Source organism: Burkholderia sp. Ac-20353 (assembly GCF_017104785.1).
In the GTDB taxonomy this organism is placed as follows: domain Bacteria; phylum Pseudomonadota; class Gammaproteobacteria; order Burkholderiales; family Burkholderiaceae; genus Burkholderia.
In genome coordinates this window covers 1-54,483 of sequence record NZ_JAAGPL010000043.1, presented here as the reverse complement: position 1 = coordinate 54,483, position 54,483 = coordinate 1, and the positions used below count along the sequence as shown (strand labels likewise).

41 protein-coding genes and 1 pseudogene are annotated in these 54,483 nt (G+C 67.0%); 24 read left to right on the top strand and 18 right to left on the bottom strand.

Annotated features, from left to right (window positions below):
• From mmsB to G3N94_RS15370, 3 genes are all read left to right on the top strand, one after another.
• Positions 1-562: 3-hydroxyisobutyrate dehydrogenase (mmsB, locus tag G3N94_RS15380; protein WP_205793359.1), on the top strand; the 562-nt coding region annotated here is incomplete at its 5' end.
• Positions 562-1,353, top strand: a complete 792-nt coding sequence (locus tag G3N94_RS15375) for an enoyl-CoA hydratase (protein ID WP_205793358.1) — start codon at positions 562-564, stop codon at positions 1,351-1,353. The genes mmsB and G3N94_RS15375, both read left to right, overlap by 1 nt.
• Complete coding sequence (locus G3N94_RS15370; RefSeq protein WP_205793356.1) at positions 1,350-2,489, top strand: enoyl-CoA hydratase/isomerase family protein; 1,140 nt, start codon at positions 1,350-1,352, stop codon at positions 2,487-2,489. Before G3N94_RS15375 ends, G3N94_RS15370 begins: the two co-directional genes overlap by 4 nt.
• Before the next feature lie 87 nt (positions 2,490-2,576).
• Here the strand turns inward: G3N94_RS15370 and G3N94_RS15365 are convergent, their stop codons facing one another.
• The gene (locus G3N94_RS15365) at positions 2,577-3,482 is read right to left on the bottom strand and encodes a LysR family transcriptional regulator (protein ID WP_205793354.1); all 906 of its coding nucleotides are present in this window, start codon (positions 3,480-3,482) and stop codon (positions 2,577-2,579) included.
• A 194-nt stretch (positions 3,483-3,676) separates the two neighbouring features.
• On the opposite strand from G3N94_RS15365, the gene G3N94_RS15360 reads away from it, so the two are divergent.
• Positions 3,677-5,224 (top strand): MFS transporter, encoded by a 1,548-nt coding sequence (locus tag G3N94_RS15360; RefSeq protein ID WP_205793360.1) that lies wholly within the window; start codon positions 3,677-3,679, stop codon positions 5,222-5,224.
• Between the two features lie 62 nt (positions 5,225-5,286).
• Here G3N94_RS15360 and G3N94_RS15355 read toward each other — a convergent pair whose 3' ends face one another.
• The 8 genes from G3N94_RS15355 to G3N94_RS15320 all read right to left on the bottom strand — a co-directional run bounded on the left by G3N94_RS15355 (position 5,287) and on the right by G3N94_RS15320 (position 14,731).
• Entirely contained in the window at positions 5,287-6,660 is a 1,374-nt protein-coding gene (locus G3N94_RS15355; RefSeq protein WP_205793352.1) for an efflux transporter outer membrane subunit, read from the bottom strand.
• 13 nt (positions 6,661-6,673) lie between these two features.
• Positions 6,674-8,689: a MacB family efflux pump subunit gene (locus G3N94_RS15350; RefSeq protein WP_205793350.1), complete on the bottom strand. Its 2,016-nt coding sequence runs from the start codon at positions 8,687-8,689 to the stop codon at positions 6,674-6,676.
• 2 nt (positions 8,690-8,691) lie between these two features.
• Positions 8,692-9,873: a macrolide transporter subunit MacA gene (macA, locus tag G3N94_RS15345; protein WP_205793348.1), complete on the bottom strand. Its 1,182-nt coding sequence runs from the start codon at positions 9,871-9,873 to the stop codon at positions 8,692-8,694.
• A 557-nt stretch (positions 9,874-10,430) separates the two neighbouring features.
• Complete coding sequence (locus G3N94_RS15340) at positions 10,431-10,973, bottom strand: DsbC family protein (RefSeq protein ID WP_205793346.1); 543 nt, start codon at positions 10,971-10,973, stop codon at positions 10,431-10,433.
• A gap of 39 nt (positions 10,974-11,012) precedes the next feature.
• A complete protein-coding gene (locus tag G3N94_RS15335) occupies positions 11,013-11,771 on the bottom strand; it encodes a DUF3658 domain-containing protein (RefSeq protein ID WP_205793344.1) in 759 nt (252 codons plus the stop codon).
• A gap of 1,017 nt (positions 11,772-12,788) precedes the next feature.
• Positions 12,789-13,364: an HD domain-containing protein gene (locus G3N94_RS15330; protein WP_205793342.1), complete on the bottom strand. Its 576-nt coding sequence runs from the start codon at positions 13,362-13,364 to the stop codon at positions 12,789-12,791.
• Positions 13,365-13,445: 81 nt separating this feature from the next.
• Positions 13,446-14,003, bottom strand: coding sequence for a helix-turn-helix transcriptional regulator (locus tag G3N94_RS15325; RefSeq protein ID WP_205793340.1), 558 nt, complete (start codon positions 14,001-14,003; stop codon positions 13,446-13,448).
• A gap of 83 nt (positions 14,004-14,086) precedes the next feature.
• Complete coding sequence (locus tag G3N94_RS15320) at positions 14,087-14,731, bottom strand: hypothetical protein (protein ID WP_205793338.1); 645 nt, start codon at positions 14,729-14,731, stop codon at positions 14,087-14,089.
• A gap of 322 nt (positions 14,732-15,053) precedes the next feature.
• On the opposite strand from G3N94_RS15320, the gene G3N94_RS15315 reads away from it, so the two are divergent.
• The 4 genes from G3N94_RS15315 (at position 15,054) to G3N94_RS15300 (ending at position 19,638) form a co-directional block, all read left to right on the top strand.
• Entirely contained in the window at positions 15,054-16,472 is a 1,419-nt protein-coding gene (locus G3N94_RS15315) for a serine hydrolase (RefSeq protein WP_205793336.1), read from the top strand.
• A gap of 298 nt (positions 16,473-16,770) precedes the next feature.
• Entirely contained in the window at positions 16,771-18,186 is a 1,416-nt protein-coding gene (locus G3N94_RS15310; RefSeq protein ID WP_205793334.1) for a DUF308 domain-containing protein, read from the top strand.
• 358 nt (positions 18,187-18,544) lie between these two features.
• Positions 18,545-19,081, top strand: coding sequence for a dihydrofolate reductase family protein (locus G3N94_RS15305; RefSeq protein ID WP_205793332.1), 537 nt, complete (start codon positions 18,545-18,547; stop codon positions 19,079-19,081).
• Positions 19,078-19,638: a TetR/AcrR family transcriptional regulator gene (locus tag G3N94_RS15300; protein WP_205793331.1), complete on the top strand. Its 561-nt coding sequence runs from the start codon at positions 19,078-19,080 to the stop codon at positions 19,636-19,638. Before G3N94_RS15305 ends, G3N94_RS15300 begins: the two co-directional genes overlap by 4 nt.
• Positions 19,639-19,687: 49 nt before the next feature.
• Here the strand turns inward: G3N94_RS15300 and G3N94_RS15295 are convergent, their stop codons facing one another.
• The gene (locus G3N94_RS15295) at positions 19,688-20,602 is read right to left on the bottom strand and encodes a glutaminase (protein WP_205793330.1); all 915 of its coding nucleotides are present in this window, start codon (positions 20,600-20,602) and stop codon (positions 19,688-19,690) included.
• Positions 20,603-20,833: 231 nt separating this feature from the next.
• Here G3N94_RS15295 and G3N94_RS15290 point away from each other — a divergent pair, with 231 nt between their 5' ends.
• Together G3N94_RS15290 and G3N94_RS15285 are read left to right on the top strand one after the other, a co-directional pair.
• A complete protein-coding gene (locus tag G3N94_RS15290; protein ID WP_205793329.1) occupies positions 20,834-21,544 on the top strand; it encodes a response regulator in 711 nt (236 codons plus the stop codon).
• On the top strand, positions 21,531-22,646 hold the full coding sequence (locus tag G3N94_RS15285; protein WP_205793328.1) for an ATP-binding protein: 1,116 nt from the start codon (positions 21,531-21,533) through the stop codon (positions 22,644-22,646). Before G3N94_RS15290 ends, G3N94_RS15285 begins: the two co-directional genes overlap by 14 nt.
• 54 nt (positions 22,647-22,700) lie before the next feature.
• Here G3N94_RS15285 and G3N94_RS15280 read toward each other — a convergent pair whose 3' ends face one another.
• On the bottom strand, positions 22,701-25,055 hold the full coding sequence (locus G3N94_RS15280) for a patatin-like phospholipase family protein (RefSeq protein WP_205793327.1): 2,355 nt from the start codon (positions 25,053-25,055) through the stop codon (positions 22,701-22,703).
• A gap of 290 nt (positions 25,056-25,345) precedes the next feature.
• Between G3N94_RS15280 and G3N94_RS15275 the strand changes: the two genes are divergently transcribed.
• The 5 genes from G3N94_RS15275 (at position 25,346) to G3N94_RS15255 (ending at position 36,207) form a co-directional block, all read left to right on the top strand.
• Entirely contained in the window at positions 25,346-26,380 is a 1,035-nt protein-coding gene (locus tag G3N94_RS15275) for a rod shape-determining protein (RefSeq protein WP_205793326.1), read from the top strand.
• A gap of 195 nt (positions 26,381-26,575) precedes the next feature.
• Positions 26,576-27,235, top strand: a complete 660-nt coding sequence (locus tag G3N94_RS15270) for a YdcF family protein (RefSeq protein WP_205793325.1) — start codon at positions 26,576-26,578, stop codon at positions 27,233-27,235.
• A 406-nt stretch (positions 27,236-27,641) separates the two neighbouring features.
• Entirely contained in the window at positions 27,642-33,551 is a 5,910-nt protein-coding gene (locus tag G3N94_RS15265) for an autotransporter domain-containing protein (protein ID WP_205793323.1), read from the top strand.
• Positions 33,552-33,621: 70 nt separating this feature from the next.
• Positions 33,622-35,838, top strand: coding sequence for an amylo-alpha-1,6-glucosidase (locus tag G3N94_RS15260; protein ID WP_205793320.1), 2,217 nt, complete (start codon positions 33,622-33,624; stop codon positions 35,836-35,838).
• Positions 35,839-35,955: 117 nt separating this feature from the next.
• A complete protein-coding gene (locus G3N94_RS15255) occupies positions 35,956-36,207 on the top strand; it encodes a hypothetical protein (RefSeq protein WP_205793319.1) in 252 nt (83 codons plus the stop codon).
• A gap of 531 nt (positions 36,208-36,738) precedes the next feature.
• On the opposite strand, the gene penR is transcribed toward G3N94_RS15255, so the two are convergent.
• Positions 36,739-37,629 carry a beta-lactamase transcriptional regulator PenR gene (gene penR / locus G3N94_RS15250; RefSeq protein WP_205793318.1) on the bottom strand — a complete coding sequence of 297 codons (891 nt, stop codon included), beginning with the start codon at positions 37,627-37,629 and terminating at the stop codon, positions 36,739-36,741.
• 115 nt (positions 37,630-37,744) lie between these two features.
• On the opposite strand from penR, the gene blaPEN-bcc reads away from it, so the two are divergent.
• Entirely contained in the window at positions 37,745-38,647 is a 903-nt protein-coding gene (gene blaPEN-bcc, locus G3N94_RS15245) for a PEN family class A beta-lactamase, Bcc-type (protein WP_205793316.1), read from the top strand.
• Between the two features lie 634 nt (positions 38,648-39,281).
• On the opposite strand, the gene G3N94_RS15240 is transcribed toward blaPEN-bcc, so the two are convergent.
• Both G3N94_RS15240 and G3N94_RS15235 read right to left on the bottom strand, forming a co-directional pair.
• The gene (locus G3N94_RS15240) at positions 39,282-40,652 is read right to left on the bottom strand and encodes an ATP-binding protein (RefSeq protein ID WP_205793315.1); all 1,371 of its coding nucleotides are present in this window, start codon (positions 40,650-40,652) and stop codon (positions 39,282-39,284) included.
• On the bottom strand, positions 40,649-41,314 hold the full coding sequence (locus G3N94_RS15235) for a response regulator (protein ID WP_205793314.1): 666 nt from the start codon (positions 41,312-41,314) through the stop codon (positions 40,649-40,651). The genes G3N94_RS15240 and G3N94_RS15235 overlap by 4 nt, the downstream gene beginning before the upstream one ends.
• A 315-nt stretch (positions 41,315-41,629) precedes the next feature.
• Here G3N94_RS15235 and G3N94_RS15230 point away from each other — a divergent pair, with 315 nt between their 5' ends.
• The 3 genes from G3N94_RS15230 (at position 41,630) to G3N94_RS15220 (ending at position 44,062) form a co-directional block, all read left to right on the top strand.
• Positions 41,630-42,490 carry a MurR/RpiR family transcriptional regulator gene (locus G3N94_RS15230; RefSeq protein WP_205793313.1) on the top strand — a complete coding sequence of 287 codons (861 nt, stop codon included), beginning with the start codon at positions 41,630-41,632 and terminating at the stop codon, positions 42,488-42,490.
• Positions 42,491-42,602: 112 nt separating this feature from the next.
• Positions 42,603-43,463, top strand: coding sequence for an isocitrate lyase/phosphoenolpyruvate mutase family protein (locus G3N94_RS15225; protein ID WP_205793312.1), 861 nt, complete (start codon positions 42,603-42,605; stop codon positions 43,461-43,463).
• A 332-nt stretch (positions 43,464-43,795) separates the two neighbouring features.
• Complete coding sequence (locus tag G3N94_RS15220; protein ID WP_124599177.1) at positions 43,796-44,062, top strand: YodC family protein; 267 nt, start codon at positions 43,796-43,798, stop codon at positions 44,060-44,062.
• Between the two features lie 130 nt (positions 44,063-44,192).
• Here G3N94_RS15220 and G3N94_RS15215 read toward each other — a convergent pair whose 3' ends face one another.
• Positions 44,193-44,519 carry a superinfection immunity protein gene (locus G3N94_RS15215; RefSeq protein WP_205793311.1) on the bottom strand — a complete coding sequence of 109 codons (327 nt, stop codon included), beginning with the start codon at positions 44,517-44,519 and terminating at the stop codon, positions 44,193-44,195.
• Positions 44,520-44,609: 90 nt separating this feature from the next.
• The gene (locus tag G3N94_RS15210; RefSeq protein ID WP_205793310.1) at positions 44,610-45,029 is read right to left on the bottom strand and encodes a rhodanese-like domain-containing protein; all 420 of its coding nucleotides are present in this window, start codon (positions 45,027-45,029) and stop codon (positions 44,610-44,612) included.
• Positions 45,030-45,151: 122 nt separating this feature from the next.
• On the opposite strand from G3N94_RS15210, the gene ftrA reads away from it, so the two are divergent.
• Entirely contained in the window at positions 45,152-46,126 is a 975-nt protein-coding gene (gene ftrA, locus G3N94_RS15205; RefSeq protein WP_205793309.1) for a transcriptional regulator FtrA, read from the top strand.
• An 85-nt stretch (positions 46,127-46,211) separates the two neighbouring features.
• Here the strand turns inward: ftrA and G3N94_RS15200 are convergent, their stop codons facing one another.
• A complete protein-coding gene (locus G3N94_RS15200) occupies positions 46,212-48,551 on the bottom strand; it encodes an Orn/Lys/Arg decarboxylase N-terminal domain-containing protein (protein WP_205793307.1) in 2,340 nt (779 codons plus the stop codon).
• A 140-nt stretch (positions 48,552-48,691) separates the two neighbouring features.
• On the opposite strand from G3N94_RS15200, the pseudogene G3N94_RS42370 reads away from it, so the two are divergent.
• Both G3N94_RS42370 and G3N94_RS42365 read left to right on the top strand, forming a co-directional pair.
• A pseudogene (locus tag G3N94_RS42370) lies at positions 48,692-49,213 on the top strand (RNA-guided endonuclease TnpB family protein); the annotation flags it as partial.
• A gap of 74 nt (positions 49,214-49,287) precedes the next feature.
• Positions 49,288-49,824 (top strand): RNA-guided endonuclease TnpB family protein, encoded by a 537-nt coding sequence (locus G3N94_RS42365; protein WP_346778699.1) that lies wholly within the window; start codon positions 49,288-49,290, stop codon positions 49,822-49,824.
• Positions 49,825-49,883: 59 nt separating this feature from the next.
• Here G3N94_RS42365 and adiC read toward each other — a convergent pair whose 3' ends face one another.
• Positions 49,884-51,416, bottom strand: a complete 1,533-nt coding sequence (adiC, locus tag G3N94_RS15190) for an arginine/agmatine antiporter (protein ID WP_205793306.1) — start codon at positions 51,414-51,416, stop codon at positions 49,884-49,886.
• 470 nt (positions 51,417-51,886) lie between these two features.
• On the opposite strand from adiC, the gene G3N94_RS15185 reads away from it, so the two are divergent.
• Positions 51,887-53,341 (top strand): M20 family metallopeptidase, encoded by a 1,455-nt coding sequence (locus G3N94_RS15185; RefSeq protein WP_205793304.1) that lies wholly within the window; start codon positions 51,887-51,889, stop codon positions 53,339-53,341.
• A gap of 185 nt (positions 53,342-53,526) precedes the next feature.
• Positions 53,527-54,423 carry a DMT family transporter gene (locus G3N94_RS15180; RefSeq protein ID WP_205793303.1) on the top strand — a complete coding sequence of 299 codons (897 nt, stop codon included), beginning with the start codon at positions 53,527-53,529 and terminating at the stop codon, positions 54,421-54,423.
• Positions 54,424-54,483: the final 60 nt, after the last annotated feature.

The window sequence follows — 54,483 nt, the reverse complement described above, 5'->3', positions numbered from 1 at the left end:
CGCGTTCGTCGATGCGCCGGTGTCGGGCGGCACGGGCGGCGCGGCGGCCGGCACGCTGACCTTCATGGTCGGCGGCAGCGACGCGGACTTCGAGCGCGTGAAGCCGGTGCTGGCGGGAATGGGCAGGAACATCGTGCATTGCGGCGCGACCGGGATGGGGCAGGTCGCGAAGGTCTGCAACAACCTCGTGCTCGGCATCTCGATGGCGGCCGTGTCGGAAGCGATGTCGCTCGGTGTCGCGCTCGGCATCGACCCGAAGGTGCTCGCGGGCATCGTCAACACGTCGACGGGCCGCTGCTGGAGTTCGGATACCTACAACCCGTATCCGGGCGTGATCGAGACCGCGCCGTCGTCGCGCGGCTACACGGGCGGCTTCGGCACCGACCTGATGCTGAAGGATCTCGGCCTCGCGAACGACGCGGCGAAGCAGGCGCGCCAGCCCGTCTATCTCGGTGCGCTCGCGCAGCAGCTGTATCAGACGATGAGCAGCCGCGGCGACGGGCAGCTCGATTTCTCGGCGGTGATTCGCCTCTACCAACCGGCAACGAAGAAGGACGCGTGATGATCGAACTGGACTACGTCGACGACGGCGCGATTGCGTGCGTGACGCTCAAGCGCCCGCCCGCGAACGCATTCTCGCCCGACGGTCTGCTGCAGTTGCAGCAGACCGTCGCCGAACTGGATGCGGACCCGCGCGTCCGTGCGCTCGTCATCACCGGCGACGGCCCGAAGTTCTTCAGCGCGGGCGCGGACCTGAAAACGTTCGCCGAAGGCGACCGCGCGGTCGCGCGCGACATGGCATCGCGTTTCGGCGCGGCGTTCGAGGCGCTTTCCGATGCGCGCTTCGTGACGATCGCGGCGATCAACGGCTACGCCATGGGCGGCGGGCTCGAATGCGCGCTCGCATGCGACCTGCGGATCGCGGAGACGCACGCACAGATGGCGCTGCCCGAGCCGTCGGTCGGGCTGCTGCCGTGCGGGCTCGGCACGCAGACGCTGCCGTGGCTCGTCGGCGAAGGCTGGGCCAAGAAGATCATCCTCGCCGGCACGCGCGTCGACGCGGCGACCGCACTCAGGATCGGCCTCGTCGAGGACGTCGTCGAAACCGGCGCGGCGCGCGACGCGGCGCTCGCGCTCGCGCGCAACGTCGCACGGCAGAGCCCGCACGCGGTCGCGTACAGCAAGGAGCTGATCGGCCTCGCGCGGCACGGCGTGCCGCGCAGCGCGGCGCTTGCCGTCGAGCGCGAGCGCTTCGTCGACCTGTTCGATACGAATGATCCGCGCGAAGGCGTTGCCGCATTTCTCGGCAAGCGCGCGCCGCAATGGGGTAACGAAGGAGAGCAGGAACGATGAGCACGCCGGTCACGACTCACGACGCATTCGGGCAAGCCGCACCGGACGTGCTGTTCCGTGTGCTGAACCGCGTCGCGCTGATCACGCTGAACCGGCCGGCCGCGCTCAATGCGCTGTCGCACGGGATGGTGTGCGAGCTGGCGGCGCTGCTGGAGCGCTGCCGCACTGACGACCAGATCGTCGCGGTCGTGCTGCGCGGCGCGGGCGAGAAGGGCTTCTGCGCGGGCGGCGACGTGCGCGCGCTGTACCGGATGGCGTCGCAGCGCGATACATGGCTGCCGTTCTTCGTCGACGAATACCGGCTCGACTACGCGATTCACACGTTCCCGAAACCGGTCGTCGCGCTGATGGACGGCGTGACGATGGGCGGCGGCATGGGGCTCGCGCAGGGCGCGACGCTGCGCGTCGCAACCGAGCGCAGCAAGATCGCGATGCCGGAGACGCGCATCGGCCTGTTGCCGGACGTCGGCGCGACGCATTTCCTCGCACGCATGCCCGTCGAGCTGGAGCTGTACGTTGGCCTGACGGGCGCGATGCTGTCCGGCGCCGATGCGCTCACGGCGAAGCTCGCGGACCTGTGCGTGCCGTCGTCATGGCTCGACACGTTCGAGACGCGCATCGAGAGCGTGAAGTGGGGCGATGACGTGCCGGGCACGCTGCGCAAGGTGTTCGAGCCGCCGTGCAACGTCGTGCCGCACGCGGTGCTCGATACGCAGATGCCGTGGATCGTCCGCCATTTCGACAAGCGTTCGACGGTCGAGCGGATCGTCGCGACGCTCGCGCAGGATCTCGCGCGCGACGAGCTGTCGCGCGAGCACCGGCAGTGGCTGCAGGCGACGCTCGACGCGCTGCGCGGCCATTCGCCGACGATGCTCGCGGTGACGCGCGAGGCGCTGCTGCGCGGACGCCAGATGACGCTCGCCGAATCGTTCCGGATGGAACTCGGGATCGTCGCGCGCGCGATCGAGGACGGCGATTTCTGTGAAGGCGTGCGTGCGCACCTCGTCGACAAGGACCGCAAGCCGCGCTGGGCCCCTGCGTCGCTTGTCGAGCTGCGCGCGGAGCGCGTGCGGCATTTCCTCACGTCGCCGTGGAAGCTGTTCGCACATCCGCTCGTCGGGCTGGGCGAGGCTTGAAACGGATGCACGCCGCGTGGATGCGCGGCGAGAAACGGACACACGCCGTGCGGGTGCGCGGCGTGGTGACGAACACCTGATCGGCCGTCACTCGCCGATCATTGGCGGAATCGCCTGCACGAGCGCGTCGATCGTGCAGCGCGTCTTGCGCGGCAGGTAGCGCGTCTGCGGCCAGACCGCGTGGATGTCGCCTGTCTCGACGAAACACCGGTCCATCACGACCGCCAGCTCGCCGCGGCGCACATGGTGCGCGAGCAGCCAGCTCGGCAGCCACGCAATCCCGAATCCCGACACCGCCGCCGCGGCGATCGCCTGCACGTCGTCGAAGCTGAGCTGATGCTGCAAGTCGATACGCGTCGGCGTGCCGTCCGGCGCGCGCAGGTCCCACGGGTGCGGCACGCCCGCGCGCGAGTACGCGATCGTCCGGTGATCCTTCAGCGCATCCAGCGTCGCCGGCGTGCCGAAGCGGGCCAGGTACGACGGCGCCGCGCCGAGGCTGCCGTGCTGCGTGCCGAGCCGGCGCGCAGCGAGGCTCGTGCTGTCGGGCAGCTTGCCGATCCGCACCGCGAGGTCGAAGCCTTCGTCGACGAGATCGACGAAGCGGTCCGAGATCGCCACGTCGATCCGCAGGTGCGGATACGCGTGCGCGAGATCGAGCAGCACCGGCGTCACGCAGTGGTGGCCGAACGCGAGCGGCACGCTCACGCGCAGCCGCCCGCGCGGCTCGTGGCGGCCGCAGTCGAGGTCGGCTTCCGCGGCCTCCAGCTCCGCGAGCGCGCGCACGCAGCGGTCGTAGTACGCGTGCCCGTCGTCGGTCAGGCTCTGGCTGCGCGTCGTCCGCTGCAGCAGCCGCGCACCGAGCCGCTTCTCCAGCCGCGCGATCGCCTTGCCGACCGCCGAGCGCGTCATGTCGAGCCGTTCCGCCGCAAGCGCGAAGCTGCCAGATTCGACCACCTGCACGAAGGTCGTCACGCCGTCGAGTTTGTCGGTCATGGTGCGATGTCGCCGATTGGTTCCTGGGAGTCCCGAGTCATGAGAAATGGATGACTCAATGGGGAGAAAGATTCTCACTATAGTACCGACTCCCGTTCATCGCGTGCGGCGCCGCAGGCCACGCGTAGCGAACGCCTGCCACGAACCTGGAGGCGTCGCCGTCCGGCTGCCGGGCGACGACGCGACATCGCATGATGCAATCCGATAAGCAATCCGACACCCGCCGCAATGCGGTCGCGCTCGCGGCCGTCTGCCTCACGTCACTGATGTTCGGGCTCGAGATATCGAGCGTGCCGGTGATCCTGCCGACGCTCGAGGTCGTGCTGCATGGCGACTTCAACGGGATGCAGTGGATCATGAACGCGTACACGATCGCCTGTACGACCGTGCTGATGGCGGCCGGCACGCTCGCGGACCGCTTCGGCCGCAAGCGCGTGTACGTCGCGGGCACCGCGCTGTTCGGCGCGACGTCGCTGTTGTGCGGGTTTGCGCCGGACGTGCCGGTGCTCGTCGCGGGCCGGCTGCTGCAGGGCGCGAGCGGCGGCGCGATGCTGATCTGCCAGATCGCGGTGCTGTCGCACCAGTTTCGCGAAGGGCGCGAGCGCGGCCGCGCGTTCGGCATCTGGGGGATCGTGTTCGGGATCGGGCTCGGTTTCGGGCCGATCGTCGGCGGCGCGATCGTCGCAGTCGCGAGCTGGCCGTGGGTGTTCCTCGTTCATGTGCCGCTCGCGGCCGTCGCGCTCGCGCTGATCGGTGGCGCGGTGCGGGAGTCGCGCGATCCGCACGCGGGCTCGCTCGACGTCGCGGGCATCGTCACGCTGTCGCTCGCGGTGCTCGGTCTCGCGTTCTACATCACGCAGGGCGCCGAGCTCGGCCTGACGAGCGCCGCCGGGCTCGGCGTGCTCGGCGCAACGGTGCTCGCGCTTGCCGCATTCGTCGTTGCCGAGCGCCGCAGCGCGCACCCGATGTTCGATTTTTCGGTGTTCCGGATCCGTGCGTTCACGGGCGCGATCTTCGGCTCGATGGGAATGAACTTCAGTTTCTGGCCGTTCATGATCTACCTGCCGATCTTCTTCCAGGTCGCGCTCGGCTACGACAGCGTGACGGCCGGCCTCGCGTTGCTCGCGTATACGCTGCCGACGCTGATCGCGCCGCCGTTCGGCGAGCGTCTCGCGATGCGCCACGGGCCGGGCGTCGTGATTCCGGGCGGGCTGTTCACGATCGCGGCGGGCTTCGCGCTGATGCGGGTCGGCAGCGCTGCCGAGCATGCCGACTGGCTGACGATGCTGCCCGGCTGTGTGGTCGCGGGCATCGGGCTCGGGCTCACGAACACGCCGGTCACCAACACGACGACGGGCGCGGTGCCGAGCACGCGCGCCGGGATGGCGTCGGGCATCGACATGAGCGCGCGGATGATTTCGCTTGCGCTGAACATCGCGATGATGGGCTTCGTGCTGGTCGCGGGAATCGTCGCGAGCCTGAAGGCGGGTGTCGCGGGCGTGGTTGGCGATGCAGGATTGCGCGCGCTCGCGCAGCAAATCGCGGCGGGGCGCGTCGACGGGCTGCGTGCGCTGGCGCCGGCGCTCGCGCGCGCGGACCCGACCGGCGCGGCATTGCATGCGGCGCTCATGCACGGGTTCGGTTGGGTGATGGTGTACGGCGCGGCGGGCGTGGCGGTGCTGGCGACGGCGAGTGTGCTGGCGTTTGCGCCGGCGCGGCAGCGGACCGCGGTCGCGGAGTGACGGACGATGGCGAGCGGAGGTGGCGTGGCCTTGCGTCGGCGCAGTCGTCGCACCGCAACCGATTACTCCGTGCCGCCGCCGAGCGCCTGATACAGCGTCATCTGGTTGTTGAGCCGGTTCAGCCGGTTCTGCGACTCGGCACTTTGCGCATCGCGCAGCCGCTGTTGCAGGTCGAGCCACGGCTGCACGTCCGTCGCGCCGGCGGCGAACCGCGCGGCGGCCAGCGACTCCGCGCGCTGCGCTTGGGCGAGCGACAGCGTGCGCTGTTCGGCCTCGCGTTCGAGTTGCACGCGCGCGGCAAGCGCGTTCTCGACCTCTGCCAGTGCCACATGGAGTCGCTGGCGGAAACCGACGATCGCTTCCTCATACTGCGTCTTCGATACCTTGATCTGTAGTTGCATCGTGTTCCACTGGATGAACGGCAGCGCGAGCCCGAGCCCGAGCGTGCCGACCGGATTCGCGAGCACGCGCTCGAGACTCGCGCTCGACGTGCCGGCGTTGCCGGTCAGCGTGAAGGTCGGATAGAAGCTAGTGCGCGTCGCGTCGACCTGCGCCAGCGACTCGCGCAGCCGGAATTCCGCCGCGCGCAGGTCGGGGCGCCGACCAAGAAGGCTTGCGGGCAGGCCGGCTGCGACTTCCGGCGGCGGCCCGTCGGGCAGCGCCGGCGGCTCGGCCACAAGCTGCTGCGGCGGCCGATCGAACAGGATCGCGAGCGCATGGCGGTTCTCGGTGCGCTGCTGGATCAGTTGCGTCTGCGCTGCGCGTTGCGCGGACAGGCTCTGCTCGGCTTGCGTGACGTCGAGCCCCGACACGGCGCCAGCCGCGTGGCGCGAGCGGACGACCGTGAGCGTGCGCGCCGTATAGGCTATGTTCGCTTCGCCGAGTGCGATCTGTCGATTCAGGTAGCCAATCTGCCAGTACAGCGCCGCCGTCGTGCCGATCAGCGACAGCCGCGCCGCCTCGAGATCGGCGGTGGTCGCGTCGGCTTCCCAGCGTGCCGCGTTGCGCAGCGCGGCGAGCCGGCCCCACAGGTCGATTTCGTAGCTCAGCGAACCGGTGACGCCGCTCGAACGGCTCATCTGATGCGTGTCGAGCATGCGCGACACACTGCCGGTGGCGCCGAGCGAAACGGTCGGCGTCAGGTTCGCGTTGGCGAGCCCGGCCTGCAGTTGCGAACGATACACGCGGATCGCCGCGATCGCGAGGTCATTGTTGGTGCGCAGTGCGTCGTCGATCAGCCGGTCAAGCTGCGGATCGCCGAAGCTGCGCCACCAGGCGCGCGTCGCGACTGGCGCGTTGGCCGACACTGGGGCTTCCCAGTTTGTGGGCATCGCGACGGCGGGCAGCGGCGCATGGCGCGTGGCCGTGCAACTGGCCAGCATCGCGACGGCGCATGCGATTGCGCCCAGGCGACGAAGGGGAGAGGCGTGCGTCATGATCGTCCCCCGGTCAGTCGCGCGCGAGCGCATCGATCGGATCGAGCCGCGAAGCATTACGCGCCGGCATGAAACCGAAGACGACGCCGGTTAGCGTCGAGCAGACGAACGCGGTCACGATCGCGCTGGCGGAGAACACCATCTTCCATTGCCCGACGAACATCGAGAAAACCGCGCCGAGCCCGAACGACAACGCGATGCCGATCGTGCCGCCTAGCAGGCAGACGAGCACGGCCTCGACGAGGAACTGCTGCAGGATGTCGGACTGGCGCGCGCCGACCGCCATCCGGATGCCGATTTCACGGGTGCGCTCGGTGACCGACACAAGCATGATGTTCATCACGCCGATCCCGCCGACGACGAGCGAGATCACGGCTATCAGTGACAGCAGCAGCGTGAGCGACTGGCCAGTTTTCTCGACGGTCTTGACTACGCTGTCCATGTTGTATGTGAAAAAATCCTTGCGGCCGTGCCGCTGGATCATCAGTTTTTGCATGCTCTTCTCGGCGGCGGCGCTCGGCTGGCCGTCACGCACGCGCACGGTGATGCTGTCGAGATGGTGCTGGCCGAACAGCCGGCCGCTCGCCGTCGTGTACGGCACCCACACGTTCAGGTTCTTCACGTCGCCGAACGCGTTCTTCTTGTCGGTCGTCACGCCGATGACGACGGACGGCACGTTGTCGACGAGGATCACGTCGCCGAGTGGGTTTGTCTTCGCGCCGAACAGCTTGCGGCGCGTGTTTTGGTCGATTACGACCACCTGCGCCTGGCGGCGCACTGCGTCCTCGTCGAACGCGACGCCGAGCGTGAAGCTCATCCCGCGCGCCTGGAAGTAGCGGTCGCCGACACCGCTCACGAGCCCGTTGACATCGACGTTGCGATGGCGCAGCAGCAGCGTGCGCGACGTCTCGGGCGTCGCGCTGTCGACGTAAGGCTGCTCGGCGAGAGCGGCGACGTCGGCGGGCACGAGTGTCTGGATCGTGTTGGCCCGGCTGTCGCCCCAGTCGGTGCCGGGGTAAAGGTTGATCGTGTTCGTGCCGATGCTGCCGATCTCGTCGAGCATATAGCGCTTCGCGCCTTCGCCGATCGCGACGATCGACACGACGGACGTGATCCCGATGATGATGCCGAGCATCGTCAGCAGCGTGCGCAGCCGATGCGACATGAGTGCAATCCACGCCATCCGGCAGGCCTCGGCGAAACGGCCGGTGCCAGCTGCGACGTGCCGGGCACGCGTTTCGTTCGTGACGGGCGACACATCGTCGATGCTGTGCGCTGGTGACGTGCCGGACGCTTCGTCGTCGGTGCCGATGCCCGCTTCCGCGAGTGCATCCGAATATTGGTGGTTCGGCCGGTCGGCGACGATCTCGCCGTCGCTGATTTCGATGATGCGCCGCGCATGGCGCGCGACGTCCTTGTCGTGCGTGACGATGACAATCGTGTGGCCGAGCGAGTTCAGCTCGTGCAGGATGCGGATCACGTCCTGGCCGCTTCTCGTGTCGAGCGCGCCGGTCGGCTCGTCGGCGAGGATCACCTGGCCGCCGTTCATCAGCGCGCGCGCGATGCTCACGCGCTGCTGCTGGCCGCCCGACAGTTGCCCCGGCCTGTGATTCTCGCGTTCCGCGAGCCCGAGGCGCGCGAGCAGTTCGCGTGCCCGCGCGTGCCGCTCCGCTCGTGCGGTGCCCGCGTAGATCGCGGGCATTTCTAGGTTCGCGACCGCGTCGACGTGCGGCAGCAGGTGATAGCGCTGGAACACGAAGCCGAAATGCTCGCGGCGCAGTTGCGCGAGCTCGTCTCTGCCGAGCGTGTGCGTCTCGCGCCCGCCGACGGTGTAGCTGCCCGAGCTCGGATGGTCGAGACAGCCGAGGATGTTCATCAGCGTCGACTTGCCGGAACCGGACGCGCCGACGATCGCGACGATCTCGCCCGCGTCGATCAACAGGTTGACGTTCTTCAGGACGACGACGTCCTTGTCACCGGCGGGAAAGTACCGGGTGACGTCGGCGAGTTGCAGCAGGGGCTTGCTCATCGTCATACCGCTTCTGCCAGGGGCGGGTGCGCGTCTGCTGTGGCGTCGCCGATCACGACGCGCTCGCCGTCCTCCAGGCCCGCCAGCACTTCGACGCGTACGTTGTTGTTGATGCCGATGCGAACGGCCCGTGTTTCCGTGCTGCCGTCGGCGCACAGCACGCGGACAGCGTAGGTGCCGTCCTTGCGTTTCTCGCCGAGCGCGGCGGCGGGGATGCTGAGCGCGTTGCTCGCATTGCTGAGGACAATGCCGACCTGCGCGGTCATCGAGATTCGCAGCCGATGGTCGGGATTCGGCACTTCGAAGAGTGCGTTGTAGAAGACGGCTGTGTTCGGCTTCGCTCCGCCGCCGAGGCCCGTCTGCGAATCCGCAAAGTTCTGCGGCGCCGGCTCGATCGCGCGCAGCGCGCCGTAGTGGCGCGTGTCGGGTTCACCGAGGATTGTGAAATATGCGGTCTGGCCGGAACGCAGGCGAATCACGTCGGCCTCGGATATCTGTGCTTTCACTGTCATCGTGTCGAGATCGGCGAGCTTCCGGATCACTGGTGCCTGCTGTTGGGCGATCACGGTCTGGCCTTCCTGTGTGACGATCGCGACGACCTCGCCGTTCATCGGCGCGACGATGCGCGTATAGCTGAGGTTCGCCTGCGCGGTGTCGATCTGGATGCGGGCCGAACGGATCTGCGCTGCGAGCGACGCAAGGTTCGAGCGCTGCACCTCGAGTGTCGCGCGCGCGGTCTCGACAGCTTCGCGCGGCGTGGCGTCGTCGGGCAGCATCGCCTGCTGGCGGCGGAACGCGAGATTCGCCTGCGTCATCAGTGCGGCAGTCGCTTGCTGCTGCGCGCGCAGGCTTTCCTCGCTGGCGCGCGCCTGGCGCAGCGTGTTTTCGGAGATGACGGGGTCGATCTCGGCGAGCCACTGGCCCTTCGCGACCTTGTCTCCAAGTTTTACCTTCAGCGTCTTCAATTGCCCGGATACCTGCGCGCCGACGTCGACCTGCTTGAACGCCTGCAGCGTCCCGGTTGCGAGCACTGCGTCCTCGAGATCACCACGCGTGACCGGCGCGGTCAGGTACTGCGGACGCTTGTCTGGCGCGAATATCGTTAACGTGACACCAGTGGCGATCGCAACGACAGTGAAGATGGCCAGCACGATGCGCTGGCGGCGGTGGGTATTCTGATTCATGAGAATACGGCGAGGATGTCTCGGGCGTCGGCGGTGTGTGCGGCCGATCGGGACGATCCGGTTAGCGTGGCATGCGGTGCAGTTCGATTGCGACAGAAGTCGTGTACGTATCGCGCGGAAGCGCTGATTCGAATCAGCCGCTCATGGTAATCGAGATAATCTCGCGAAATCGTGTGGAAACTGTGCTGAATCGTGCCGACGGCGTTGCCGGAACGGATGTCAATCTCTGCCATTGTTGCAATATATGAAATCGGCGGGCGAATGCAAGAACATGGCGACGGTAGTTGCGCGGCTTTTCTCGTCGAGCGCGCGCAGCAGAAAAATCCAGTCTTTGCGGTTTTAGGGTGAGCGAGGATGTTGGATGGCCAGTGCTGTTATTTTCGATCGATCATGTTGGCTAAGTCTTTTCCGGAAATAAATCCTTCGACTCTTTCGCCAGAAGGCAGGAATGTTGTCGGTGTTCCCTTGATGTTCAGTTTCTTTCCCAGCGAAATGAGTTCGTTGGTGATGGTGGGTTGACATGGTGTCCGAGGTGCCGTGATTTTTCCTCTTTGTACCTACTGCTTCCATGCCAGGGATGGATTGTCAGCGCAAAAGATCATTTTGGACTTGGTGGCTGAGTCGGTGGAAAGGATGGGGTACAGGAAAATATATATGGTTGCGTTTGGAACCTTGTCTGGCTCGGGGCTCATTTTTTTGCAAAATGAGCAATTTGGATCGAAGAAGGTGGCGATAATTCGTTTTCCATTTCCGTTTTTTGTTTTTATTGCGTATTGAAACGGAAGGTTGCCGATGGTAATGCTGTTGATTGAGTTGAATCGTGTTTCTGTTGAATTTTCTTGGTTGGTGGTGTCGATTATGTCGCCAATGATGATGTGCGTGCCCGTCGGGTTGCTGTAAAAAATTCGAGAGTTTGCGACAATTTCAAATAAACCGTCGATTGTGGATCGAGAGACTGTCTCAATTTTCAATTCTGGAACTTTGGTTTGCAGAATCTGCTTCAAATTTTCTTCTTCCTGAAAGGCGAATGCCTTGCCATGCATTGCAACAAAGGCGATCGACAGGAGTGTTGCTGCCAGTGATTTCAGATTTATCGGCATGATGGTTGGGTGTTGTGGCCTGAGGGGGCAGCAGGTACATCATGGATGCGCTAGGCGTATTTGGGTTTGTGTGATGCCGGTATTAGCTTGTTTTTCTATGGTGCCATTCACAGTGAGTTTCTCGAGTCGGTGGTAAAAAAAGATATCGCCCGGCGATTTTTGATTTTCGACATTGAGCTTTTCCATGATACGCAGCACTACTGTCGGAGAGGGTTCCCATTCGTCTGTCATGGAATTGGTGATATATTTGTCAAAATGAGATGATTTGAATGATTGGATTTTTCCGGTGGGATTTATTAATCTGAAATCGGAATCTTCGCCCACTAGTGTCTTCCACTCTTGGGCGTAGAGAGCGATTTCGTTTGAATCTTTCTCAACTGCATTGTCGAGAAGTTCGGCGAGATCGCCGGGGTTCGCGAATTCAGGGAAAATGCAGTCATCCGGAAGCAAAACCAAAAAAAGCTGTCGCGGCGCGCAAGTGCTTATCCAGTGTAGAAAATTTGCATATTCGTTGGATGAAATCACGTTTATCCATGTGAAAATTTTTGTGGGCACATCGATGGTGGCGACGGAATCACTGATTGTCGGGTTTTTCGGCGCGTAGCCGAGGTGTTCGGTAAACCATGTCGCAAGTGTTTGGGTATTGCGTTTCTTGAGTGGGCCGAGATGCCAATCTCCACCGATCAGAGCGCATGATCCTGTCAATCTTCCGTCCGCAATTGCGGATGAAATGGCACTGAATGATGTGTCCGAAAATGTTGCGTGGAGCATCTTTGAATGATCTACCTTGGGATTCATCGATGTGCCTTGATCATGTGTGAGTATTTTTAATACCACTAGGTAATTTGAGGAGAATGGAAAATTCGCCGCGAGTAAGTGGTGGTTTTTGTGTCGGAGAGGATTTTTCAACTTGCTAGAGTGGGGCGCTCGCGACGAAAGGCCTCGCTATTTTATACGGCGCAGCCGCTTATCATCGGCCACCACCCATTCGAACGATTGCATTGATTTAGGCAGTCTCCGCATCGCGTAATATTGGCGTTGCCGCCGGGTCTGCTGCCGTATCGTTGGATGCACATAGTGTAATGAATGGAGCAGCTCGTGTATGCTCGTTGGTTGGGGCTGTTTGGGCCCTCGAGGATTTTGTTTGCAAGCCCTTCTGCGGTGGCAATGCCAGGGTGGAATATAGTAAGAGCCATGCCGAAGGCGACTGCAGTCGATTGGATAATCTTCTTTGTGAAGAATTTTTGCTTGATATGCGTCAAAATCTCCTTTGTGGCGGTTGGGAAAAGAGTCGCAAATTACAGGCGCGACGTGGGTGAATTTGTGGGAATCAAATCATGTTTCAATTTAGGATTCCTGTGGTTTGTATGTTAGGCTTTTTTGTGTGGATTTTTCAAGGGATTATTTTTTTGAGATTAATAAATTGTCGCAGATTGTTAAATTGTTAAATGTTGTGAAATTAAATTGAGATCAGCGTTGGTGTATTCGTTCGTGCTTTCTAATGGTTGGGGAATACGGGGTTCGAGCATTGGCGCAGGATTGCCGCAGAACTTGCAGCGGCAAGACCAAAACCTTTCGCGCGTCTGGAGAGTGAAAGAAGGCGCCGTCTCGAAGTAATGCGTGAGGGCCCGCTTCTGGCGGGCGCTCCGAGTGGCAGATACGCATGTGCGGGAGCTGCTGTCGCGATCTTGACCCTTGGTGAAGGGGGCGGTGTCGAGTTTGGTCTGGCGAATTCCGCGGAGCAGCTATCTGGGTGGCGGCGAGTGCGTCAGACAGACGGAACTCGCGTAGCGGGGAGGTATTTTGCGGCGCCGGTTACGCGTGACGTGCGTCCATCCGCTTTTTCGTATCCGCATCGACGATCGCGCGGATCGCGCTGAACAGCGGGCTCGCGTTCGTGTATTGCCGACCGTAGCCGAGATTGAACGCGTAGTCGAAGTCCGGCGGATTGTCGCCCTGGCTGTGCTGCAGGATCGTTTCGAGCTTGTCGAGCGCCTTCACAGCCTGCGCTTCCGGTGTCGCGGCCTGCTCGTATTCGTCCCACAGCGACACGATCTCGTCGCGCAGCGCGGCGTCGAGGCCTGCCGTCAGCGTCAGCAGGTCGTCGCGTTCGTGTGCGCTTTTATCCGGATGCGCGGCCTGCTCGATCGCGGGGATGTCGCCATGCAGCGCTTCGCCGAGGTCGTGGACGACGCACAGCTTCAGCGCTTTCAGCGGATCGGCGCCGGGCAGCGCATCGGCGAACACGAGCGCCATCAGGCACAGCCGCCAGCTATGCTCGGCCGTGCTTTCCGGGCGCCCGTTCGATGTATGGCCACTGCGCAGCACGTCCTTCAGGCGTTCCGCTTCGCGCAGGAAACCGAGCCGCGCGTGGATCGTATCGAGGTTCATCGGCGAGTTCCATGCAATGAGCCGCCCAGCGTAAGCCGCCTGTCCGCGTATTGTCCACGCATGAAATATGCGCGGCGCGCGTCACAACGTTTCGACGAGCCGCGCGGCTGAGCCGTCCGACAGCACCATCTGCGTCCAGCGGCAGGTGCTGCGGCGGATCGGCACGACGTGCGACGCGTTCGCGCCGCTGCCGAACTCGACGCTCGGCGGGCCCGCGCTGTCGCGCCAGCCGAGCGCGTCGAGCGATGCTTCCGCGTGCACGATCTCGTGCGTCGCGTAGCGCCACAGCGACGTGCCGAGCAACGTCGACAGCGGCGCCGTGAATTCGGCGGCGCGCGACTGCGAGCATGCGAGCAGCCGGTGGGTGAGGTCGCACACGAGGTGCACGCGGCCCGGATGAGCAGCGACGAGCCGCGCGAGCGCACGGTCTCCCGCCGAATCGAGCCGCGCCGCGAGCAGCCGCTCGGCGAGCTCGCGCTCGTCGGCCGACATCTGCTGGGCGCCGGCTTCCCAGCGGGAAATCGTCGACTGCGCAACGCCGAACAGTTCGGCGGCGTGGCTCTGCTTCACGCGGTGCAGCAGCCGCCAGCGCTTCAGCAGCGGGCCGAGCGGGGACGATTGAAGCGGTGAGTCGGTCAAGGCGATGCTCCGGTTGCGGCCGTCGTGTGGCGCGTGCGTCGCTGTTCGCCGCGACCGACTTCGCCGGGATGGCGTAGGCGCCATTACATGATCCGGAGGCCGCCGTTCGCCTGGATCACGATGGCCGCGATCGGCACGAGCACGATGCCGCCCAGCACGAGCACGCCGTCGGCCGCGACGGTGACAGGCGTGGCCAGCAACCGGAGTCCTTTGTCGAACGCGGACAGCGGTTCCGTGATGAAGACCTGGTACCGCTCGTTGAACGCTTGAGCGGCCGTGTTCTGCATCGGCGCGAAGCCGTTGGCGGTATAGCGCTTGCCGCTGATCTCGCCGTCGAGCACGACGCCGTTCTTCGTCTCCGCGAAACCGTCGGCGACGGCCGCTTGCCGGTCGGCGGCGGACGCGTCTTGCGGCAGCGCGGTGCGGTAGTGGCCCGTCACGCTGCTGCCGTCGGCATGGAAACTGTAGAACGACGAGCGCAGCGATTTCCGGTAGCTGGACATCAGCACCGGCCGAAGCTGCTCCGGCAGGTCGAAGATGTAGTGATACTGATCACCCAGCACGACGAGCTTTTTGCCGTCTTCGGTGATCATGAATGCGGACACGGACTCAATGTACTTCTTGTCCTTCTTTTCGTACAGGTCACGCGTGAAGCAACCGGACAGCGCGAGGCTGCCCGCAACCATGCCGGCGGTCAGCAGGCGCCGGCGTGTGAATGTCGTTTTCATCAGTTCTTGTTCCGTCTGCGCGGTTAAGGTGGCTTTCACCCTCGGAGGCGATGATTCTGGCGCAATTGCCGGAGGTTGTCGAAGGGGATGCGCGTTCGGCGACGGCGCCGCGTGTCGCGCCGCGCGCCGCAAAGCGCCGGGACGAAGCGCTGGGCGCGCGTTGCGCAGCGGTGCAGCCGTGTGTCGTCCCATGACGCGCAATCCGTCACTGAGTGTCACCGACGGCCATTAGAATCGGCGCGCGGTGCTTGCCTGCCACGACCGGACCGTGCCGATCCCTGCCGCTTTCGACATCTTTTGTTGCCGCTCACCCGAACCCGCCATGTACCGGACGCTCCCGCTCGCCGTGCCACGCCGTCTCGCGATCCTTGCGCTGTGCCTCGCTGTTGCCGGCTGCGCCGGCTCGGGTCCGGACCGCGCGCTGCGCGTCGCAACCGGCACGGTCGCACACAACCTGTGTTCGGAGACGTTCGTGAGCGGCCTCGATCCGGATCGCGCATATGCCGAGGGCGTCGCGCCGATGCCCGGCTTCGGGCTGGTGCGCTGGGGCGTCCGCTACGACGTGGACCGCACGCAACAAGTGGTGCAGGCGACGTTTCTCGGCGGCTTCCGCAGCCGCGCGGTCTATCGCGGCGTGTACGGCTGCATGCTGACGTTCGCGCCGCGGGACGCAACGACGCGGGATGACAGTGCGCCACCGTCCGCGGCATTGCCGCGTGCCGAGCGCCACGCGGAATCCCCGCCGGTCGCGACGGCCGACCCGCGCGTGGGCGCCGCGCTCGACGCGGCCTTCGCCGAATCCGCAACGCCGCCGTACAGCGGAACGAAGGCGGTCGTCGTCCTGCACGACGGCAAGCTCGTCGCCGAGCGCTATGCGCCGGGCTATGCGCCGGACACGCCGGTCCTCGGCTATTCGCTGACCAAGTCGGTGACGAACGCGCTCGTCGGCATCCTCGTGCGCGAGGGCCGGCTGTCGGTCGACGCACGCGCGCCGCTGGCGGCGTGGCAGCACGCCGGCGATCCGCGCGGCGATATCACGCTCGCGCAGCTGATGCACATGACGAGCGGCCTCGACCTCGACGAGACCGGCAGCGGGTTCGATCCGTCGAACCGGATGTTCTACGACGAGCCGGACATGGCGGGCTTTGCCGAGCGCGCGCGACTCGTCGCGTCGCCCGGCAGCCGGTGGGCGTACAGCAGCGCGAGCACGCACCTGGTCGCACGCATCGTGCGCGATGCGGCCGGCGGCACGGGCGACGCAGTCCAGCGTTTCGCGGCGGACGCGCTGTTCGGGCCGCTGCAGATGCGCAACGTCACGCTGGAGATGGACGCAACGGGCACGCCGGTCGGCGCGCACTACATGCTGGCTTCCGCGCGCGACTGGGCGCGCTTCGGCCAGCTCTACCTCGACGATGGCGTGGTCGACGGCAAGCGCGTGCTGCCGGAAGGCTGGGTGCGCTGGTCCACCACACCGGGCGCCGGCACGAACTATGGCGCCGGATGGTGGGTCAACCGGCGCGACGCGAGTACGCAACCGGCGGCCGGCGGGAAGACGGGCATGCCGCTGATGCCGTCCGTGACGGCGGACGCGTTCTACGCACTCGGCAATCTCGGACAGTTCGTCGTCGTCGTGCCGTCGAGCCGGCTCGTGGTCGTGCGCGTCGGACGATCGCACCGGCCGTTCTTCGGCATCGCGGATGTCGAGCGGCTCGTCGCCGCGTGCGTGGCGGCGCAACGGTAGACGGCAGCGGCGCTCGCGCGGGGCACTGCCGCACGGCTCCAGCACCGAACCGACGGCCTGCAGGCCCGCGAACGGTTTCGGCGGGCTTTCAACCTTATTCGTCATATCTTAATATTTGACCCGTGCGATCCCGGCGGGACCGGGTCTTTCACGGCGGCGACCCACGGCGACGAATGGCGACGCACGGCGCCGCCGGGCATGATCCGGGCGCCGCCGCGCGCGTCGATCCGATGCGCGTTTCGCATGCATCCGGGGCGCGCCGCCAGAGCGCGTTCAACCGATACGACAAGAGGGCGCGATGGTACGACTGGTGTTGCTGCTGCTGGGCATCGAATATTTGCGGACGCGCTGGCGCGGGCTGACGATGCTCGGCTGGGTGTGGATCGTCGCGGGCGTCGTCATTTTCATCGACGCGCTCGACGGCGCGCTCCATTTTCCGATCGACTTCTTCGCGTGGCTGTTCCTGTTCGAAGGGCTCGCGACGCTCGCGGTGGCCGGCAGCGGCGTCGGCGGGCAGCGCGTGCTGCGCTACGTGAAGGGCATCGCGGTCGTGGTGGCCGCGGGGCTGATCTTCGCCGGGCATCACCACGGCCACTTCCTGCTGTCGATGATCTTCGGCACGCTGTTCCTCGTCGACGGCCTGCTGCAGTGCACGTCCGCGTGGATGGTTCGCTATCGCCGCTGGCACGTCGCGTTCACGTGGGGCGTGATCGAGCTGCTGCTGGCAATTTTCTTCTACCAGCCGTATCCGACGCATTACGTCGGCACCGTGCCGTACTGTCTCGGCCTGTTGCTGCTGTTCGGCGGAATCCACATGCTGAACCTCGCGGCGCGCGTGAAGCGGCTGACGCGCAACCCCGCGTTCGCGACGTCGCCGGCATCGGCCTCGGCCTCGGTCATCACGCCCGATCCCGCCGCGGCGCCGGCCGCGCCGCGCTTCGCGCAGACCGAATGGGACGGCCCGCCTGCCGACGACGAGCATGCGCTGACCGTGCACGTGTGGACCCCGACCGGCACGTCGAAGGCGCAAGCGCAGCGCTATCCGGTGATCGACCGCTATATCGCAGCGGTGGACGTCAACGGCGTGATCTCGACCGGGCATGCGGCGCTCGAAGCGCCGGACGGCGTCTACATCAGCCTGTATCCGGGCGTCGAGATCGACCGCTCGCCGGACGAGTTCACGCGGATCCTGCGCGCGACGCGCGAGAACGACGTGCCGGGGCTGTTCCAGCCGGACTATGCGACCGAATCGAACGCGTGGTGCCCGTCGACGGTGCGTGTGCGCATCCGCAACTACGATCCCGCGAAACTGGATGCGTTCTGGTCGGCGTACCGCCGGAACACGACGTACAACCTTACGCACCGCAACTGCTCTAGCACCGTGTCGAATGCGCTCGAAGCGGCCCTCGACGGCGCGGTGTGGCGCCTGAAGGGCGCGCGGGCCGGGTGGGGCGCATTCGTGCGGCTGCTGCTCACGCCCGAGCTGTGGGTGGCCGCGCAGATCCGCAAGCGCGCGGTGACGATGGCGTGGACGCCGGGGCTCACGCTCGATTACGCGCGCGCGCTCAGCATGCTCGCCGATCCGCGGCCGTTCGCGTGGTGGAAGGTCGCGCGCTCGGCGGTGAAGGGGATCATCGCGTCGCGCCGCGCGTGGCGCGAGCAGGACAGCGCCGCGCTGTCGTCGGGCGGTTCGCGGACGGCGTCGGCCGAGTAGCGTCGGCGGGATCTACCCGACGCGCCGCGCGGCCCGCGGCCCGCGGCGTCAGAAAATCGACCGCTCCGAATACGTGGTCAGCCATTCGAGCGCCAGCGTACCGGAACCCCGTCAAAATGAACTGACATGCAAACTCGTCGGCACAGGCTGGCGGGCAAGTGCCGCGCCTCCTTCAGCGACAGGGTTCGGCAACGACTGGCCGCTCGCCACGAATCTCGCAAAGACACTTGAACGTCTGCTGACCGCGACTATTTCGCCGAAGTCTTGAATCTGCAGAAGCGCGGATGCTCCGTTCCTGCTGGCCCATCCGTTGCGCTGCCTGTAAGATAATATACACCGTATATATATTGGATTCAGGATGACCACCGCACACGTCTTCATCGCTACCAGCCTGGATGGCTTCATCGCCCGGCCAGACGGCGACATTGGCTGGCTGTTGCAGCGCGATGAGCCCGCCGAGGACCATGGCTACGCCGCCTTCATCGCCGACAAGGACACGATCGTGATGGGTCGCGGTTGCTATGAAAAGATTCGGACCTTCGACGCCTGGCCTTACGAGCAGCCGGTCCTGGTGCTGTCCAGGCAGTTGGCCGATACGCCGGTGCCTCAAGCGCTGCAAGGGAAGCTGCGCTTTTCGGACCTTGCGCCCAAGGCCGCAATGGAAGAATTGGCGCGCCAAGGCGTGCGCCGGGTTTACGTCGACGGCGGGCAACTCGTGCAGTCCTTTCTGCGCGATGGGCTGATCGCCGATATGGTGATCACCACGGTGCCCGTATTGATCGGGTCGGGACGCCCGCTCTTTGGCCCCCTGCTGCAAGACATTGCTCTGGAGTTGGTATCCAGCCGCAGCTTTGCTTCAGGCCTCGTGCAGTCCACCTATCGGCTCGCGCGATGACTCGCCCGCGCGGGCGTCCGGTGCAAGGCACGGGCGTGTCGCGGGACGATATCCTGACCGCGGCGCTGGTGCTGCTGGATGAAGACGGCGGGCAAGGCTTGACGATGCGCGCGCTGGCCAAGCGGCTGGGCGTGACCGCGATGAGCCTTTATCACCATGTGGGTGACTATGACGGGCTGCTGCGCGCGCTGTCGGATCGCGTCTATGCGGAAGTGCTGGAGGGGGCCGACGTGCTGTCGGATCCCGGGGCTGAAATCCGGGCGCTGTTGACCCGTTATCACCACGCCGTTGGCAAACATCCGCCACTGACATTGGCGATCTTCGCCACGCCGGAAGCCTTTGCCGGCGTCGTCCGCCATATCACCGATCGTCTAACGGTGTTGCTGGCGGAGATGACGGACGAGCCGCTGCTATGGCGCGATATTCTGATCGACCATGCCCACGGCAGCGGCTTGGCGCTAGTTTCGGCTCAAGGCAAGCAGATGCAGGTGCAAAAGTTGGAGGCACAGTATCAGCAGGCGCTGGATCGTCTGCTGGAGCGTCTGGCAAACAAATGATCGATATCGAGTGTTGGTCGAGGTGGCTGATTCGCTCGACTTCTGCGCTTCAAAAAATCGACCGCCCCGAATACGTCGTCAGCCACTCCAACGCCAATTGGCCCGCAAGCGAGTTCCCATTCGCGTCGAGCCCCGGCGCCCACACGCACACGGCCATCTCGCCCGGCAGCACCGCGACGATGCCGCCGCCGACGCCGCTCTTCGCGGGCAGGCCGACGCGGTATACGAAGTCGCCGGCCGCGTCGTAGGTACCGCAGGTCAGCATCAGCGCGGACAGCCGTTTCGCGGAACTCGAATCGACGATGCGCTCGCCCGTGACGGGCGCGACGCCGCCGTTCGCGAGGAACAGCGCGGCACGCGCGAGTTCGACGCAGTTCATCGTGATCGCGCACTGGCGGCAATACGCATCGACGACGGTTTCCGGCGGCATCTGCATGTTGCCGAAGCTTGCCATGAAATGCGCCATCGCGCGGTTGCGCTCCGCATGCTGAAGCTCGGACAGCGCGACGCGCGAATCGTAGTCGATGTCGGTCGCGCCGATCAGCCGCCGCACGAATTCGACGAGCGCGGTCTCGGCCTTCACGAAGCGGCGGCACAGCACGTCGGTCACGACGAGCGCGCCCGCGTTGATGAACGGATTGCGCGGCTTGCCGCGCTCGCTTTCGAGCTGCACGAGCGAATTGAACGCGGTGCCCGACGGTTCGCGTCCGACCCGCTCCCACAGCGCGTCGCCGAGCAGCTGGAACGCGAGCGTGCACGCGAACAGCTTCGAGATGCTCTGGATCGAGAAGCGTTCGTGCGCGTCGCCGATCGTGTAAACGTTGCCGTCGAGCGTCACGACCGCGATGCCGAACTTGTCGGCGGGCACGTTCGCAAGCTCGGGGATGTAGTCGGCGACGCGGCCCTGGCCGATCCAGGGGGCGAGTTCGGTGTGGATGCGTTCGAGGATCGGTTGGTAATTCATGAGGTCAGGCGAGGGCGTGCAGCGCCCGGATTCCGGCGAGCCCGTATGGAACCGTCTCCGCACGGATTCGTCAAGCACGGCGCGTGCACCCCCGCCTTCGCACCCCTATTTTCGAGATGAGCGCGTCAGCGATCGTCAGGCGCAGTATCATGCGATACGTTTCGGCCGACGAGACCTTCCCGGCGCAAGCCGGCTGCGTCGCCGCTTTCCGTACGATTCAACCGTTTGCCCATGTCCTTCCGGATCCTGCTCGTCGAAGACGACACCCGCTTGTCCGCGCTGATCGCCGGCTACCTGCGCAAGAACGACTACGAAGTCGACACCGTGCTGCACGGCGATGCCGCCGTGCCGGCGATCCTGTCCATGCGCCCGGATCTCGTCATTCTCGACGTGAACCTGCCGGGCAAGGACGGTTTCGAGATCTGCCGCGAGGCGCGCAGGCAGTACGACGGCGTGATCATCATGGTGACGGCGCGCGACGAGCCGTTCGACGAGCTGCTCGGCCTCGAGATCGGCGCCGACGACTACGTGCACAAGCCGGTCGAGCCGCGCATCCTGCTTGCGCGGATCAAGGCGCAGTTGCGCCGCACGCCCGCGCGCGGCGCCGACCCGTCGGCCGCGCCGCCCGAGCGCTTCGCGTTCGGCAAGTTCACGATCGACCGCACCGATCGCACCGTCGTGCTGCCGGACGGCAGCGTGCCGGACCTGACCTCGGCCGAGTTCGACCTGCTGTGGGCGCTCGTCAGCCACGCGGGCGAAGTGGTCAGCCGCGACGACCTGATGCTGCAGCTGCGCGGCGTCGAATTCGACGGGCTCGACCGCACGATCGACGGCCGCATCTCGAAGCTGCGCCGCAAGCTGCGCGACGACGCGAGCAACCCGCAGCGGATCAAGACGATCCGCAGCAAGGGCTACCAGTTCAGCAAACATGCGTGGGAATGACGCGCCCCGTCTGTCGCCGCTGCGCTACGTCAAGTGGCGCTGGCTGCATTTCCGCCGCTCGTGGACGGACACGCGCGCCGACCGGATCCCGAGCTGGTCGCGCCTCTATGTGCGCACCTACCTGCAGCTGCTCAGCCTCGTGCTGCTGACGGCGCTCGTGCCGGCCCTCGCGCTCGCCGTCGTGCTGTCGCCGCGCGTGGTGTGGCACGCGTTCGATGCGTTGCCGGGCGACATCTGGCCCGTCGTCGCGTTCGTGGTGACCTTGCCGGCGCTTGCCGCGTACCGCTGGATGCGGCCCGTGTGGTCGGATCTCGTGATGGTGCGCGAGCGCGCGATCGACTTCACCGGCGGGCGCTTCAATACGCGCGCGCGCGAATCGCACAGCGTGATCATCGGCCCGCTTGCGCGCACGCTGAACGCGCTCGCGATGCGCATGGAGCGGCTGATCGCCGCGCAGCGCGACCTCACGAACGGTATTTCGCATGAATTGCGCACGCCGCTCGCGCGCGTGCGTTTCGCGCTCGAGATCCTGCGCGAGCCCGGTTCGGCGGCCGAATACGAAGCCGCGCTCGACGGCATCGCGCAGGATGTGACCGAGCTCGACGAGCTGATCGACATGAGCCTCACGTATGCGCGGCTCGAATACAGCTCGCTGCAGTCGAACCTCGAGCCGACCGCGCTCGCCGCGTGGTTCGAGCATCAGGTCAACGACGCCGCGCTGCTGTATCCGGAGAAATCGATCGATACGCGCATCGCGATCGCGACCGACGTGCGCGTGAAGATGGACCGGCGGCTGATGTCGTATGCGATGCGCAACCTGCTGCGCAACGCGAGCAAGTACGCGCGCTCGCAGATCGCGGCCGGCATCGCGATCGGGCACGGCAACATCTGCATCTACGTCGAGGACGACGGCCTAGGCGTGCCCGAGCACGAACGCGAGCGGATCTTCGACGCGTTCGTGCGGCTCGACCGCCGCACGGGCGGCTACGGGCTCGGCCTCGCGATCACGCGCCAGGTGCTGCATGCGCACAACGGGCGGATCGCGGTCGCCGATCCGGTCGCGCTCGGCGGTGCGCGCTTCGAGATCAGCTGGCCGGTCTAGGGCCCGTTCACGCAAATAACGGGTTTGCGAACGTGCCAGGCCGGCTTGCCACGCTCAATACGTGCGGCCGAGCTGGAAATACAGGTTGCGCCTCCCGCCCGGCGCGAGCGCGATACCGACGTAGAGCGGGCCGAACGACGTCGTCAGGCTCGTGAAGAACGAATAGCTCTGCTTGAGCGGCCCGGAGCCGACGTCGCTGTCGAGCGACCAGACGTTGCCGAGTTCCGCGCTCGCGCCGACGAACAGTGCCTTGATGGGCGACGCGTTGAACGTCATCAGCTGGTTCATGTACGTGACCTGCCCGTAGACGAGCGCGTTGCCGTTGAGCTGGTCGGCCGCATACGCGGCCAGATGCTGGAAGCCGCCGAGCGTGAAATCCAGCAGGTTGACGGGGCTCACGCCGCCGAAACTCTTGCCGGCCTCGAGGCTCGCATTGATGCTGTGGCGTCCGAACTGCTGCGCGACCATCGCCTTGCCGAACAATTCGGTGTACTGCCGCTGCTCGCTCGACACGAACGACCGCTCGGCCCGCAGTTCGCCGAAGTAGCCCTTGCGCGGGAACAGCGGATCGTCGAGCTGGTCGATCACGAGCCGCGCGCGCGCGCTGAGCTGCCGGCCGTTCGTGCCGTTGAACAGGAACTCGGTCGGCTGGCCGTCCGGCCCGAACGCGATCGGCACGTTGTAGTCCGGTGACGCATAGCCGTGTGCATACGCGAGACCGATGCGGAAATCGCCGAGGCGCCGGATCGGCACGCCGAAATCGAAGCCGACGCGTTCGGTCTGCAGCCGGAACTGCGTGAGCTTCACGTCGTCGGCGTAGGCGTTCGCGAAGCGCCGTTCGTATTCCGCGTACGGCGCGAAATAAAGCCCGGTGCCGGTCGATAGCGGCTGGCGCAGCTCGACGCGCACCGACTGGCGATCGCTGCCGAGCGTCGTGTCCGCGCGGAATTCGAGGCCCGAGTCGGTGAGCCACGGCCGCCGGTAGCCGAGGTGCAGCCGGAAGCCGCCTTCGTCGGTGGAACTGCTCGACATCCCGAGCCCGAACAGCAGGAAGTTCGGTCCCCAGTATTTCTCGCGCGCGTCAATCACGAGCCGGTTCTCGTCGTCATGGCTCACGACCTGCTGCGTGACGCTCTCGAAATTGCCGCTCGTCGACAGCGCGAGCAGGTCCTGGCTTACCGCCTTCGGATCGTAGAGGTCGCCGGGCTTCACGTGCAACGCGTCGAACACGACCCGCTTCGGCACGCCGCCGTCCGTGCGCACGTCGATGCCGGTGATCCGGACCGGCGGCGGCAGCGGCTGCGTGTGCGCGGACCGGTACGCCGCGTACTGCTCGGGCGTGAGCGTGAAGTGCTGCAGCTGCGGCAGCGCGGCTTTCGCGGCGGCCTCGCCGGCGGCGATCGCCTGGCTCGCGTTCTGGAAATCGGTAAACGACAACGCGCCGAGCTCGGGCTTGAGCAGCACGTCCTGCCCGGTGATCTGCTTGTGCTGCGACGCGACGTTCTGGCGGATCAGGATGCCGATCATCTGCTGCATCACGTCGGCCGGCGACGCGAGCGCGTCGAGCGGGCGCAGCGGCGAGCCGATGTCGACCGCGATCACGACGTTCGCGCCCATCGCGCGCGCGGTGTCGACCGGGAGGTTGCTGACCAGGCCGCCGTCCACCAGCGCGCGGCCGTTGATCTCGGCGGGCGCGAACAGGCCGGGCATCGCCATGCTCGCGCGGATCGCGAGCGGCAGCGAACCGTGGTCGAGCACGACCATCTGCCCCGTCTGCAGGTCGGTCGCGACCGCGCGGTACGGGATCGGCAGCCGGTCGAACGCCTGGTTGATCGGCACGGCGGCGGTCCAGTCCGCGAGCAGCGCCTGCAGCCGGTTGCCCTGCACGAGGCCCGCCGGCGCCTTCACGCCTTTCGCGCCGAAGCCGAGCGTCAGGCCGCTCGCATAGAAGCGCTCGTCCTCGCGGCGGCTCTGCGGGAGGTCCGCACGCTCGGTCACGTCGAATGCGACGTCGGCGAGATTGACCTGCGACAGGCGCTTCTGAATCTCGTCGGCGGCCATGCCGCTCGCGAACAGGCCGCCGACCACCGCGCCCATGCTGGTGCCGGCGATGCAGTCGACCGGGATGCGGTTTTCCTCGAGCACCTTCAGCACGCCGAGGTGCGCGTAGCCGCGCGCGCCGCCGCCGGACAGCACGAGGCCGACCGCCGGACGGCCGGACGGGCCGCCGTCGGGTGTGCAGGCGTGCGAAGCAAGTGCCGGCGCGGCGGGCACGTCGGTCGGGGCCGACGGGGCGGTGATATCGGCCGCCGGTGCGGATTGCGCGGCGGCGGCACAGCACCAGACGGCGACGAGTATCGGACAAAGGCGGCGCAACCGCTGCCAGCGGAGAGAATCGGGCGCTGTCATCGTGGTTACCTGGCGGAATCGGGCGTCGACAGCCTGCGCAAAACAGGCAAAACCGAGAGATTAACGTGTTTTGCACGGGCGACGCGAGACGCGGGTGCGCGTCTGCGGGCGTAAATGCGACGCTTTCGGTAATTTCGTCGCGAAAAAATCACGAGGATTGGTTAAAGTTTCCGCATCAATTGCCGCTATGCCGGAATACGCCGGCACGCGCCGTGCGCTGCCGGATAGGGCCGGATGCGCGCGGGGTGGCGCCCGAGGCGTTCCGCCCGTTCGTTCGTAAAGGCCTGATCATGTCGACACCGCTGTTCGGAAAGTTGTTTGCGCAATCCGTTTCGATCGACCCCGGAACGGCGAGCACGCGCATCTACACGCCCGAGCGCGGCGTCGTGCTGAACCAGCCGTCGGTCATCTGCTTTCGCAAGCGGGACGGCGCGACGGCGCGTCCGACGCTCGAGGCGGTCGGCGAGCGTGCGAAGGCGCTGCTCGGCCGCGAGCCCGGCCATATCGAGGCGGTGCGGCCGCTGCAGCACGGCGTGATCGCCGATGCGCACGCGGCCGAGCAGATGATCCGCCAGTTCATCGACATGTCGCGCACGCGCACGCGCTTCGGCCGGCGCGTCGACGTGACGCTGTGCGTGCCGTCCGGGGCGACCGCGGTCGAGCGCCGCGCGATCCGCGATGCCGCGTACGCGGCCGGTGCGTGGAAGGTCGAACTGATCGAGGAATCGCTGGCTGCCGGGCTCGGCGCGGGCCTGCCGGTGACCGAAGCGGTCGGCTCGCTCGTCGTCGACATCGGCGGCGGCACGACCGAAGTCGCGGTGATCGCGCTCGGCGGGATCGTCTATCGCGAGGCGATCCGTGTCGGCGGCGACCAGTTCGACGCGGCGATCGTCAACTACGTGCGCAACCTGTACGGCGTGCTGCTCGGCGACCAGACCGCCGAGCACGTGAAGAAGACGATCGGCTCGGCCACCACCGCGGTGCCGCGCGAGACGATGCGCGCGGTCGGCCGCGGCGTCCAGGACGGGCTGCCGCGCACGATCGAGCTGTCGAATCACGACGTCGCGGAAGCGCTGGCCGGCCCGCTGAAGCAGGTGACCGGCGCGGTGAAATCGGTGCTCGAGAACGCGCCGGCCGAGCTCGTGACCGATATCGCGCATCACGGCGCGGTGCTGACGGGCGGCGGCGCACTGCTCGCGCATCTCGGGCGCCTGCTGCTCGACGAAACCGGGCTGGCGGTGCGGATCGCCGACGAGCCGGCAACCTGCGCGGTGCGCGGGGCCGGCGCGGCGATGGGGCGCCTCGCGATGTGCGCGCCCGATTGACGGCTGCGTGGCTGCGTCGCGCATCACCTGTTCCCCGGGATAACCGGCAACGCTGACTCGCAAGTCCTTCATCCCCGTGAACCGGGCCACGCCTGACCCCGCCGGGTCGACACCGTTTCGTCAGACGTGCTAGCGTACCCGCCGCGCGCGGGACGAACGCGCCGCGCGGCAACGGATCGGGGAGGCCAGGAACAATTGAGAAGGAATACCAAGCGGGGCGTCGTCGCGAGGGCAGGCCGCGTGCTGGCCATCGTGGCGGCCGTGTGGGTGCTGGCCGCCGTCGGGCTGGCCGTGCGCGGCATGCGCATTCCGGACGGGCGGGCGGACGTCGCCGTGATCTTCGGCAATGCGCTGGATGCGGACGGAAAGCCGAAGCCGGTTCTCGCGTCGCGTCTCGACGTCGGTGTGCAGTGCTACCGGTCGGGACAGTGTCCGGCGATCCTCGTCAGCGGCGCGATCGACGGCCCCGGGCTCGACGAGGCGGCCGCGATGCGCGATTACCTGGTTGCACGGGGCGTGCCGGCCGACCGGATCACCGTCGACAACCAGGGCGACAACACGCTCGCGACCGCGCAGCATGCATTCGAGTACATGCACGCGCACCGCGCGACCAGCGTGCTGCTCGTCAGCCAGTTCTACCACCTTGCGCGGGCGCGGCTCGCGTTCGAGCGCGTCGGTATCGATCGCGCGCAGATCCATGCCGCGTATCCGCGGCGGTTCGAACTGCGCGACCTGTATTCGAGCTGGCGGGAAGTGCCGGCGTACGCCGTCTATTCGGTCCGCCTCTGGTTGAATCCGGACGCGCGGCCCATGTCGTTCCGGCCGATGCTGTATCTGCTGCGGCTGTTTTCCTGAGCGGCTCGGCGCTTCCTTGCCGCTTCCTCGCCGCTTTCTATCCGTGCCGCGCCATTGCGGCACGGATCGCTCCGATTCGCCAATCCTTTCGCTGTTGTAAACATCAACAGGAATTATTTCTCCGGATAGCGATAATTGCTTGGCAATCGCGGCTTGTTTGACCTATACCTTGTCTGACAAAACGCACGGCAGTACTCAAATCAACACAGAAAGTGTCGCTGCAAAAACCGGGGTGACCATCATGTCATTCGACTAGTCGCGCATCCGCGATTCAAGGCCGATTCCAGGATTTATCCACGAGTAACCGGCGTCGTTCCGACGAACGCCGGGCGGGATTCTTTTTGCCCGCGATTTTGCGCTGTCTTCGATTCGATGTTTCGCCGTTTGTCCGCTCAATGGGGGAAGCATGAGCCGCGCACGTTCCAGAAGAGTCCAAGAAACGCTTCCACGATTCCTGTTGCCGACGGGCGTGTGTGTGGCGCTCATTGGCGCGGGCATCATTCCCGCGCATGCGACCTGTACCACGGCGGGCACCACCGTTACGTGCTCGGGCGTCGCCAACCCGCTCGCGCCGAACTATTCGAACAGCGCGAACAACATCCACGCCACCGTCAACGCCGGTGCGAGCCTCGGCGTGCTGCTCGGCGTCGGCGGCACCGCGCTGTCGCTGACGGGCAACAACACCCAGCTGACCAACAACGGCACGATCGATCCGTCGGCGCTCGGCACCGGGCTCGGCGTGCTGTCGAGCGGCGCGGTGATCGGTAACTCGGCGGCGAGCGGCGGCACCACCGTCATCAACAACGGCACGATGAACGGCTCGACCGGGGTAGCGATCAGCGGCGTGACGGGCATGGCGCTGTCGGTCCAGAACGGCACGGGTGGCACGACGACGATCAACAACACCGGCACGATCGGCTCGAACGCGCTGGTCGGAGCGACGCTGACCGGCGCGGATGCGCCCGTGGTGGCCGCGTACGGCGGCGCCACGGTCAACATGACGAACAGCGGGACGATCACCGGCCGCGTGTCGCTCGGTTCGAACGGCACGCCCGGGGCCGGCAACTCGTTCGTCAACTCGGGCACGATCAACGGCAGCGTGTCGATGGGCGCGAACAGCACGAACTCGTTCACCGCGGTGACCGGCTCGTCGGTCAACACGGCGGGCGGCACCGGGGGCGCGCTCAACATCACGGTCGGCCCGGTCACGCTCGGCGTCGCGGCCACCGGCACGGTCGACGGCGGCGCGGGCGGCGACAACACGCTCAAGCTGCAGCAGGGCGCCGGCGCGAACGGCACGATCGCGGTCAACAACTACATCAACTTCAATCACCTGAACGTCCAGAGCGGCAACTGGACGATCAACGGCGCGTCGAGCGCGCAGGATGCGACGCTGGCGGGCGGCGTCGCGATCATCAACAACAACGCGTCGCTCGGCACAGGCACCATCACGGCTACCGGCGGCGGGCTGCAGGCGGGCACGGCCGGGCTCAACGTCGCCAACGACGTGTCGCTCAACGCGGGCGGGCTGACGGTGCAGGGCTCGAACGGGCTCACGCTGTCGGGCACCGTGTCGGGCGGCGGCGCGCTGACGAAGAACGACGGCGGCACGCTGACGCTGTCGGGCGCGAACAACTACCAGGGGGGCACGAACCTGAACGCCGGCGGCATCGTGGTCGGCAACAATGCGGCGCTCGGCACCGGCGCGCTGAACGTCAACAGCTCGGCCACGATCGACACGAGTACGAACACGACGCTCAACAACACGGTCAATCTCGCCACGGGCACGACGCTGACGGTCGGCGGCAGCAACAATCTCGGGCTGGCCGGCTCGATCAACGGCAACGGCGGCCTCGTGAAGAACGGCGCGGCGACGCTGACGCTGACCGGCGCGAACACCTTCACCGGCGATACGACGATCAACGCCGGCACGCTCGCGCTCGGCGCGGGCGGCAGCCTGTCGGCGAGCGGCACGGTGAACTTGAGCGGCGCGGGCGCGACGTTCGACATGAGCAACGCATCGGGCGCGCAGACGATCGGCGCGCTGGCAGGCGCGGCCGGCACCAACGTGGATCTCGGCGGCAATTCGCTGACCTTGACCGGCAGCGGCAATGCGACGTATGCCGGCACGATCGGCGGCACGGGCGGCTTGACGCTCGCGGGCACGGGCACGCAAACGCTGACCGGCGCGAACGTGTACACGGGCGGCACGAACCTGAACGGCGGCAACCTCGTGGTCGGCAGCAATACGGCGCTCGGCAGCGGCGCGGTGAACGTCAACGGCCCGGCGTCGCTCGATGCGACCACCAACGTGTCGCTCGCGAACGGCGTCAACATCGCCACGGGCACGACGCTGACGCTCGCCGGCAGCAACAACCTCGGCCTGGGCGGCACGATCTCCGGCGGGGGCGGGCTCGTGAAGAACGGCACCGCGACGGTGACGCTGAACGGCGCGAACACCTTCGCGGGCGGCACGACGCTGAACGCCGGCGGCCTCGTGCTCGGCAACAACAACGCGCTTGGCACGGGCGCGCTGACCGTCGGCGGTGCGGCGACGCTCGATACGACCACGGGCCTGACAGTCAACAACGCCGTCGACCTCGCGACGGGCGCGACGCTGACGCTCGGCGGCAGCAACGCCCTCGCGCTGAGCGGCGCGATCACCGGCGCGGGCAGTCTCGTGAAGGACGGCGCGGCGACGACGACGTTGACGGCCGCGAACAACTTCACGGGCGGCACGACGATCAACGCGGGCACGCTGGCGATCAGCGGGGGCGGCAGTCTCGCGGCGACCGGCGCGGTGAACCTGGCCGGCGCGGGCGCGGCGCTCGACCTGAGCAGCGCGACGAGCGCGCAGTCGATCGGCGCGCTGTCGGGCGTCGCGGGGACGAACGTCAGTCTGGGCAACCACGCGCTGACGCTGGGCGGCACCGCCAGCGGTACCTTCAGCGGCGCGATCGGCGGCACCGGCAGCCTGACGCTGGCCGGCACCGGCACGCAGACGCTGAACGGCGCGAGCACCTACACGGGCGGCACGCACCTGAACAACGGCAGCAGCGTGGTGCTCGGCAACAACAACGCGCTTGGCACCGGCACGCTGAACGTCGGCGGCGCGGCGACGCTCGACACGAATGCGAGCCTGTCGGTCAGCAACGCGGTCAATCTTGCCAACGGCGCGACGCTGACGCTCAGTGGCAGCAACGCGCTCGCGCTGAGCGGCGGCATCACCGGCGGCGGCGCGCTCGTGAAAAACGGTCCGGCGACGACGACGCTGACGGGCGTGAACACATACTCGGGCGGCACGACGATCAACGCCGGCACGCTGGCGGTGGGCGCGGGTGGAAGTTTCGCGTCGACCGGCGCGGTGAACCTGGCCAACGCGGGCGCGGCGCTCGACCTGAGCACCGCGACCGGTGCGCAGTCGATCGGCGCGCTGTCGGGCGTCGCGGGGACGATCGTCAACATGGGCGGCAACGGGCTGACGCTGGGCGGCACCTCCAGCGGCACCTTCAGCGGCGTGATCGGCGGCGCGGGCAGCCTGACACTGGCCGGCAGCGGCACGCAGACGCTGACCGGCGCGAACGTATATACAGGCGGCACGAACCTGAACAGCGGCAAGCTGGTGCTCGGCAACAGCGGGTCGCTCGGCGGCGGCGCGCTGAACGTTGGCGGCGCGGCGACGCTCGACACGAGCGCGAGCCTGTTGCTCAACAACGCGGTCAACCTCGCCACCGGCTCGACGCTGACGCTCGGCGGCAGCAACGCCCTCGCGCTGAACGGCGGCATCACCGGTGGGGGCGCGCTCGTGAAGAACGGCACGGCGACCGCGACGCTGACGAGCGCGGCCAACTACACCGGCGGCACGACGATCAACGCCGGCACGCTGGCGCTCGGCGCGGGCGGCAGTCTCGCGCCGACGGGCGCGGTGAACCTGGCCGGCGCGGGCGCGACGTTCGACATGAGCGGCGCGACGGGCGCACAGACCATCGGCGCATTGAGCGGCGTCGCGGGCTCGACCGTGAGCCTCGGCGGCAACGGCCTGACGCTCTCCGGGACCGCCAGCGGCAACTTCGGCGGCGCGATCGGCGGCACCGGCGGCCTGACGGTGGCTGGCACGGGCACGCAAACGCTGTCCGGCGCGAACACGTACACGGGCGGCACGACGATCAACGGCGGCAGCACGCTGGCGCTCGGCACGGGCGGCAGCCTCGCGTCGGGCAGCACGGTGAGCCTCGCGGGCGCGGGCGCGACCTTCGACCTGAGCGGCGCATCGGGCGCGCAGACGCTCGGCACGCTGTCCGGCGCGGCGGGCACCCACGTGAACCTGGGCGCGAATGCGCTGACGCTGAACGGCAGCGGCAGCAGCACGTTCGGCGGCGTGATCGGCGGGGCGGGCGGCGTCACCTTGGCCGGCACGGGCACGCAGGTGCTGACCGGCAACAACACGTACACGGGCGACACGACGATCGCGAACGGCGGCACGCTGCAGCTTGGCAACGGCGGCACGTCGGGCAGCGTCGCGGGCAACGTCGTCGACCACGGCACGCTCGTCGTCGACCAGTCGGGCAACGTGACGCTCGGCGGCGCACTGTCCGGCACCGGTGCGCTCACGCAGGCCGGCAGCGGGCAGCTCACGCTGACGGGCACGAGCACGCTGTCCGGCCCGACGACGGTCAGCGGCGGCACGCTGGCTGTCAACGGGTCGCTCGCGAACTCGCCCGTGACCGTGCAGAGCGGCGGCACCGTGACGGGCGCCGGCACGATCGGCGGCCTGGTCGTCGCGGGCGGCGGCATCGCGGCGCTGCCGCAGCCCGGGCAGACGCTCAGCGTCGCGGGCAACGTGACGTTCCAGCCGGGCTCGACGCTGCAGGTGGCCGTGACGCCGCAGCAAAGCGGCAGCCTCGCGGCGACGGGCAGCGCGACGCTGAACGGCGGCAACGTGAGCGTGCTGGCGAGCCAGGCGTCGTACCAGGCCAATACGACGTACACGATCCTGAGTGCGGGCGGTGGCGTGCAGGGGCAGTTCGCGGGCGTGAAATCAACCTATGCGTTCGTCACGCCGACGCTCGACTACTTCACGAATCGCGTGACGCTGACGCTCACCGCGAACGGCACGTCGTTCTCGTCGGTCGCGACGACGCAGAACGAAGCGGCGGTCGCCGGCGCGATCGGCGCGCTCGGCTCGAGCAACCCGGTGTACAACGCGGTGCTGATCGCCGATGCGCCCACCGCGCAGAGCGCGTTCCGGCAACTCGACGGCGAGCTGTACGCGAGCGCGAAGAGCATGCTGCTGACCGACAGCCGCTATGTGCGCGAGGCCGTGACCGATCGCGTGCGGCGCGGCGTCGGGGCCTCGTCCGGGCCGCTGGCGGCGCTGTCGGCGGGCGGCGCGGCGCTGTGCAACGACACGGGTAGCGGCGCGCCGGGCGACAACGCGCTGCCGCCGGAGCAGCGGCTCGGCTCGCAGGCGAGCTGCGTCGGCAACACGCCGTATCGTCCGGTGGTCTGGGGCCAGGCGTTCGGCGGTCGCAGCCGGCTGGCCGGCGACGGCAATGCGTCGACGATCAACCGCAGCCAGACGGGCTTCATCGCCGGCGCGGACATGGCGCTCGACGACCACTGGCGCGCGGGTCTCGCGGGCGGCGTGTCGCATGGCTCGCTCGACAACGACACGGCGTCCGCGTCGTACAACAGCTACTACGTGTCGCTGTACGGCGGCGCGCAGTATGGCGCGTGGGGCGTGCGTGGCGGCGTCGCGCAGACGTGGTACCGGATCAATGCGGATCGCAATCCCGCGTTCGCCGGCTTCAGCGACCACGACTCGGCCAGCTACAACGCGAACTCGACGCAGGTGTTCGGCGAAGTCGGCTATGCGCTGCCGGCGGGTGCCGTCGCGTTCGAGCCGTTCGCGGGCCTCGCGTTCGTGCGCCTGCATACCGACGGCTTCACCGAAAGCGGCGGTGCGGCCGCGCTGACGACCGGCTCCGATACGAACAACACCGCGTTCTCGACGCTCGGCGTGCGGGCGGCCACCGATCTCGGCCTGCTCGCGAAGGGCACGCTGACCGCGCGCGCGATGGCTGGCTGGCGGCATGCGTTCGGCAGCGCGCGGTCGAACTCGACGTTCGCGTTCGCGACAGGCGGCGGGTCGTTCCAGATCGCGGGCGTGCCGATCGCGCGCGACAGCGCGGTGCTCGAGGTCGGCGTCGACGCGAGCATCACGAAGAACCTGACGCTCGGGGTGTCGTACAGCGGCCAGTTCGGCAGCGGCGCGCGCGACAACGCGGTGCTCGGCAACATCCTGTGGCGTTTCTGACCCGGTTCTGTCCTATCCTGTGCGGAATACGCGACGTGCACCGCGCGTCGCGCCCGACCCAGGAGCATCGATGCACAAGCCAGCAGACGAGTCTTCTCCGCGCGCGCCGCAAGCGGCGCCGCATCCCGCGACGGCAGCCGGCGCGCCGTTCATCGCCCCCGAAGCCGATACCCGGAAACCCGAGCGCGGCAGCCAGTACGTGCTGAAGGCCGGCGACGCGTTCGTCGTCTGTAACGCGCTCGGCGACTTCGGCGGACACGACGACGGTTTCTTCGTCGACGACATGCGCGTGATGTCGCAATGGCGGCTGACGTTCGGCGGCCGCGCGCCGTCGCTGCTGTCGGGCGCGACGAGCGCCGACAACGCGTCGTTCACCGCGCACCTGACCAATCGGCCACTGCCGCCGCTCGGCGGCCACGAGACGCCCGAAGGCGTGATCCACATCGAGCGCACGCGCGTGCTTGCGAACAACGTGCTGTACGAGGCGCTGACGCTGACGAACTACGGCGCGAGCGAAGCCGAGGTGCCGCTGTCGCTGTCGTTCTCCACGGATTTCAAGGACATGTTCGAGGTGCGCGGCACGCACCGCGCGCAGCGCGGCGTGCTCGCGCCGCCGAGTCTCGACGCGAGCGCGGTGCGGCTGCGCTACGACGGCCTCGACCGCGTCGAGCGTACGGTGTCCGTGCAGTTTTCGCCGGAACCCGACGCGCTGTCGGTCGATCGCGCCGACTATAAGCTGACGATCGCCGCGCAGGCATGCGTGTCGATCTACGTGACCGTCGAGGCGACGGTCGGGCCGTCGCAAGGCGACGCGCCCGCATGCGGCCGCAACGCATTGCGCGCCGCGCTCGTCGCCGTACACCGCACGATGCGCGCGCGGCGCGAGACGATGGCCCGCGTGCGCACCGGCAACCCGCTGTTCAATGAATGGCTCGACCGCTCGCTGGCCGATCTTGGCCTGCTGACGACGAATCTCGACACGGGGCCATACCCGTATGCGGGCATCCCGTGGTTCTCGACCCCGTTCGGCCGCGACGCGGTGATCACGTCGATGCAGATGCTGTGGCTGCAACCGTCGCTCGCGCGTGGCGTGCTGCGCTTTCTGGCCACGCACCAGGCGCGGGAGACGTCCGCGTTCCGCGACGCGGAGCCCGGCAAGATCATGCACGAGTTCCGCAAAAGCGAGATGGCCGCGACGGGCGAGGTGCCGTTCGCGCTGTACTACGGCGGCGTGGACACGACGCCGCTGTTCGTCGTGCTCGCCGGCGCGTACGTCGAGCATACGGGCGACGATGCGCTGATCGACGAGCTGTGGCCTGCGCTCGAGCGCGCGATCCAGTGGGTGAGCGACAAGTGCGACCGCAATCCGTACGGACTGCTCGATTACCAGCGCACATCCGAACGCGGCCTGGCGAACCAGGGCTGGAAGGACAGCCACGATTCGGTATTCCATGCGGACGGCCGTTTTCCGGACGGGCCGATCGCGCTCATCGAGGTGCAGGCGTATGCGTGCGCGGCCTTCGACGCGATGGCGGAATGCTCGCGGCGGCGCGGCCACGCGGCTGACGCGACGCGCTATGCGCTGCGCGCGAAGCAGTTGCGCGAGCAGGTCGAAGCGCTGTTCTGGATGCCGGAATCGAACTTCTACGGGATTGCGCTCGACGGTCACGGCGAGCTGTGCCGCGTGCTTGCGTCGAACGCGGGCCATCTGCTTGCGTTCGGGCTGCCGGAGCCCGCGCGCGGCGCGGCGGTCGCGGACGTGCTCGGCTCGACGCTGTTCCAGACCGGCTGGGGCGTGCGCACGCTCGCGGCCGGCCAGCCGCGCTTCAACCCGATGGCGTATCACAACGGCTCGGTGTGGCCGCACGACAATGCGCTCGCCGCGCGCGGGCTCGCGCGCTATGGCGACAAGGCCGCCGCGCTGAACCTGCTGCGCGCGCTGTTCGAGGCGGCGGTGAGCTTCGAGATGCGGCTGCCGGAACTGTTCTGCGGGTTCCCGCGGCGGCGCGGCGAGCCGCCGACCGCGTATCCGGTCGCGTGCCTGCCGCAGGCGTGGGCCGCGGGCGCGCCGTTCATGATGCTGCAGGCGTGCCTCGGCGTGAGCGTCGACGCGGCGCGTCACGAAGTGCGCGTCGAGCGCCCGACGCTGCCGGAAGGCGTCGACTGGCTGCGGATCGACGGGCTGCCGGTCGGCGACGACAGCGTGTCGCTGACGTTCCGGCGCGTCGACGGGCAAGTGGTCGCGGCCGCGGAGCCGGGGCGCGTGAAGGTCGTCGCGGTGCTGTAGCGGCCACACGTGCCGCCTGCGCCGCCTGCGCGAACGTTGCGCGAAGTCGTGCCACGTTCGCGCGCCGCGGCTTAGAATCGTGACAGAACCCGCTACCCATCTTTCCGGAGGCACACGATGACGACCGACAAGCGGCCCGACGACGGCGAGCAGAAGCTCGAGCATCTCGAAGCGGCGGTCAATCACCTGCACGAGTCGATCGAATCGCAGAGCATCGCGGTCGGGGCGGCGAAAGGCATTCTGTTCAGCCTGATCGAAACGCTCGGCGCGCTGATCGGCGACCCCGACCTGCCCGAGCATGCGCGCTCCGGCTACGAGGCGCTGCGCGACAAGGCGCGCGATCTGCGCAGCGGGCTCGACAAGCACTGAGTCCGCACGCGGCGGGGCGCCCGCTCCGCCGCGATTTTCGTTTTTGCTTCCCGCGCTTCTGCTGCCCGCTTCTGCTGCCCATTTGCGCGCGCCCGCCGCAAAATGCCGTGCGCTCAATGAGTTACACGGTGCATGCGCAGGATATCCACAAGCTTGCCAACACATTCTGTGGAGAACACGCCGCGCGGCTTCCGCGCGCGACGATCGCTGCGTGCGTGCCTAGCATCTGCCACGCCCGCGTCCATGCATCGAATCTTCTGTCGTATCAACGTGTTACGCGATGCGTAGGCAGGATATCCACAGGCTTGCCAACAAAATCTGTGGAAAAGGGGCGCGCTATTACGTCGTCACGGTTGGCAATGCCCTGTCGCGGTGCACCGATCGGACACGATTTTTGGCCGGCCTGCCCGATGCCTGCATCGCAGCGGGAAATCATGCGCGATCAATGAGTTAGGTGCCGGGTACCCAGGATATCCACATCCTTGCCAACAAAAACTGTGGACAAGCCGCCGGCGTCGGCTGGCAGCCGTTTCACGCATGCAGAGCCGCGTCGGCCGCTTCGCTGACGATCCAGTCGCGGAACAGCGTCATCGCCGGGGCGACGGGTTTCGACTTCAGCGACGTGAGCCAGTAGCCGCCCGCCTGCACGTCGATGTCGATTGGCCGCACGAGCTGGCCGAGCTGCAGTTCGCGCGCGAACATGCACGCCGGCGCGAGCGCGATGCCGGCGCCCTGCATCGCCGCCTCGACCATCAGCCGCGACGAGTCGAACACGGGCCCGTTGACCGTCCACGGTTCGAGCTGCGCGGCGGCGAACCAGCCGAGCCACTCGTCGGTGCGGTACGAGCGCAGCAGCGTTTCGTTCGCGAGATCCTCCGGCCGCGCGACGCGCCTGCCGATCTCCGGCGCGCACAGCGCGGTGAGCGGCGCGTCGAGCAGCCGCTCGTTGCGGGTTGCCGGCCAATTGCCAACGCCGAAGCGGATCGCGAAATCGAGCCCTTCGGCGGCGAGGTCGACGACGTTGTTGTGGGTGCGCAGCCGCAGCTCGACGAACGGATGGGTATCGCCGAAGCGCTTCAGGCGTGGCATTAGCCAGCCTAGGGCAAACGTGCCGACGACGCCGAGTGTCAGCACCTCGTGGAAGCGCCCGCCGTCGAACTGCTTGAGCACCGTCTCGATCCGGCTGAACGCGTCGCTCAGCACCGGCAGCAGCGCGCGGCCCTCGTCGGTGAGCCCGAGCCCGCGCGGCAAGCGCGTGAACAGCAGGCAACCGAGCCGCTCCTCGAGCATCCGGACCTGCTGGCTGACCGCGGCCTGGGTCACGCTGAGCTCGAGGCCCGCGCGCGTGAAGTTCAGGTGGCGCGCGGACGATTCGAACGCGCGCAGTGCATTGAGCGGAAGGTGGGGGCGGAGCTTAGTCATAAGAAATTCTTTCGTCAGCGCTCAATTATCGTTGCTTGTCAGGCAACCGTAAACTCAGGATAGTGCGTGTCGCCGGGCCGGTATCGGACCACCATTCCACCACGAGACAAACGACATGACTTACTCATCGCAACGTCGAACCCTGCTGTTGGCCGCCGCGACCGCGCCGCTGGTCCTGACCATGAGCGCGTGCGCGTCGCCGCAGGCGGGCGCGGCGTCGGGTGCGTCCGCGACGTCCGCTACGTCGTTCGCGGCGCTGGAGCGCGCCGTGGGCGGGCGCCTCGGCGTGTGCGCGATCGACACCGCGACCGACCGGCGCGTGCAGCATCGTGCCGACGAGCGCTTCCCGTTCTGCAGTACGTTCAAGGCGATGCTGAGCGCGGCGGTGCTCGCGCAGAGCGTCGAGCGTCCGGCGCTGCTGCAGCAGCGCGTCGCGTACCGGCAGGCCGACCTCGTCCGCTATTCGCCGGTGACGGAGCGGCACGTCGGCGCCGGGATGACGGTTGCGGAGCTGTGCGCGGCCGCGGTCCAGTACAGCGACAACTCGGCCGCGAACCTGCTGCTGAAGCTGATCGGCGGGCCGCCCACGCTGACCGCGTTCGCGCGCTCGATCGGCGACGATACGTTCCGCCTCGATCGTTGGGAAACCGAGCTCAACACGGCGCTGCCCGGCGACCCGCGCGACACGACGACGCCGGCCGCGATGTCGGCGAGCCTGCGCGTGCTCGCGCTCGGCGACGCGTTGCCCGCGTCGCAGCGTGCGCAACTCGCCGAATGGCTGCGCGGCAACCGGACCGGGGACAAGCGGATCCGCGCGGGCGTGCCGGCAGGATGGCAGGTCGGCGACAAGACCGGGACCGGCGACTACGGGACGACCAACGACACCGGCGTGCTGTGGTCGCCCGCAGGTGGCGCGGTCGTGCTGACGGTGTACTACACGCAGGCGCAGGCCGACGCGAAGACAAAGGACGACGTGATCGCGTCGGCGACCCGCATCGCGATCGCGGCGCTTGGTTGAGCGATGCATCACGCGGCGTGCGTAGCGGGTTGATGGGGCGGCGGGGCACATTGCGGGAGCCGCATCGGGCAACGCCGTGCCGCAAACCTGATGCGCGCGACGAAACGTTGTGCGATCAACCACTTACGTCGTGCATGCTCAGGATATCCACATGCTTGCCAACAAAATCTGTGGAAAAGGGGCGGGCGGTTTCCTGAGCACGCTACGCGCGACGTGAATCGGCGGCAGGCGACACCCGATCGGCACGCTGCATGCCTCATTCGCGACGACGCAAAGAAAGTCTTTCCGATCAAGTGCTTGGTCGCGGTATGCGCAGGCTATCCACATGCTTGCCAACAAAAACTGTGGACAAGTTTCGACAGATGCGCGCGTGGATCGGGCTGATCCATTCGCCGTTTGACTCATTTGTGAAGGCACGAGGAAAGCCTTTGCGATCAAATGCTTGGTGGCGCTATGCGCAGGCTGTCCACAAGCTTGCCAACAAAATCTGTGGGTAAGTGGCGAGCGGAATCTCGCGCGGCGACTGCATCACGCGTGCCAAAGCTCATTGGATCAAGGACTTGGCGCGATGATGCTCAGGATATCCACAAGCTTGCCAACAAATTCTGTGGACAAATGCCTGACCGCGCCGAACTCACGCCGCTGCATCGAAGCGCAGCGTCACCGTGAGGCCGTGGCCGCCCGCGGTCGTGCCGAGCGTCACCGTCGCGCGATGCTGTTCGGCGATCCGCTTGACGATCGACAGGCCGAGCCCGCTGCCCGACGACGTCGCCGTTTGCGCACCGGCACCACGGTAGAACCGTTCCCACACGTTCACGCGTTCCGCTTCCGGAATGCCGGGGCCGGTGTCCGCGACCTCGAGCACCGCAGTCCCGCCTTCGACGCGCGCGCTCACGTCGACGCGCGCGCCGTCGCCCGCGTAGCGGATCGCATTGTCGACGAGATTGTTCAGCAGCACGCGCAGCGTGTCGGCGTTGCCGGCCACGTTGACAGGCGTCGTGACGATCGCGCCGAGATCGACGCGATGCGCGTCGGCGACGCGCGCACGGTCCGCGACCACCGAGCGGCACAGCGCGGCGAGATCGACCGGCGCGAGCGCGGCAGTCTGCGCGTCGGGTTCGAGGCGCGCGAGCGTCAGCAGCTGCTCGGCGAGGTGGCCGAGCCGCGTCGTGCCCGCGTGGATCTGCGCGAGGATGCGCTCGCGTTCGTCGGGCGTCGCCGCGCGCCGCAGCAACTGCGACTGGATCGACAGGCCCATGATCGGCGTGCGCAGTTCATGCGCGGCATCGGCGATGAAGTGCCGCTGCAGCGTGAACGAGCGGTCGAGCCGCGCGAGCAGGTCGTTGATTGCTTCGGCGAGCGGCTGCACCTCGTTCGGTATCGACGCGACGTCGACCGGTTCGAGATTGTTCGCATTGCGACGCTTCAGGCCAGCAGCGATCGCGGCGAGCGGCCGCAGCCCCGCGCCGATCCCGAACCACAGGCCGATCGCGAGCACGGGCAGCATCGAGAACACCGGCCACAACAGATGCACGGCGATGCCGGCGATCGCTTTCCAGCGCGCGCGGCGCGCCTGCGCGAGACGGATCGTCGTGCCGCCGCTGTGGGTCACATAGGTGCGCCACGGCGTGCCGTCGACGTCGACGCTCGCGATGCCGGCCTGCGCCGGAGGCGGCAGCGCCGAATCGCGGTCGGTCGAGTAGACGAGCTTGCCTTTGCGCCAGACCTGCAGCAGCACTGCATCGGGATCGTCGACCTTGAAGTCATGCTCGCCCGCCGCATGGCTCTTGAACGACAGCTCGCCGTTCGGGCCGACGACGATCTGCTTCGACATGCTGCGCATCTGGTCGTCGAGCAGATCGTCGAGTTCGCGCAGCGCGCCCCAGTAGGTGCCCGCGCTCGCGAGCAGCCCGATCACGCACGCGGCCGGCATCAGCCACAGCAGCAGCCGGCGCCGCAGCGACACGCCGCGCCAGCGCGAGACCGCGCGCTGCAGGCCCGTCATGCGCCGTCACCGATCCGGTAGCCGACGCCGCGCACCGTGCGGATCATGTCGTGGCCGAGCTTCTTGCGCAGGTTGTGGATATGCACCTGTACCGCGTTGCTCTCGACTTCCTCACCCCAGCTGTACAGGCGTTCCTCGAACTGCTCGCGGGAGATCACCGCGCCCGGCTCGCGCATCAGTTCGTGCAGCAGCACGAACTCCTTCGGCGACAGCGGCACTTCGTCGTCGTTGAGCCAGACCTGATGCTTGACGGGGTCGAGCCGCAGCGGGCCGATCGCGAGCGTCGTCTGCGCGCGGCCCGCATGGCGGCGGTTGACCGCGCGGATGCGGGCGAGCAGTTCCTCGAGCGCGAACGGCTTCACGAGATAGTCGTCCGCGCCGCTGTCGAGGCCGGCGATACGGTCGGACAGGCCGTCGCGCGCGGTGATCACGATCGCCGGCAGGTTCTCGTCGCGGCGGCGCAGCGCGGCGAGCACCGACAGCCCGTCGCGGTTCGGCAGCCCGAGATCGAGCAGCAGCAGGCCGTAGCCGGTCGCCGTGCGTAGCGCGAGCGACGCGGCGTCGCCATCCGTGACCCAGTCGACCGCGAAGCCTTCCTGTTTCAGACCCTGTTCGAGTCCGCTGCCGATCAGCGGATCGTCCTCGACGAGCAGTACGCGCATGTGTTCGTGTTTCTCCGTGGAGGCGCCGTTCGGGCGCCCGGTCCACCTATGATAAGCGCGTGTGTCTTAGCGGGAGCTTAAGCGTGGCGTGCCGTCATTCGGCTTCCGGCAGGTCCGGGCCCAAGACGGCGCTGCCGGCGCGGGCGGCAGGGTCCTTGACTTTGTCGAGCAAGGTCACGATTTGGGGCCAGGGCAATTGTGCAATAGTCTGCTGCACAAATTCCGGCGCGGGCCAGGCCCGCATCGACGTGGTGCGCTGATCGGCGCGCGCGGGGCCGGTGATACCATGAGCGACCGGTTCCCGTTCCCACCAAGATGGCTGCCAATTTCGACGAACTCGCGTCCCGGATCCGGACGCAATTTTCCGAGCTGAGCCCGCAATTCCAGGCGGGCGCGGCGTTCCTGCTCGATCATCCCGACGAAGTCGCGGTGTCGTCGATGCGCAAGGTCGCACAGCGCGCGCAGGTCCAGCCCGCATCGCTCGTGCGGCTCGCGCAGTTGCTGGGTTTTCCCGGCTGGAACGAACTGCGCGACCTGTGCGTCGCGCGCGTTCGCACGCGCCCCGAGCCGCTCACGCAACGCGCGCGCTCGCTCGTGCGACCCGATGCGAAGGCGACGCTCGCGCACGACCTGCTCGCCGCGCAGCAGCACAATCTTGCCGCGACCGCCGCGCACAATGCGCAGGCGCTTGCCGAAGCCGCGAAACTGATCCGCAAGGCGTCGCACGTGCACGTCGCGGGGTTCCGCTCGTGCTATCCGGTCGCGTTCGGGCTCGTGTACGGCTACCGGCTGTTCCGGCCGACCGTGTCGCTGCTGACGGGCGTCGCCGGATCGCTCGAAATGGAGCTGCGCACGATCGCGAAGCACAGCGCGACCGTGATCGTCAGCTTCGCACCGTATTCGGCCGAGGCGACGCGCGTCGCGCAGGCCGCGAAGGCGCAGGGCAGCCGGATCGTCGCGATCACCGACAGCGCGGTGTCGCCGATCGCGCTGCACGCCGATGCGCAACTGATCTTCACGCACGACAGTCCGTCGTTCTTCCCGTCGCTCGTGGCCGCGCATGCGCTCGCCGAGGCGCTCGTCGCGCAGCTGCTCGCACTCGAAGGCAGCGAGGCGATCACCGCGCTCGAACGCGCGGAAGCCGAGCTGCACGCGAAAGGCGCTTACGTGGTTTGACGAGGCCGGCTGGTCGAGTGCGACGCGGTGCATCGATATTTCGGCACACACTGAAACGTCGTTGCGCCGCATCCGCGTATGCTTGGGCTTCCCATTCCGACGGAGCCAATAAATGACCCATTCCGACCTTCAGGCCAGCCACGCACACGCGTTCCGCGAACTACATACGCAACCGGGCGCATTCATCCTGCCCAACCCGTGGGACGCGGGTTCCGCGCGGCTGCTCGCGATGGCCGGCTTCCGCGCGCTGGCGACGACGAGCGCCGGATTCGCGTATTCGCGCGGCCGCCCGGACAACGCGATCGACCGCGACACGATGCTCGAGCACATTGCCGATCTCGTCGCGGCGGGCGGCCTGCCGGTGAGCGCCGATCTCGAGAACGGTTTCGGCGATGCGCCTGAGACGGTCGCCGAAACGATCCGGCTCGCGGCCGAGGCCGGCGCGGTCGGCGGCTCGATCGAGGACGCGACGGGGCGGCCCGACGCGCCGATCTATTCGCACGATGCGGCGGTCGACCGCGTGGCGGCAGCCGTCGACGCGGCGCGCGCGCTGCGGTTCCCGTTCACGCTGACCGCGCGTTGCGAAAACTATCTGCACGGCCGCCGCGATCTCGACGACACGATCGCGCGCCTCGTCGCGTATCGCGCCGCGGGCGCCGACGTGCTGTACGCGCCGGGCCTGACCGATCCCCGCGAGATCGAGGCGGTCACGCGCGCGGTCGACGCGCCGGTCAACGTGCTGATGGGGATGCAGGGCGGGACGCTCAGCCTCGACGCGCTCGCGGCGCTCGGCGTGAAGCGCGCGAGCGTCGGCGCCGCGCTGGCGAGGGCCGCGCTCGGTGCGTTCCTGCGCGGCGCGACGGAAATGGCGCGCGACGGCACGTTCTCGTTCGCGGAAGCGGCGGTGCCGGGGCGCCTGCTCGACCAATGGTTCGCTGCGGAGAACAATCCGCCCGTGTCGTTCGGTAATTGACGCGGAATGCGTGTGGGATCGATTCCAGCCTGATAATCGATTGATCTGAATCAATACAGGTTGCTTTCGATTAAATAACGACTGAATTAACGGGATGCGTGACATATTCACTGCATCCCGTTTTTTTATCCCGGATTTCTTGGGGCTTCATGTCAATTCCCTTGACGAATCCTGACAGAATGCCTTTCTGGCGGGCGTTTCCCGCATTTTTTCAGAAGCTTTCCACGCTTGGGAGTTGCCGGTTTATTTTGTGATTGATAATCTTCGATCCGTCTGAAAAATACCGGCACGCGGAATGTCGGGAAAATCAATATAAAAGTTCTGAGAGAGCCATGACGATCCGAGATTTGCTCCGTACCCGGTTTCGCGTCGGCGATGTCGTCACGCTGAAAACCGGCGGGCCGCGCATGACGGTCACCTACGCCGGGCCGGTCGTCTTCGATGAGGCGGACTGGCTGATCTGCCAATGGTTCGACGACAGCGGCCACTTCCGCCAGGAAATGTTCCATCACGAAACGGTCGTGCCGGAGCCGCGCGCGATCTCGGCCGGGCGTGCACGCATGCGCATGCTGGCGCAGCGCTTCCGGTCGGCGGCTTGACGGGTTGCATCCGGGCTGCATCTGGGCAGCATCGCTGCCAGTCGGGTGCTGCCGCGCGTCGAACAACGTCAGGATGCCGAAATTCGACGCGGCGGCGCGATCAGGAACATGTTTAGGAACGGGAAGGGGATCAGCGGCAGCCTTGCTTCTGCGCCCATTGTTCCTGGGCGGCAACGCGGCGCTGCACGCGTTCGACGAGACCGGTGGAGAAGGTTCGCATGCTGATGCCGCGGCGCTTCGCGAGGATGTCCTGCGCAACGTCGGCTTGCGGATTCGGCTGGCAGGCCCAGTACAGCGTCATCAGCCAGCCGATGCCCGTCCACGCGAACAGGGCGTTGAACAGCGCGATCGTCAGCTTGTCCTGACGGCGTCGCCGGTCGGCAATGATGGCCGGCAGGAAGTAGAGCGCGATCGCGGCGACTGAACCGGCGGCTTGAATCAGGACTTCGGTCTGCATGTTGCTGCTCCATCCGGACTGCAATGCGGCTGATTGTCGCGCGTTTCGCGTTTTCGTGCCGACAATTGATTGTTGCGCTTTTGATGACGATCAGCGCGCCGTGGCCGCGTCGGCGTCCGCATCGTTGCTCAATGCGAAACCCTCGTCGCGCCAGCCGGTGACGCCGCCGATCATCAGCTTGACCGGCCGCCCGAGCCCGGCGACGCGGATCGCGGCGCGGGCGGCGCCGTTGCAGTGCGGGCCCGCGCAGTAGACGACGAACAGCGTGTCGGCCGGGTAGTCGGCGAGCTTGCCCGAGACGATCTTGCGGTGCGGCAGGTTGCGTGCGCCGGGCACGTGGCCGGCGGCGAACAGGTCGGGCCCGCGGACGTCGAGCAGCACGAAATCGGGCGTGCCCGACGCGAGCGCGTCGTGGACGTCCCAGCAGTCGGTCTCGAAGCGCAGCGACGCTTCGAAATGCGCGAGGGCGGCGGGGCTGTCGGCGGCGGGGACGTCGGTGACGTAGGACATGCGCAGGTTCTCCTGATGGTGTGCAAGGCACGGTGCAAAACGCGATGAAGATGGGGCCAGTATCGCGGTTCGCCGCGCCGCGCGGCAGTGGCGTGATCGACAAGTTCCGGTAACATCGCGCCATGCATGATCATCTCGTCGTCGCGCTCGCCTACGATCGGCTGTGTACCTTCGAATTCGGCTGCGTGGTCGAACTGTTCGCGCTCGACCGTCCCGAACTGGGCGTCGACTGGTATCGCTTCGCGGTCTGCGCGAGCGAGCCGGGCTCCGTGCGCGCGGCGGGCGGCATCACGGTTGCCGCGCCGTACCGGCTCGCGATGCTCGACCGCGCGGATACGATCGTGATCCCCGGCTGGCGCGATCCGGACGAACTGCCGCCCGAGCCGTTGCTGAAGAAGCTGCGGGCCGCGCATCGTCGCGGCGCGCGGCTCTGCTCGATCTGTTCGGGCGTGTTCGTGCTGGCGGCGGCCGGCGTGCTCGACGGCCTGACGGTGACGACCCACTGGCGCTATGCGGAGAAGCTGCAGGCGCGCTACCCGGCGCTGCGCGTGAATCCGGACGCGCTGTACGTCGACGAGGGGCAGATCATCACGTCGGCCGGCTCGGCGGCCGGGCTCGACATGCTGCTGCATATCGTGCGCCGCGATCACGGCGGCGCGATCGCGAACCGCGTCGCGCAGCGCCTAGTGCTGCCGCCGCATCGCGACGGCGGGCAGGCGCAGTTCGTGCCGCGCCCGGTCGCACCGGGCGGCAGCGACCGGCTCGCGAAGCTGATCGACTGGATGCGTGCGCACGCGGCGGAACCGCACACGCTCGCATCGCTCGCCGCGCAGGCGGCGATGAGCCCGCGCACGCTGCAGCGGCAGTTCGCCGATGCGACGGGCCTGTCGCCGGTTGCGTGGCTGATCCGCGAACGCGTGAACGTCGCGAAGGACATGCTCGAGGCCAATCCGTCGCTGCCGCTCGCGCAGGTGGCGGCGCGCGCGGGGTTCGGATCGGAGGAGTCGCTGCGCCGGCATTTCCGGCGCATCGCGGCGACGAGTCCGGCTGCGTACCGGAAGGGGATGGATCGTGGCGTAAGATCGGGGGGCGCGTAATACGGCGCATGAGCGCGCATCCGGCCAGCCCGCGGTATCGCGACGCCCCGTCGCCAGAACGCGGGGCGTCGCACGTCATGCGCAATCAGCGCATGTTGGTATCGATTGCCTTCTTCTTGATGCACGCGATCCGGTACACACCGTCCTCGACCTCGACGCCGTGCGTATCGTGCGTGAAGCCCGGGAAGCGCAGGTCGTACTGCTCGAGCGCCTTCAGGTAGCCGAGCAGCGGCCCGTCGGACGGCCCCGCGTTCTCGCCCGGCATCAACAGCGGAATGCCCGGCGGATACGGTACGACGCCTGTCGCGACGGTGCGGCCTTCCATCTCCGCCAGCTCCAGCATCTCGATGTCGTTCTGCACGAGATGCTCGTACGCCTCCGCCGGGCTGTAGTCGGGCTTCGGCAGCGTCGAGAAGCCGCGCGACATCATCTCGGTCGTCTTCAGGTCGCTCATCGCGTTGAACATCAGGTCGCACAGGTCGCGCAGGCCGAGCTTGCCGTAGCGGTCCCGGTAGCATACGACGAGATCGGGCAATACCTGTTCGAGCGGCGCATTCGCGTCGTAGTCGCGCTTGAAGTCGAGCAGCGTGTTGACGAGCGTGCCCCACTTGCCCTTCGTCACGCCGAGCGAGAACAGGAACAGGATCGTGAAGTCGGTCGTCTTCTCGACGACGATCCCGTGGCGGTCGAGATAGGCGGTCACGACCGAGGCCGGGATGCCGACCGGCATCAGCCCGCCGTTCGGCGCGACGCCCGGCGTGACGATCGATACCTTGATCGGGTCGAGCATGCAGTAGTCGTCCTCGATCTCGCCGAAGCCGTGCCACGCGTCGCCCGGATGCAGCACCCAGCACGACGGATCGGTCACGAGCAGCGTCTCGTCCGCTTCATGGAAACGCACGCGCCGGCCCGTTTTGCGGTCGACTACGGTATCCGGCTGCCAGCCGTCGAAGAACCAGTCGTTGTTCTCGTCGCATTCGCTATGCAGGCGGGCGAGCATCTGCCGGAACGCGACCGCCTCGCGGATCGCGTCGGTCGTCAGCGCGTCGCCGCCGGGGCCGTCCATCATCGCGGCACTCACGTCGTTCGACGCGATGATCGCGTAGTTCGGCGACGTCGACGCATGCATCATGTACGCCTCGTTGAAGCGCGCATGCTCGATCGGATTACGGCCGTCGCGGATGTGGATGAACGACGCCTGTGACAGCGCGGCGAGCAGCTTGTGCGTCGATTGCGTCGCGAACACGGTCGGCTTGCTCGCGTCGTGCTGCGCCGGGTCGCCATGCATCGCGTGGCGGTCGCGGTAGATCGGGTTGAAGCGCGCGTAGCCGTACCACGCTTCGTCGAAATGCAACCGGTCGACGCTCTGGCCGAGCAGCTCCTCGACGCGCGCGACGTTGTAGCAGAGGCCGTCGTACGTCGAGTTCGTGATCAGCGCATGCACGGGCGTCGGGTCGATGCCGTCGCGGCCCTTCACGAGCGGGTTGTTCTCGATCGACAGCCGCACCGCGGCGGCCGTCAGGCGCTCGGGCATGATCGGCCCGATGATCCCGTAATGGTTGCGCGACGGCACGAGGTAGGTCGGGATCGCGCCCGACATCGTCATCGCGTGCTCGGCCGACTTGTGGCAGTTGCGATCGCACAGCGCGACCTGGTTGCGCGTGACGCTCGCCATCAGGATCACGCGGTTCGACATCGACGAGCCGTTCGTCACGTGATACGTGCGGTGCGCGCCGAACACGCGTGCCGCATAGCGCTCGCTTTCGCCGATCGGGCCCGAGTGGTCGAGCAGCGAGCCGAGCTCGCCGACCGAGATCGACAGGTCGGAGCGGAACAGCGCCTCGCCGAAGAACTCGAAATACGCGCGGCCGACCGGCGACTTCAGGAACGCAGTGCCGCCCGTGTGGCCCGGCGTGTGCCACGAATATTCGTAGACGCGCGAGAATTTCGCGAGCGCGCGGAACATCGGCGGCAGCACGGTTTCGCGGTAGCGCTCGATCGCGGCGACGATCCGGCCGCCGATGAATGCCGTCGTATCTTCGAGCATCCAGATGAAGTCGTCGGCCTTGCGCATCGCGTCGACCGGCACCGCGGCCGCGCTCGCGCGGCTCGCGAGCAGGAACACGGGCACGGTCGCATTGCGCGCGCGCATCGCGTCGAGCACCGATTGCGCGGCCGCGTGCGTCGCGTCGCCAGCGAGTTCCCAGTTCAGCAGCAGGCACTGGATCGCCGGATCGGCATTGACGACCGCGCGCGCGTCGTCGGCGGACGTCGCGATCACGACGTCGACGAGCCGCGCGCGCAGTTCCTCGGCGAGCGCCGTCGCCGCGCGTCCGGTCGCGGTGCGTTCGTCGATGTCGTGCTGCACGAGCAGCGCCTTCATGCCGAGACGGCGGAACGCCTGTTGGGTCAAGGAAGTAGTCATCAGGTTTTCTCCGAGAATCCTCGTCCTTTCAGCCAAAGGGACTTCCTTCGGGGAGTAGGGCGGGGAATGAAGGGTGCGCGGTTGCATGACCGCTTTTCCCAAGCTTGAGAAGCACACGAGGATGTGACATCGTGTAACGCATGAACATCAAACGCGCCTACCGATTCCGGCTCTATCCGACGCCCGAGCAAGCCGAGATGCTTGCCCGGACGTTTGGATGCGCGCGCTTTGTGTATAACCACATGCTGCGAATTCGCACCGATGCGTGGCAGCAGCGTCAAGAGCATGTCGGCTATCACGAAACCTCCGCCGCACTGACCACGCTGAAGAAATCGCCCGAACATACGTGGCTGAACGAGGTCAGTTCGGTTCCTCTCCAGCAGGCGCTGCGCCACTTGCAGACGGCGTTTGCGAACTTCTTTGCCAAGCGCGCGAAGTACCCGAATTTCAGGCGAAAGGACGGTACGCAGTCGGCCGCATACACCGCGAGCGCCTTCAAATGGGATGGCACGTCGCTGAAGCTAGCGAAGATGGACGCGCCACTTTCGGTCCGCTGGTCGCGTACGATCCCCAAAGGCGCGAGGGTGACGTCGGTCACGGTGTCGAAGGACGCGGCAGGCCGATACCACGTGTCGATGCTTTGCGATGATGTGGTTTCCGCAAAGACGGAGTCGATTGGCAAGGTAGGCATCGACCTCGGGTTGACAGATTTTGCGTTCTTTCGACGGGTGAGAAGATCGCTGCTCCGAACGCGTTTCGCAGGAACGAGGCCAAACTCGCCAAGCTGCAACGGCGACTGGCAAGGAAGCAAATCGGTTCCGCCAATCGCAGGAAGGCGAGGCTCAAAGTCGCACGCATGCATGCTCGGATAGCAGATAGCCGCAGGGATTTCCTGCACAAGCTTTCGACTCGGTTGATCAACGAAAACCAAGTGATCGCCATCGAAAGCCTCGCTGTCAAACACATGCTGAAGAACCGAAGGCTTGCGAAATCGATCAGCGACGCCAGCTGGCCGGAATTCGTGCGGCAGTTGACGTACAAGGCTGCGTGGTACGGTCGCACGCTGATCGGTATTGATCGCTGGTATCCATCCAGCAAGCGTTGTTCCGATTGCGGGCATATCGTAGCCAGCATGCCGTTGAAGGTGCGAACGTGGGCTTGTCCGAAATGTGAGGCGATCCACGATCGTGACATCAACGCCGCGCGTAACGTTTTGGCCGCCGGACTGGCGGTGTCAGCCCATGGAGAAAGCGTAAAACCCATGTCTTTTTGAGGCGATGTCGGGTGGCATTTGGTGAAGTGGGAATCGCCCTCCTTTCGGAGGGCGAGCAGTCAATCCCCCGGTTGCTGGGTTGCCTGGACACCCGCGGTAACCGCCGGCGAGCGCGCGTGGAGTATGTCGACGTCGTGGCGGCCCACGGAGATCCAGAACGTCGCGACGAGCGCGGCGATGGTGACGGCGAGCGCGAGATAGCGCACCCAGCGCGGCGAGCGGCCGCCCGGATGCATGTGGGTTTCCTCGATTTCGCGCTGGCGGTTGATCGACAGCTCGTAGAACACGATCGTCGCGACGACGAAGATCAGCGACCAGCGCGTCTGCTGGCCGTCGGAGCCGACCATCGCCCACAGCGCGTAGACGGCGCCGATCAGGCCGACGATCGTGTAGAACGTGAACTGGTGCGACGGCATCTTGCCGTAGCCGAGCACCTTGATCGCGATGCACGAATAGATGTACGGCAGCAGCGTCATGATCACGGCGATCGACGCGATCTTGCCGAACTGCTCGCTCGCGCTTGGCGACATCGTCGCGAGCACCTGCACGGACATGATCGTCGCGACGATCGCGAGCCCGGCCGACGGCACGTTCTTCGAATTGACACGCGCGAACACGCCGGCGAACAGGCCGTCGTCGGCGGCGGCCTTCGCGGTCTGGCCGACGAGCAGCGTCCAGCCGGCGAGCGAGCCGAGGCAGCCGAGCGCCGCGCAGATCGCCACCGCGTTCGCGGCGGTGTTGCCGAGCGCAAGGCGCGCGGCATCCGCGAACGGTGCGCTCGATGCAAGCAGCGCCTTGTTCGGGATCATCCCCATGATCGCGGTCGAGCTGAGCACGTAGCAGACCGCCGCGAGCACGACGCCGCCCACGGTCGCGATCGGCACGTTGCGCGACGGGTTCTCGACGACGCCGGCCGACACCGACGCGCTCTCGACGCCGATGAACGCCCACAGCGTGAAGTTCAGCGTCGCGCCGATCGCGCCGAAGCTGCTCGTGCCGGACACGTTCCAGCCCGCGAAGTAGACGTCCTTGCTGAACCAGAACCAGCCGAACACGGCCATCCCGAGGATCGGCACCAGTGCGAAGATCGTCGTGACCGACTGCACGCGGCCGACGACGTTCGGCCCGAGGATGTTCGCGTACGTGAACAGCCAGATCACGAAGATCTGCGCGAGCGCGAACACGAGCGGATCCTTCAGCATCGGGAAGAAGTGCGTCAGGTAGCCGAGGCCCGCGACCGCGAGGCCGACGTTGCCGAGCACGTTCGCGAGCCAGTAGATCAGGTTGGTCTGGTAGCCCATGTACGGGCCGAACGATTTGCGCGCATATGCGTACGGGCCACCCGCGGCGGGATCGATCGCGGCGAGCTTCGCGAACACGAGCGCGAGTGACACCGCGCCGACGACGGTGATCAGCCAGCCGAAGATTGCAATGCCGCCGGTCGCGGCGAGGTTCGCGGGCAGCATGAAGACGCCGGAACCCATCATGTTGCCGGCGACCATCAGCGTGGCGGGGATCACGCCGATCTTAGGCGCGGACGACGCGGCCGCTGGCGCGGCGGCGGCTTTGGAGGACGAGCTGGCATCGGACATGCGAGGCTCCTTGAAAGTACGTGATGCGGTTGAGGTGGCGAGGCCTGTCGCCGGACGACGATTCCGGTCTGGATCGCCGCTTTATTGGACGTCTGCATGTTATCTCGCAAAGGCAGTTTAATTAGGGTAAACGCCGTTATTTAATGATTTGAATGTTGATGGAAATCATTGAAATGGATAAAGCGGCGGGGGCGGCGCGGTGCGGGTCGGCGGGCCGGCCGGCCGTCTGGCGAGCGTTTTGCGGTTTGGTACACCCCGGGTGATGAGGGCCGGTTCCGTGAGTGAGAAATGAATGGCCGATTATTGCCGAACTGGTTAATTCATTTAATAAATGGGGTTGGTCCGAAATCCGGTATCGAATTTGTCGATGATTGTCGAACGCCGAAAGGGCGCTGCCGCGGAAAGCGGCGCGGGCGGGGTGTCATCGGCGTATCATCTCGGTTTTCGTCAGCCCGATCCAGGCACCCACCATGACCTCCGTCGACACTACCCCCGTCCTCGACCATGACAAGCTCGTTACCTTCGTCGAGCGCAAGTGGAACGATGAAATCCTCCATGCGCTGACCGACTACATCGCGATTCCCGCGAAGAGCCCCGCGTTCGACCCCGACTGGGCCGCGCGCGGCTATCTCGAGCGCGTCGTCACCGACGCCGCGCAATGGGCCGAGCGCCAGCCCGTCAAGGGCCTGAAGCTCGAGATCGTGCGATTGCCGGGCCGCACGCCGGTGATCTTCTTCGAGACGCCCGCGACGCGCTCGGGCAGCACCGACACGATCCTGCTGTACGGCCACCTCGACAAGCAGCCCGAATTCGACGGCTGGCGCGCGGATCTCGGCCCGTGGACGCCGAAGCTCGAGAACGGCAAGCTGTACGGCCGCGGCGGCGCGGACGACGGCTATGCGATCTACGCAAGCCTTGCCGCGCTCGGCGCGCTCGACGAGCAGGGCATCGAGCGGCCGCGCTGCGTCGGCCTGATCGAGACCTGCGAGGAGTCGGGCAGCTACGACCTGCTGCCGTACGTCGACGCGCTGCGCGACCGGCTCGGCCAGGTGTCGCTCGTCGTGTGCCTCGATTCGGGCGCCGGCAACTACGACCAGATGTGGCTGACGACGTCGCTGCGCGGGCTCGTGTCCGGCGACCTGCAGGTCGAGGTGCTCGAAGAGGGCGTGCATTCGGGCGTGTTCGGCGGCATCGCGCCGTCGAGCTTCCGCGTGATGCGCCAGCTGTTCGAACGGCTCGAGGACGCGAAGAACGGCAACCTGCTGCCGGGCGCGTTCCATTGCGAGATTCCGGCGAGCCGCCTGCGCGAAGCGGAGGCGACCGCCGCGATTCTCGGCGACATGGTGTGGAAGGGGCTGCCGTGGGCGTGCGGCGCGGACGGCAAGCCGGTGCTGCCGACCACGACCGACCCGCGCGAGGCGCTGCTGAACTCGACGTGGCGTCCGTCGCTGTCGGTCACGGGCGCGGCCGGCATGCCGCCGCTCGCGGACGCCGGCAACGTGCTGCGTCCGCGCACCGCGTTCAAGCTGTCGCTGCGCCTGCCGCCGCTCGTCGATGCCGCACAGGCCGTGCAGCAGCTGAAGGAACTGCTCGAAGTCGATCCGCCGTACAACGCGAAGGTCACGTTCAAGCCCGATGCGGGCGCGGCGACCGGCTGGGCGGCGCCCGATGTCGCGCCGTGGCTCGCGTCGTCGCTCGACGCCGCGTCGCGCCGCCACTTCGGCGCGGACTGCGCATACATGGGCCTTGGCGGCACGATCCCGCTGATGAACGTGCTGCAGGCAGGCTTCCCGGCCGCGCAGTTCATGGTGTGCGGCGTGCTCGGGCCGAAGTCGAACGCGCACGGGCCGAACGAGTTCCTGCACGTGCCGTATGCGAAGAAGCTGACCGCGGCCGTCGCCGACGTGATCGCTTCCGCACGCTGAGCGCCGACACCGGCCGCGACGAAACGCGCCGATGAGCGAACTGGCGCAGACATGTGCAGGCTCAGCCGGCATGCGCCGACTGGCGTATCACACTTAGTTTTTCTAACGCTCGAGCATGAATTCTCGTTTGCTGCGGGCGCGCGAGCACCCATAGCATCGACCGTGCTCTCCACCAGAAAAACGCCATGAACGCCAGAAACTTCTCGCTGTTGCTGATCCTCGCCGCGCTGTGGGGCGCGTCGTTCCTGTTCATCCGGATCGGCGCGCACGCGTTCGGACCGGTGCCGCTGATGGCCGTGCGGGTCGTCATCGCCGCGCTGTTTCTCGCAATCGTGCTGGCCGCGAAGCGCGGCTTTCACCGGATGGCCGGCAAGCTGACGCCGCTCATCGTCGTCGGCGTGATGAACCAGGCGCTGCCGTTCTGCCTGTTCGCGTATGCGGAACTGACGCTGCCGGCCGGCGTCACGTCGGTGATCAACGCGACGACGCCGTTGTGGGCCGCACTCGTCGCGTTCCTGTGGACCGGCGACCGGCTGAGCGCGACGCGCGTCGCGGGGCTGTTCATCGGCTTCGCGGGCGTGCTGATCCTCGTCTGGAAGGATCTCGCGGGACTGCGTGCGCCGGGCGCCGGCGCGCTCGCGCCGCTGGCCGTGCTCGCCGCGACGCTGCTGTACGGGATTGCCGCGAACTTCACGAAGCGCCATCTCGCGGGCGTCGATTCGCTCGCGATCGCTGCAGGCAGCATGATCGGCGCGGCGCTCGTGCTGCTGCCGTTCGCGTTCGCGACGTGGCCCGCGACACCTATGCCGCCGCTCGCGTGGGGCGCGGTGATCGCGCTCGGCATTGCATGCACGGGGATCGCGTACATCGTCTACTTCCATCTGATTGCGACGGCCGGCCCCGCGCGCGCCGTTTCCGTGACGTTTCTCGTGCCGATCTTCGGCATTCTGTGGGGCACGCTGTTTCTTGACGAAACCGTGACGCCCGCGATGCTGGTGGGCTGCACGGTCGTGATCGCCGGCACGATGCTCGCGAGCGGCGTGCTGAAGCTGCCGGCACCGGCCGGCAAGGGCTCCGCATGAGCGGATCGCCTTACGCTCGGGTGGTGCCGGTGGTGCCGGCGGCTCGGGTGGCGCGGCTGC

Coding starts and splice junctions, on each gene's coding strand:
- G3N94_RS15375 (WP_205793358.1), top strand. CDS start 562: ATGATCGAACTGGACTACGTCGACGACGGCGCGATTGCGTGCGTGACG.
- G3N94_RS15370 (WP_205793356.1), top strand. CDS start 1,350: ATGAGCACGCCGGTCACGACTCACGACGCATTCGGGCAAGCCGCACCG.
- G3N94_RS15365 (WP_205793354.1), bottom strand. CDS start 3,482: ATGACCGACAAACTCGACGGCGTGACGACCTTCGTGCAGGTGGTCGAA.
- G3N94_RS15360 (WP_205793360.1), top strand. CDS start 3,677: ATGCAATCCGATAAGCAATCCGACACCCGCCGCAATGCGGTCGCGCTC.
- G3N94_RS15355 (WP_205793352.1), bottom strand. CDS start 6,660: ATGACGCACGCCTCTCCCCTTCGTCGCCTGGGCGCAATCGCATGCGCC.
- G3N94_RS15350 (WP_205793350.1), bottom strand. CDS start 8,689: ATGAGCAAGCCCCTGCTGCAACTCGCCGACGTCACCCGGTACTTTCCC.
- macA (WP_205793348.1), bottom strand. CDS start 9,873: ATGAATCAGAATACCCACCGCCGCCAGCGCATCGTGCTGGCCATCTTC.
- G3N94_RS15340 (WP_205793346.1), bottom strand. CDS start 10,973: ATGCCGATAAATCTGAAATCACTGGCAGCAACACTCCTGTCGATCGCC.
- G3N94_RS15335 (WP_205793344.1), bottom strand. CDS start 11,771: ATGAATCCCAAGGTAGATCATTCAAAGATGCTCCACGCAACATTTTCG.
- G3N94_RS15330 (WP_205793342.1), bottom strand. CDS start 13,364: ATGAACCTCGATACGATCCACGCGCGGCTCGGTTTCCTGCGCGAAGCG.
- G3N94_RS15320 (WP_205793338.1), bottom strand. CDS start 14,731: ATGAAAACGACATTCACACGCCGGCGCCTGCTGACCGCCGGCATGGTT.
- G3N94_RS15315 (WP_205793336.1), top strand. CDS start 15,054: ATGTACCGGACGCTCCCGCTCGCCGTGCCACGCCGTCTCGCGATCCTT.
- G3N94_RS15310 (WP_205793334.1), top strand. CDS start 16,771: ATGGTACGACTGGTGTTGCTGCTGCTGGGCATCGAATATTTGCGGACG.
- G3N94_RS15305 (WP_205793332.1), top strand. CDS start 18,545: ATGACCACCGCACACGTCTTCATCGCTACCAGCCTGGATGGCTTCATC.
- G3N94_RS15300 (WP_205793331.1), top strand. CDS start 19,078: ATGACTCGCCCGCGCGGGCGTCCGGTGCAAGGCACGGGCGTGTCGCGG.
- G3N94_RS15295 (WP_205793330.1), bottom strand. CDS start 20,602: ATGAATTACCAACCGATCCTCGAACGCATCCACACCGAACTCGCCCCC.
- G3N94_RS15290 (WP_205793329.1), top strand. CDS start 20,834: ATGTCCTTCCGGATCCTGCTCGTCGAAGACGACACCCGCTTGTCCGCG.
- G3N94_RS15285 (WP_205793328.1), top strand. CDS start 21,531: ATGCGTGGGAATGACGCGCCCCGTCTGTCGCCGCTGCGCTACGTCAAG.
- G3N94_RS15280 (WP_205793327.1), bottom strand. CDS start 25,055: ATGACAGCGCCCGATTCTCTCCGCTGGCAGCGGTTGCGCCGCCTTTGT.
- G3N94_RS15275 (WP_205793326.1), top strand. CDS start 25,346: ATGTCGACACCGCTGTTCGGAAAGTTGTTTGCGCAATCCGTTTCGATC.
- G3N94_RS15265 (WP_205793323.1), top strand. CDS start 27,642: ATGAGCCGCGCACGTTCCAGAAGAGTCCAAGAAACGCTTCCACGATTC.
- G3N94_RS15260 (WP_205793320.1), top strand. CDS start 33,622: ATGCACAAGCCAGCAGACGAGTCTTCTCCGCGCGCGCCGCAAGCGGCG.
- G3N94_RS15255 (WP_205793319.1), top strand. CDS start 35,956: ATGACGACCGACAAGCGGCCCGACGACGGCGAGCAGAAGCTCGAGCAT.
- penR (WP_205793318.1), bottom strand. CDS start 37,629: ATGACTAAGCTCCGCCCCCACCTTCCGCTCAATGCACTGCGCGCGTTC.
- blaPEN-bcc (WP_205793316.1), top strand. CDS start 37,745: ATGACTTACTCATCGCAACGTCGAACCCTGCTGTTGGCCGCCGCGACC.
- G3N94_RS15240 (WP_205793315.1), bottom strand. CDS start 40,652: ATGACGGGCCTGCAGCGCGCGGTCTCGCGCTGGCGCGGCGTGTCGCTG.
- G3N94_RS15235 (WP_205793314.1), bottom strand. CDS start 41,314: ATGCGCGTACTGCTCGTCGAGGACGATCCGCTGATCGGCAGCGGACTC.
- G3N94_RS15230 (WP_205793313.1), top strand. CDS start 41,630: ATGGCTGCCAATTTCGACGAACTCGCGTCCCGGATCCGGACGCAATTT.
- G3N94_RS15225 (WP_205793312.1), top strand. CDS start 42,603: ATGACCCATTCCGACCTTCAGGCCAGCCACGCACACGCGTTCCGCGAA.
- G3N94_RS15220 (WP_124599177.1), top strand. CDS start 43,796: ATGACGATCCGAGATTTGCTCCGTACCCGGTTTCGCGTCGGCGATGTC.
- G3N94_RS15215 (WP_205793311.1), bottom strand. CDS start 44,519: ATGCAGACCGAAGTCCTGATTCAAGCCGCCGGTTCAGTCGCCGCGATC.
- G3N94_RS15210 (WP_205793310.1), bottom strand. CDS start 45,029: ATGTCCTACGTCACCGACGTCCCCGCCGCCGACAGCCCCGCCGCCCTC.
- ftrA (WP_205793309.1), top strand. CDS start 45,152: ATGCATGATCATCTCGTCGTCGCGCTCGCCTACGATCGGCTGTGTACC.
- G3N94_RS15200 (WP_205793307.1), bottom strand. CDS start 48,551: ATGACTACTTCCTTGACCCAACAGGCGTTCCGCCGTCTCGGCATGAAG.
- adiC (WP_205793306.1), bottom strand. CDS start 51,416: ATGTCCGATGCCAGCTCGTCCTCCAAAGCCGCCGCCGCGCCAGCGGCC.
- G3N94_RS15185 (WP_205793304.1), top strand. CDS start 51,887: ATGACCTCCGTCGACACTACCCCCGTCCTCGACCATGACAAGCTCGTT.
- G3N94_RS15180 (WP_205793303.1), top strand. CDS start 53,527: ATGAACGCCAGAAACTTCTCGCTGTTGCTGATCCTCGCCGCGCTGTGG.